Origin of the sequence: Bradyrhizobium genosp. SA-4 str. CB756 (assembly GCF_000473125.1) — a bacterium.
GTDB lineage: Bacteria > Pseudomonadota > Alphaproteobacteria > Rhizobiales > Xanthobacteraceae > Bradyrhizobium > Bradyrhizobium arachidis.
In genome coordinates this window covers 2,249,369-2,304,398 of record NZ_KI421499.1, presented here as the reverse complement: position 1 = coordinate 2,304,398, position 55,030 = coordinate 2,249,369, and the positions used below count along the sequence as shown (strand labels likewise).

The 55,030-nt window shown below is 65.0% G+C and carries 57 protein-coding genes (1 of these 57 only partly in view); 28 read left to right on the top strand and 29 right to left on the bottom strand.

Features of this window, described 5'->3' with window-relative positions; all coding sequences use genetic code 11:
• Positions 1–216, top strand: partial view of a lipoyl(octanoyl) transferase LipB gene (lipB, locus tag BRAGE_RS0111505; RefSeq protein WP_027559781.1) — the end only. The gene continues 534 nt to the left of window position 1, outside the view; only the last 216 of its 750 coding nucleotides appear in the window; its start codon lies off the left edge, out of view; its stop codon occupies positions 214–216.
• 199 nt (positions 217–415) lie between these two features.
• Positions 416–1,129 (top strand): DNA helicase, encoded by a 714-nt coding sequence (locus BRAGE_RS0111500; protein ID WP_027559782.1) that lies wholly within the window; start codon positions 416–418, stop codon positions 1,127–1,129.
• A gap of 54 nt (positions 1,130–1,183) precedes the next feature.
• Here BRAGE_RS0111500 and BRAGE_RS0111495 read toward each other — a convergent pair whose 3' ends face one another.
• Entirely contained in the window at positions 1,184–1,606 is a 423-nt protein-coding gene (locus BRAGE_RS0111495) for a tautomerase family protein (RefSeq protein ID WP_027559783.1), read from the bottom strand.
• Between the two features lie 111 nt (positions 1,607–1,717).
• Between BRAGE_RS0111495 and BRAGE_RS0111490 the strand changes: the two genes are divergently transcribed.
• Positions 1,718–2,575, top strand: a complete 858-nt coding sequence (locus BRAGE_RS0111490; protein WP_027559784.1) for a LysR family transcriptional regulator — start codon at positions 1,718–1,720, stop codon at positions 2,573–2,575.
• Between the two features lie 415 nt (positions 2,576–2,990).
• Here the strand turns inward: BRAGE_RS0111490 and BRAGE_RS0111480 are convergent, their stop codons facing one another.
• Genes BRAGE_RS0111480 through BRAGE_RS0111470 form a run of 3 tightly spaced genes read right to left on the bottom strand, consistent with a single transcriptional unit; the run spans position 2,991 to position 5,668 of the window.
• A complete protein-coding gene (locus BRAGE_RS0111480; RefSeq protein ID WP_027559785.1) occupies positions 2,991–4,427 on the bottom strand; it encodes a TIGR01777 family oxidoreductase in 1,437 nt (478 codons plus the stop codon).
• Positions 4,424–5,089 carry a DUF4166 domain-containing protein gene (locus tag BRAGE_RS0111475; protein WP_027559786.1) on the bottom strand — a complete coding sequence of 222 codons (666 nt, stop codon included), beginning with the start codon at positions 5,087–5,089 and terminating at the stop codon, positions 4,424–4,426. Before BRAGE_RS0111475 ends, BRAGE_RS0111480 begins: the two co-directional genes overlap by 4 nt.
• Before the next feature lie 21 nt (positions 5,090–5,110).
• Entirely contained in the window at positions 5,111–5,668 is a 558-nt protein-coding gene (locus BRAGE_RS0111470; RefSeq protein WP_027559787.1) for a GbsR/MarR family transcriptional regulator, read from the bottom strand.
• A 152-nt stretch (positions 5,669–5,820) separates the two neighbouring features.
• On the opposite strand from BRAGE_RS0111470, the gene BRAGE_RS0111465 reads away from it, so the two are divergent.
• On the top strand, positions 5,821–7,341 hold the full coding sequence (locus BRAGE_RS0111465) for a PAS domain-containing sensor histidine kinase (RefSeq protein ID WP_027559788.1): 1,521 nt from the start codon (positions 5,821–5,823) through the stop codon (positions 7,339–7,341).
• 127 nt (positions 7,342–7,468) lie between these two features.
• On the opposite strand, the gene BRAGE_RS0111460 is transcribed toward BRAGE_RS0111465, so the two are convergent.
• The 4 genes from BRAGE_RS0111460 to BRAGE_RS0111445 all read right to left on the bottom strand — a co-directional run bounded on the left by BRAGE_RS0111460 (position 7,469) and on the right by BRAGE_RS0111445 (position 11,985).
• Entirely contained in the window at positions 7,469–7,768 is a 300-nt protein-coding gene (locus BRAGE_RS0111460) for an acylphosphatase (RefSeq protein WP_027559789.1), read from the bottom strand.
• On the bottom strand, positions 7,765–8,631 hold the full coding sequence (locus BRAGE_RS0111455; RefSeq protein WP_027559790.1) for an isocitrate lyase/PEP mutase family protein: 867 nt from the start codon (positions 8,629–8,631) through the stop codon (positions 7,765–7,767). Before BRAGE_RS0111455 ends, BRAGE_RS0111460 begins: the two co-directional genes overlap by 4 nt.
• A 90-nt stretch (positions 8,632–8,721) precedes the next feature.
• Entirely contained in the window at positions 8,722–10,737 is a 2,016-nt protein-coding gene (locus BRAGE_RS0111450) for an acetyl-CoA carboxylase biotin carboxylase subunit (protein WP_027559791.1), read from the bottom strand.
• Between the two features lie 177 nt (positions 10,738–10,914).
• Positions 10,915–11,985: a zinc-binding metallopeptidase family protein gene (locus BRAGE_RS0111445; protein WP_027559792.1), complete on the bottom strand. Its 1,071-nt coding sequence runs from the start codon at positions 11,983–11,985 to the stop codon at positions 10,915–10,917.
• A gap of 226 nt (positions 11,986–12,211) precedes the next feature.
• Here BRAGE_RS0111445 and BRAGE_RS0111440 point away from each other — a divergent pair, with 226 nt between their 5' ends.
• From BRAGE_RS0111440 to BRAGE_RS0111420, 5 genes are all read left to right on the top strand, one after another.
• Complete coding sequence (locus BRAGE_RS0111440) at positions 12,212–14,677, top strand: PAS domain-containing hybrid sensor histidine kinase/response regulator (protein WP_027559793.1); 2,466 nt, start codon at positions 12,212–12,214, stop codon at positions 14,675–14,677.
• A gap of 228 nt (positions 14,678–14,905) precedes the next feature.
• Positions 14,906–15,346 carry an EamA family transporter gene (locus tag BRAGE_RS0111435; protein WP_027559794.1) on the top strand — a complete coding sequence of 147 codons (441 nt, stop codon included), beginning with the start codon at positions 14,906–14,908 and terminating at the stop codon, positions 15,344–15,346.
• Between the two features lie 68 nt (positions 15,347–15,414).
• Positions 15,415–16,698: an MFS transporter gene (locus tag BRAGE_RS0111430; RefSeq protein WP_027559795.1), complete on the top strand. Its 1,284-nt coding sequence runs from the start codon at positions 15,415–15,417 to the stop codon at positions 16,696–16,698.
• Positions 16,699–16,723: 25 nt separating this feature from the next.
• Complete coding sequence (locus BRAGE_RS0111425; RefSeq protein ID WP_027559796.1) at positions 16,724–17,974, top strand: arsenic transporter; 1,251 nt, start codon at positions 16,724–16,726, stop codon at positions 17,972–17,974.
• A gap of 97 nt (positions 17,975–18,071) precedes the next feature.
• The gene (locus tag BRAGE_RS0111420; RefSeq protein WP_027559797.1) at positions 18,072–18,296 is read left to right on the top strand and encodes a hypothetical protein; all 225 of its coding nucleotides are present in this window, start codon (positions 18,072–18,074) and stop codon (positions 18,294–18,296) included.
• Between the two features lie 51 nt (positions 18,297–18,347).
• On the opposite strand, the gene BRAGE_RS0111415 is transcribed toward BRAGE_RS0111420, so the two are convergent.
• Positions 18,348–19,712, bottom strand: coding sequence for an MFS transporter (locus BRAGE_RS0111415; RefSeq protein ID WP_027559798.1), 1,365 nt, complete (start codon positions 19,710–19,712; stop codon positions 18,348–18,350).
• Between the two features lie 24 nt (positions 19,713–19,736).
• On the bottom strand, positions 19,737–20,351 hold the full coding sequence (locus BRAGE_RS0111410) for a GntR family transcriptional regulator (protein ID WP_231164056.1): 615 nt from the start codon (positions 20,349–20,351) through the stop codon (positions 19,737–19,739).
• Between the two features lie 24 nt (positions 20,352–20,375).
• On the opposite strand from BRAGE_RS0111410, the gene BRAGE_RS56775 reads away from it, so the two are divergent.
• The 4 genes from BRAGE_RS56775 to BRAGE_RS0111395 are packed head-to-tail and all read left to right on the top strand — an operon-like array spanning position 20,376 to position 23,716.
• Positions 20,376–20,687 (top strand): hypothetical protein, encoded by a 312-nt coding sequence (locus BRAGE_RS56775; RefSeq protein ID WP_231164057.1) that lies wholly within the window; start codon positions 20,376–20,378, stop codon positions 20,685–20,687.
• Positions 20,684–21,883 (top strand): mandelate racemase/muconate lactonizing enzyme family protein, encoded by a 1,200-nt coding sequence (locus tag BRAGE_RS0111405; protein WP_027559800.1) that lies wholly within the window; start codon positions 20,684–20,686, stop codon positions 21,881–21,883. The genes BRAGE_RS56775 and BRAGE_RS0111405 overlap by 4 nt, the downstream gene beginning before the upstream one ends.
• Before the next feature lie 11 nt (positions 21,884–21,894).
• Positions 21,895–22,662, top strand: coding sequence for a glucose 1-dehydrogenase (locus tag BRAGE_RS0111400; RefSeq protein ID WP_027559801.1), 768 nt, complete (start codon positions 21,895–21,897; stop codon positions 22,660–22,662).
• A gap of 22 nt (positions 22,663–22,684) precedes the next feature.
• Positions 22,685–23,716: an L-idonate 5-dehydrogenase gene (locus tag BRAGE_RS0111395; RefSeq protein WP_027559802.1), complete on the top strand. Its 1,032-nt coding sequence runs from the start codon at positions 22,685–22,687 to the stop codon at positions 23,714–23,716.
• 1 nt (position 23,717) lies between these two features.
• Here the strand turns inward: BRAGE_RS0111395 and BRAGE_RS0111390 are convergent, their stop codons facing one another.
• Complete coding sequence (locus BRAGE_RS0111390) at positions 23,718–24,584, bottom strand: DUF3280 domain-containing protein (protein ID WP_027559803.1); 867 nt, start codon at positions 24,582–24,584, stop codon at positions 23,718–23,720.
• Between the two features lie 187 nt (positions 24,585–24,771).
• Here BRAGE_RS0111390 and BRAGE_RS0111385 point away from each other — a divergent pair, with 187 nt between their 5' ends.
• Complete coding sequence (locus BRAGE_RS0111385; RefSeq protein WP_027559804.1) at positions 24,772–26,154, top strand: sensor histidine kinase; 1,383 nt, start codon at positions 24,772–24,774, stop codon at positions 26,152–26,154.
• On the top strand, positions 26,151–26,828 hold the full coding sequence (locus tag BRAGE_RS0111380) for a response regulator (RefSeq protein WP_027559805.1): 678 nt from the start codon (positions 26,151–26,153) through the stop codon (positions 26,826–26,828). Before BRAGE_RS0111385 ends, BRAGE_RS0111380 begins: the two co-directional genes overlap by 4 nt.
• On the opposite strand, the gene BRAGE_RS0111375 is transcribed toward BRAGE_RS0111380, so the two are convergent.
• Positions 26,809–27,651 carry a hypothetical protein gene (locus BRAGE_RS0111375; protein WP_027559806.1) on the bottom strand — a complete coding sequence of 281 codons (843 nt, stop codon included), beginning with the start codon at positions 27,649–27,651 and terminating at the stop codon, positions 26,809–26,811. The genes BRAGE_RS0111380 and BRAGE_RS0111375 overlap by 20 nt on opposite strands.
• Positions 27,652–27,862: 211 nt before the next feature.
• Between BRAGE_RS0111375 and BRAGE_RS0111370 the strand changes: the two genes are divergently transcribed.
• Both BRAGE_RS0111370 and BRAGE_RS0111365 read left to right on the top strand, forming a co-directional pair.
• Positions 27,863–28,747 carry an IclR family transcriptional regulator gene (locus BRAGE_RS0111370; RefSeq protein ID WP_027559807.1) on the top strand — a complete coding sequence of 295 codons (885 nt, stop codon included), beginning with the start codon at positions 27,863–27,865 and terminating at the stop codon, positions 28,745–28,747.
• Positions 28,748–28,783: 36 nt separating this feature from the next.
• Positions 28,784–29,755: a Bug family tripartite tricarboxylate transporter substrate binding protein gene (locus tag BRAGE_RS0111365; protein ID WP_027559808.1), complete on the top strand. Its 972-nt coding sequence runs from the start codon at positions 28,784–28,786 to the stop codon at positions 29,753–29,755.
• 48 nt (positions 29,756–29,803) lie between these two features.
• Here BRAGE_RS0111365 and BRAGE_RS48365 read toward each other — a convergent pair whose 3' ends face one another.
• From BRAGE_RS48365 to BRAGE_RS0111350, 3 genes are all read right to left on the bottom strand, one after another.
• Positions 29,804–30,181, bottom strand: a complete 378-nt coding sequence (locus tag BRAGE_RS48365; RefSeq protein ID WP_430642167.1) for a hypothetical protein — start codon at positions 30,179–30,181, stop codon at positions 29,804–29,806.
• A gap of 648 nt (positions 30,182–30,829) precedes the next feature.
• Positions 30,830–31,321: an SRPBCC family protein gene (locus BRAGE_RS0111355; protein ID WP_027559810.1), complete on the bottom strand. Its 492-nt coding sequence runs from the start codon at positions 31,319–31,321 to the stop codon at positions 30,830–30,832.
• Positions 31,322–31,323: 2 nt separating this feature from the next.
• Entirely contained in the window at positions 31,324–31,710 is a 387-nt protein-coding gene (locus tag BRAGE_RS0111350) for an ArsR/SmtB family transcription factor (RefSeq protein WP_027559811.1), read from the bottom strand.
• Positions 31,711–32,031: 321 nt separating this feature from the next.
• On the opposite strand from BRAGE_RS0111350, the gene BRAGE_RS0111345 reads away from it, so the two are divergent.
• Positions 32,032–33,093 (top strand): serine hydrolase, encoded by a 1,062-nt coding sequence (locus BRAGE_RS0111345; RefSeq protein ID WP_027559812.1) that lies wholly within the window; start codon positions 32,032–32,034, stop codon positions 33,091–33,093.
• 81 nt (positions 33,094–33,174) lie between these two features.
• Here the strand turns inward: BRAGE_RS0111345 and BRAGE_RS0111340 are convergent, their stop codons facing one another.
• Positions 33,175–33,999: an outer membrane protein gene (locus tag BRAGE_RS0111340; RefSeq protein ID WP_027559813.1), complete on the bottom strand. Its 825-nt coding sequence runs from the start codon at positions 33,997–33,999 to the stop codon at positions 33,175–33,177.
• Between the two features lie 271 nt (positions 34,000–34,270).
• A complete protein-coding gene (locus tag BRAGE_RS0111335) occupies positions 34,271–34,975 on the bottom strand; it encodes an SDR family oxidoreductase (protein WP_027559814.1) in 705 nt (234 codons plus the stop codon).
• Positions 34,976–35,074: 99 nt separating this feature from the next.
• Between BRAGE_RS0111335 and BRAGE_RS0111330 the strand changes: the two genes are divergently transcribed.
• On the top strand, positions 35,075–35,914 hold the full coding sequence (locus BRAGE_RS0111330) for a GNAT family N-acetyltransferase (protein ID WP_027559815.1): 840 nt from the start codon (positions 35,075–35,077) through the stop codon (positions 35,912–35,914).
• 18 nt (positions 35,915–35,932) lie between these two features.
• On the opposite strand, the gene BRAGE_RS0111325 is transcribed toward BRAGE_RS0111330, so the two are convergent.
• A complete protein-coding gene (locus tag BRAGE_RS0111325; RefSeq protein ID WP_027559816.1) occupies positions 35,933–36,385 on the bottom strand; it encodes a hypothetical protein in 453 nt (150 codons plus the stop codon).
• Positions 36,386–36,669: 284 nt separating this feature from the next.
• On the opposite strand from BRAGE_RS0111325, the gene BRAGE_RS0111320 reads away from it, so the two are divergent.
• A complete protein-coding gene (locus BRAGE_RS0111320; RefSeq protein ID WP_027559817.1) occupies positions 36,670–36,945 on the top strand; it encodes a hypothetical protein in 276 nt (91 codons plus the stop codon).
• A 55-nt stretch (positions 36,946–37,000) separates the two neighbouring features.
• On the opposite strand, the gene BRAGE_RS0111315 is transcribed toward BRAGE_RS0111320, so the two are convergent.
• The 6 genes from BRAGE_RS0111315 to BRAGE_RS0111290 all read right to left on the bottom strand — a co-directional run bounded on the left by BRAGE_RS0111315 (position 37,001) and on the right by BRAGE_RS0111290 (position 40,017).
• Positions 37,001–37,294, bottom strand: coding sequence for a hypothetical protein (locus BRAGE_RS0111315; protein WP_027559818.1), 294 nt, complete (start codon positions 37,292–37,294; stop codon positions 37,001–37,003).
• A gap of 11 nt (positions 37,295–37,305) precedes the next feature.
• On the bottom strand, positions 37,306–37,737 hold the full coding sequence (locus tag BRAGE_RS0111310) for a curlin (protein WP_265440325.1): 432 nt from the start codon (positions 37,735–37,737) through the stop codon (positions 37,306–37,308).
• Between the two features lie 72 nt (positions 37,738–37,809).
• The gene (locus tag BRAGE_RS0111305) at positions 37,810–38,220 is read right to left on the bottom strand and encodes a curlin (protein ID WP_028146253.1); all 411 of its coding nucleotides are present in this window, start codon (positions 38,218–38,220) and stop codon (positions 37,810–37,812) included.
• A gap of 46 nt (positions 38,221–38,266) precedes the next feature.
• The gene (locus tag BRAGE_RS0111300; RefSeq protein ID WP_245161728.1) at positions 38,267–38,626 is read right to left on the bottom strand and encodes a curlin; all 360 of its coding nucleotides are present in this window, start codon (positions 38,624–38,626) and stop codon (positions 38,267–38,269) included.
• Between the two features lie 174 nt (positions 38,627–38,800).
• Positions 38,801–39,193, bottom strand: a complete 393-nt coding sequence (locus tag BRAGE_RS0111295; protein ID WP_027559822.1) for a hypothetical protein — start codon at positions 39,191–39,193, stop codon at positions 38,801–38,803.
• Between the two features lie 191 nt (positions 39,194–39,384).
• Positions 39,385–40,017 carry a response regulator transcription factor gene (locus BRAGE_RS0111290; protein WP_027559823.1) on the bottom strand — a complete coding sequence of 211 codons (633 nt, stop codon included), beginning with the start codon at positions 40,015–40,017 and terminating at the stop codon, positions 39,385–39,387.
• Positions 40,018–40,610: 593 nt separating this feature from the next.
• Between BRAGE_RS0111290 and BRAGE_RS0111285 the strand changes: the two genes are divergently transcribed.
• The 5 genes from BRAGE_RS0111285 to BRAGE_RS0111265 all read left to right on the top strand — a co-directional run bounded on the left by BRAGE_RS0111285 (position 40,611) and on the right by BRAGE_RS0111265 (position 47,064).
• Positions 40,611–42,035, top strand: a complete 1,425-nt coding sequence (locus tag BRAGE_RS0111285; protein WP_027559824.1) for an efflux RND transporter periplasmic adaptor subunit — start codon at positions 40,611–40,613, stop codon at positions 42,033–42,035.
• Positions 42,032–42,757, top strand: a complete 726-nt coding sequence (locus BRAGE_RS0111280; protein ID WP_027559825.1) for an ABC transporter ATP-binding protein — start codon at positions 42,032–42,034, stop codon at positions 42,755–42,757. Before BRAGE_RS0111285 ends, BRAGE_RS0111280 begins: the two co-directional genes overlap by 4 nt.
• On the top strand, positions 42,754–43,977 hold the full coding sequence (locus tag BRAGE_RS0111275) for an ABC transporter permease (RefSeq protein ID WP_027559826.1): 1,224 nt from the start codon (positions 42,754–42,756) through the stop codon (positions 43,975–43,977). Before BRAGE_RS0111280 ends, BRAGE_RS0111275 begins: the two co-directional genes overlap by 4 nt.
• A 51-nt stretch (positions 43,978–44,028) precedes the next feature.
• Positions 44,029–44,346, top strand: a complete 318-nt coding sequence (locus tag BRAGE_RS0111270; RefSeq protein WP_027559827.1) for a response regulator transcription factor — start codon at positions 44,029–44,031, stop codon at positions 44,344–44,346.
• An 861-nt stretch (positions 44,347–45,207) separates the two neighbouring features.
• Entirely contained in the window at positions 45,208–47,064 is a 1,857-nt protein-coding gene (locus BRAGE_RS0111265) for an alkaline phosphatase family protein (protein WP_027559828.1), read from the top strand.
• Positions 47,065–47,119: 55 nt separating this feature from the next.
• Here the strand turns inward: BRAGE_RS0111265 and BRAGE_RS0111260 are convergent, their stop codons facing one another.
• On the bottom strand, positions 47,120–47,683 hold the full coding sequence (locus tag BRAGE_RS0111260) for a hypothetical protein (protein ID WP_027559829.1): 564 nt from the start codon (positions 47,681–47,683) through the stop codon (positions 47,120–47,122).
• Positions 47,684–48,064: 381 nt separating this feature from the next.
• Between BRAGE_RS0111260 and BRAGE_RS0111255 the strand changes: the two genes are divergently transcribed.
• On the top strand, positions 48,065–48,724 hold the full coding sequence (locus tag BRAGE_RS0111255; protein WP_027559830.1) for a peroxiredoxin: 660 nt from the start codon (positions 48,065–48,067) through the stop codon (positions 48,722–48,724).
• Positions 48,725–48,867: 143 nt separating this feature from the next.
• On the opposite strand, the gene BRAGE_RS0111250 is transcribed toward BRAGE_RS0111255, so the two are convergent.
• Positions 48,868–50,598 (bottom strand): methyl-accepting chemotaxis protein, encoded by a 1,731-nt coding sequence (locus BRAGE_RS0111250; RefSeq protein ID WP_027559831.1) that lies wholly within the window; start codon positions 50,596–50,598, stop codon positions 48,868–48,870.
• Positions 50,599–50,766: 168 nt separating this feature from the next.
• On the opposite strand from BRAGE_RS0111250, the gene BRAGE_RS0111245 reads away from it, so the two are divergent.
• Complete coding sequence (locus tag BRAGE_RS0111245) at positions 50,767–52,170, top strand: cryptochrome/photolyase family protein (RefSeq protein ID WP_231164058.1); 1,404 nt, start codon at positions 50,767–50,769, stop codon at positions 52,168–52,170.
• 54 nt (positions 52,171–52,224) lie between these two features.
• Entirely contained in the window at positions 52,225–52,503 is a 279-nt protein-coding gene (locus tag BRAGE_RS0111240; protein ID WP_027559833.1) for a hypothetical protein, read from the top strand.
• 58 nt (positions 52,504–52,561) lie between these two features.
• Here BRAGE_RS0111240 and BRAGE_RS0111235 read toward each other — a convergent pair whose 3' ends face one another.
• From BRAGE_RS0111235 to BRAGE_RS0111225, 3 genes are all read right to left on the bottom strand, one after another.
• Entirely contained in the window at positions 52,562–53,305 is a 744-nt protein-coding gene (locus tag BRAGE_RS0111235) for a hypothetical protein (protein ID WP_027559834.1), read from the bottom strand.
• A gap of 97 nt (positions 53,306–53,402) precedes the next feature.
• Positions 53,403–54,275: a DMT family transporter gene (locus BRAGE_RS0111230; protein WP_027559835.1), complete on the bottom strand. Its 873-nt coding sequence runs from the start codon at positions 54,273–54,275 to the stop codon at positions 53,403–53,405.
• A gap of 91 nt (positions 54,276–54,366) precedes the next feature.
• Entirely contained in the window at positions 54,367–54,813 is a 447-nt protein-coding gene (locus BRAGE_RS0111225; RefSeq protein ID WP_027559836.1) for a hypothetical protein, read from the bottom strand.
• Between the last annotated feature and the right edge of the window lie 217 nt (positions 54,814–55,030).

The following is a 55,030-nucleotide window of genomic DNA, read 5'->3' as shown; positions in this document are numbered from 1 at the left end:
GTCTCGTTCCACGGCATCGCCATCAATGTCGAGCCGGAGCTGTCGCATTTCGCCGGCATCGTTCCTTGCGGTGTCGCCGATCCCCGCTATGGCGTCACCTCGCTGGTTGATCTCGGCCAGCTCGTGACCATGGCCGATGTCGACATCGCGCTACGGCAGGCGTTCGAGGAGCTGTTCGGGCCGACCAAAGCGTTGGTGCCGGAAGCGGCCGTCTAGCGTTTTCCTGTTCGAGCCCGACCGCGCGTGTTCTCCGCACGCCACGGAATCGGCTATGCTCGATTCCGGCGCCGCCCACGCCTCCCCCCTCCGCCGGGAAAGCAGACATCATGCCGGGCGACTCAACATCGGACCGACTGTTCGAGCGCCAGGCATAAGGAGGGATTGCGCTTTCTGCTCGCAATGGGAGGTTTTGACGATGAAGCTTTCTACGCCGATCTACCATCTCAAGCGACGAGCCAAGCGCCTGTCGCGCGAGCAAGGCATTCCGCTGCACGCCGCGCTCGATCGCATTGCTGCGACGGAAAGGTTTTCCGCCTGGAGCATGCTCGCGGCGAAGGCGACGGCGATGACTCCGGCCAACAAGTTGTTCCCGCAATTCCAGCCTGGCGACCTCGTGCTGGTCGGCGCGCGCCCCGGCCAGGGCAAGACGCTGATGAGCCTCGAACTCGCCGTCGAGGCGATGAAGTCGGGCCATCGCGCAGCGTTCTTCTCGCTCGAATATACCGAGAAGGATGTGCTGGATCGCCTGCGCGCGATCGGGGTGGAGCCGGCGCAATTCGACGAACTCTTCGAGGTCGACTGCTCCGACGTCATCAGCGCCGATTACGTCGTGAAGCAGATGGCGACGGCCCCTCGCGGCACAATCGTGGTGATCGATTATCTGCAACTGCTCGACCAGCGGCGGGAAAACCCGGACCTGACCGTTCAGGTGCGCGTGCTGAAATCTTTCGCGCGCGACAAGGGGCTGATCGTCGTCTTCATCTCGCAGATCGACCGGTCCTACGATTCCTCCATCAAGCCCTGCCCCGATCTCAGCGATGTCAGGTTGCCAAACCCACTGGACCTGAAGCTGTTCGACAAGACGTGCTTTCTGAACAATTCGGAAGTTCAGTTCCGCGCGGCGAGCTGACAATTCCAAGCGACGCAGGCCGCGGGTGAGACGGCTCACCCGCGGCTTGCGGCGTCACGCCGCCTTCAGCGAAACCTCGAGCTTGCCGGCGATGTAGCGCCGCTCCTGGGTCAGGCCGCCAAAGCCGTAGGCGTCGCTCTTGACCTCGTCGACGTGCAGATAGGTCTCGGGATGCATCGGTCCCAAAATCTCGGCCATGCGCTTGAACATCGCGGCGAGATAGGCCGCCTTCTCGTCCTTGGTGTTGGTGCCTTCGCTGACATGGATGTCGATCCAGTAGCTGGCGAGCTTCTGCTCGGCGAGCGACTTGCCGCCGGCGAACCAGTCACTGGCATCGACGGCCTTCACGATGATGGCGGTGACCGCGGGATCCTTGTGCAGTATCTCAGCGGTGAGCTCGGAGACAGCGTTCGCGATGTCGGCCTTCAGCGAGGGCGACTGGCGGGAGGTGGCGTAGGACACGGTGATCAGCGGCATTGTCGTTCTCCTCAAGATGCTGCGCTGGTTGCGCGGCGTTGATGAGAAGCTAGATCTCCTCCGGTCATTTTGGTATCTTATCTCTGTTGATACCAGTGATAACAATTCAAAATGACCGCCACACTCGACATCGCCACCGTCCAGGCCTTCCTGCTGGTCGCCGACCTCCAGAGCTTTACCCGTGCCGCCGAGGCACTCGGCACGACCCAGGCCGCCGTCAGCCTCAAGCTGCAACGGCTGGAGACCTTGCTGGGGAAACGCCTCGTCGAACGCTCGCCGCGTGCAGTCCGTCTCACCGCCGACGGCGCCGGCTTCCTCGATCGCGCTCGGGTCCTGATCGCGGCGCACGACCGCGCCCTCTCGGGCGAAGCACCGGCCGCGCAGTCGCTCTCGCTCGGCATCTCCGATCACGCCGCAGGCCCCGAGCTCGTTCCGCTGCTCGAACGCCTGCACGCGATGTCGTCAAATCTCACCCTCGCCGTCACCATCGGCTTCTCGCGCGAGATGCAGGATGCCTATGATGCTGGCGAACTCGACGCCGTGATTGTCCGCCAGGAAGGCAGCCGCCGTGGTGGCGAGAAGCTGACCGAGGACGAGTTCGGCTGGTTCGCGTCGCGACGCTTCACCTTGCCGAAGGGTGAAGCCCTGCCGCTCGCAACCCTCGCCCCGCCCTGCGGCGTCCGCGCCGTCGCCGTGCGCGCGCTCGACAAGGCCGGCCTCGCCTGGCGCGAGCGCTTTGTCGGCGGCGGTGTGACAGCGGTAGTGGCGGCTGCGCTCGCCGGGCTTGCGATCGCACCGCTGGCGCGGCGGATTGCGCCGCCCGGATTGGTCGATATCGGCCCTGCGCACAAGCTGCCAAAGCTCGGCAGCTCGAAGGTCATGCTGCATTCGAAGGTCAGCGATCCCGCGAAGCTTGCGGCGCTGCGCGCAGTAGCGGCGACGTTTCGGAGCGCCGCGGGAGCTAACTAGCGCCCGCGTCCTTTCCTGCAGCGGACCAATAAGCGACCCCGGCCAGACATCCAGCCAACGCAAACAGCCCATCCATCTCAAAGAGCGTCCCGAAGATGCCGTTCGCAATCAGGGCTCCGATCGCAGCGCCAGCGGCCGCGTAAAACAGCACTGAGCGAATTCGAAGTGACTCACCGAGCCATATCACAAGCGCGGATGGCATCCCGCTAAGCAGGCAGGTGAGGATCAATGTGATTGGCAGGACAATCAAGACCAGGGGGACGATGGGAGCCAGGCCCTCGGGAAAGCCTCGATCTGGAAGAGATAGAATTGCGGCGAGGACTGGCAACGCCCCCAATGTCGCGGTCGCCGCCAGGCATCCACGAAACCAGCCGTCCAGAGCACGAGGGCATGCAGTGCAAGCCATAACATCACCTCACAAGATCGCCTCGAACGCACTCCGCAGCGTCTCATGCCGGAAGACAAAGCCGCGGCTCAGCGCTTTGTTCGGCAGCACGCGCTGGCCGCCGAGCAGAAGCTCGTCGGCAAAGCCGCCGCCGATCCGGCGCAACAGGCCGCCGGGGATGCGGAATATGGCGGGCCGGTGCAACCGGCGCCCGAGTTCCTCGGTGAACTTCGCGTTGGTGACGGGGATCGGCGCGGTGGCGTTGACGGGCCCTGCAAGATCGGGGGTCGCCACCACATAGGCGATCAGCCGGATCAAATCGTCGCGCTCGATCCAGGACATCCACTGCCGCCCGGTGCCGAGCGGGCCGCCGAGGCCGAACTCGAATGGCGTCAACATGCGGGTGATGAAGCCGCCCTCGGTGCCAAGCACGAGGCCGATGCGCAAGTACACCACGCGAACGCCAAGCTCCTCCGCCGGCCGCGCCGCCTTCTCCCAGGCCGCGCACAGCTCGTGGCTGAAGCAGGCGTGCGACTTGGCCGACTCCGTCAGCACCTGGTCGGCCCACAAGCCGTACCAGCCGATCGCGGAGCCGCTGACGAGCACCTCGGGCTTGCGCTCGAGCCGCGCGATCAATTTTATGACTTCACCGGTCATGTCGACGCGGGAGCCGATGATCTTCGCGCGCTTCGCTTCGGTCCACAGGCCGTTGCCGATCGGCTCTCCCGCGAGATTGACGATGGCGTCGATTGGCGTGTTCGCGGCAAGCTGATCGAGGCTGGTGATCAGCGTGACCGGCGGCGGCAACATCTCGGCCTTGGCGGGGTTGCGGATCAGCGCTATGACGTGATGCCCTGCTCCGCTGAGGCTCGCCGCAAGGCGGCTGCCGATGAAACCCGTCGCGCCGGTGATCAGCACTGTCCTGCGGCCCGGGAGCTTCTCGACAAGTCCTTCCGCGGGAACGCTTCGCATGCGGCCGAGCCGGCGCATCGCCGCAAAATCCCTGATGCCGCAGAGCGACGCACCCGCCGCGCAGGCGGTCGCGGCGATGCTGAGCAGGCCCTGATAGACCACCGTCACGCCGAACGGCTGCATCGCCCAGTCGATCAGCACCGGCAGCAGCAGCACCAGGATGGCGCCGTAGTTGATCGCGAGCAGCGTGTGATTGATGCGCTCGCTCGGCGGCAGCTTCCGGCTCAGATCCTCCTCGACGAAATCCATCAGCGTGATGACGATCTCGGCGACCAGCACCACGATGATCAGCAGCGCCAGCGCGCCGTAGACCTCGAGCCAGCCGAGCACCAGAAACAAGAGCGCATAGAGCATGTTGCGGATTCCATGCAGTTTCAGCTCGAAGCGCTGCGACGGACGCCAGGCCAGGCGCTCGGTGAATTCGTGGTGATAGAAGGTGTCGAACACGCCCATCACGATCTGGATGGCGATGAGCGTCCACAAGAGCGGGGTCATGACACGGCCTCCCTGAACACGGCGGACTGGTGGATCAGCGCGCCGTAACGCGGATGAATGACATCGAGGGTGAAGCGGAACGCCCCCTCGCCGAGATCGCTGTGCGTCACGGTCAGGTCACCCGGCGTGAGCCATTGCGGCAGCGGGATCCATAGCCGCCCGAGCTGGAGCCCGTAGCCGGCGCTGCGGAACGTCAGCGCCTGTCCCTCGACCGCGATACGGAGCGCCATCGAGACGCCGAAGCCGACATACTCCTCGAGCCCGGTCGGGCCGGCGAAGCGTTTCGCCGAATGGATCACCTGCGGGAAGCCGCGCTTACGCGCGCAGATGCGGGTCCAGGTCTGGCCGCCGGTCGCGCCGTCCTCGGTAACCGTCACGATCATGGGCACGCCGGTGTCGCGCCCCGTGGGCAGCGGCCCGCCGATCAGGCGCGCGACCTGTGCGAACCACCAGCCGATGTCGCTGAAGGCGACCTCGTCGACGACACCGACATAGACCACGCTGTCGCCGTCAGCGACGCGCTTGGAGAAGCGCCGCCAGGTCGCGAGCGGCAGGCGGCCCCAATCCTCGTCTGACAGCAGGGTACGGAAGCGGCGGTCGTCGAGCAGTTTGGTGTGAGCGGAGGTTGGTACGTTGGAGCCCGATAATCTCGCCGACGTCATCGCAACCTCCTCACCTCAATACTATTTGGCCTTGCCCAGCGGCAGCAGGTTGGCGATCTTCTCGCCGAGCCGCATCAAGGCGACCAGCCGCGGCCGCGGCACCTTCAGCATCTGCATGAACCAGTGATCGGCGAGCTCGGTGAAGGCGAGCATCTCCTTCAGCCGTTTGCTCGCGACCGGACTGATGGTCGGATCATCCGTAGCATCGGACACGCAGGCCCTGAGCGCGACGATGGCCGGATCGATCTCCCGCTCCTTGCGCCGCGCCGCGATGCGGGCCGCGACCTCCCAGATGTCGGTCTCGGCCTCGTAATGGTCGCGGCGGTCGCCGAGGATCGGCACCCGCCGGATCAGGTTCCAGGCGAGCAGCTCCTTGAGCGAGTTGGAGACATTGGACCGCGCCATGCCGAGCGTGTCGGCGATGTCCTCGGCCGTCATCGGCGCCTCGGCCAGATAGAGCAGCCCGTGGATCTGGCTGACCGAGCGATTGACACCCCACCCGTCCCCCATGTCGCCCCAATGCAGGATGAAGCGCTCGACGGCGGCAGGGAGTTTCTTCTTTCCGGTTATTTCTGTCATGACAGAAATATCTGATGGGCACGATTGATTGTCAAGTGCGTCAGGCCGCTGATATCGCTGCATACCGTCCGCGAGATTTGCCTAAAAATATCCCAGGCACGGGAACAATTCGCTGCCTGTGACGTTTGCCCGGGTTCAGGCAGGGTCCCCGAATGGTCGAAAAGTTCAGTCAGCAGAGAGACTTGTTCGAGAGCGAGCGCAGTTTCCGGCTGTTGGTTGAAGGAGTCGCGGACTACGCCCTGTACATGCTGGATCCCAATGGGATCATCACCAGCTGGAATATCGGCGGCGAGCGCATCAAGGGCTATTCGCCCTGGGAGATCCTCGGCCAGCATTTTTCCCGCTTCTATACCGAGCCCGACCGCGCCAACGGCAAGCCCGCCCGTGCGCTCGGCATCGCCAGGGAAAAGGGCCGCTACGAGGAAGAAGGCTGGCGCGTCCGCAAGGACGGCACGTTCTTCTGGGCCAGCGTCGTGATCGATCCGATCTACGAGGATGGCGAGCTGGTCGGCTTCGCCAAGATCACGCGCGACATCACCGAGCGCCGCAACACGCAGCTCAAGCTCGAGGCGATGCAGAAGCAGCTCGCCGAGTCCCAGAAGTTCGATGCGCTGGGCCAGCTCACCGGCGGGGTCGCCCACGACTTCAACAACCTCCTGATGATCATCAGCGGCAGCCTCCACGTGCTGAAGCGGGGCGCCGACGACGAGGCCAAGCTCAAGCGCGCGATCTCGGCCATCGAGACCGCCACCAAGCGTGGCGCGGCGCTGACCAACCAGCTCCTCACCTTCGCGCGGCGGCAGAGCGTCAATCCGCAGGCGATCGATTTCGCCGACCGCATCTCGGCGATCCGCGAGGTGCTCGATGCCGGCGTGGGCAGCTCCGTGCGCCTGGCCTTCGAAGTCAGCCGCGACGTCTGGCCGATCAAGGCCGACGTCTCGGAACTCGAGACCGCGTTGCTCAACCTCGTCATCAATGCCCGCGACGCGATGCCCGACGGCGGCACGGTGACGATCCGTGCGCGCAACGTCGTGCTGGATGAGGCGACCCTCGCCGGCGAATTCGTCGCGATCGACATCGCCGACACCGGGCTCGGCATTCCCTCGGACGTTCTCGACAAGATTTTCGAGCCGTTCTTCACGACCAAGCCGATCGGCAAGGGCACTGGCCTCGGCCTGTCCCAGGTGCACGGCTTTGCCCATCAGGCCGGCGGCACGGTGAAGGTCGCAAGCGAACTCGGCAAGGGTACGACCTTCACCATCCTCCTGCCGCGCGGGGAAGGGGCGCCAGCGCGCGAGACCACGGGAAGTGCGTCGTTCCGCGGCAGCGGCACCGTGTTGCTGGTCGAGGACAATCCGGACGTCGCCCTCGTCAGCATCGGCCTTTTGGAGCAGCTCGGCTACCAGGTACGGCGCGTCGCCGATGCCGAAGCCGCCTTGCGCGAGATCGAGAAGAACAGGGTTGACTTCGTGTTCTCTGATATCGTGATGCCTGGCAAGATGGACGGGCTCAGCCTCGCCCATCGTCTGCGCCAGATCCGCCCCGGCCTGCCGGTCCTGCTCGCCACCGGCTACAGCGACGTCGCCTCCGGCGTGCGCGGCGATTTCCCGATCCTGCGCAAGCCGTACGAGATCCACGAGCTGAGCGAGGCGATTTCGAAGCTGCCGCGGTGACTGTTCACTTTCCCACCTCGACGCCGTCATGGCCGGGCTTGTCCCGGCCATCCACGCCTGGCCCCGCTGCACGAAGAACGTGGATGCCCGGGACAAGCCCGGGCATGACGACCTCTTGTGAGATCGCCTACACCGTCGGCAACACCGAGAACTTCTCCCCTGCCCCGCGCAGGTTCAGCTCGTCCGCACTCGCGGTCTCACTCGTCACGCTGTCCACACGCGCCGACGGCGGTCCATGCCGGCACAGCGCGACCATGTCGGCGACGTGCTTCGGCGTGCCGGCGAACAGCGCTTCCACGCTGCCGTCGCGACGGTTGCGGACCCAGCCATCGAGGCCGCTGGCGGTGGCTTGGTACTCGACCCAGGCGCGATAGCCGACGCCCTGCACACGCCCGCGGATCATGACCTGGAGGATCGCCCGGCTCATTTTTTCAGTCCGAGAAGATCGGCGCTGCGCGCTTTTACCTCGGCGTCGCGCATGACGCGATTGGTCAGTTCTGCTGACGGCAACCCCTTGAGTGCCTTCGGTGCCGTGCCCTCGCGCAGCGCCTTCTGCGTCTCGTAGACGGCCTGCGTCGCCGCCGCGATCGGCGCGTGCCCCTGGAGCGCGATGCGCACGCGCTGGCCGGCGAGATAATCGGTCGCGTTCAAGTCCTCGGGCGCGCCGCCGAGCACGATCGGCAGGCGCGTCGCAGCCGTAATCGCCTCCAGCTCCGCGCGCGACTTGATGCCGGTGAAGAACAGCGCATCGACGCCGGCAGCCTCATAGGCCTGCGCACGGCGGATCGCATCGTCGAGCGAGGTGATCGAGGCAGCTCCGGTGCGCCCCATGATGACCAGCGAGGCATCGCTGCGGCCATCCAGTGCGGCCTTCATCTTGCCGACGCCCTCCTCCAGCGAAATCAGCTGCGTCTTGGTCTCGCCAAAGGCGGCCGGCAGCAGCGTGTCCTCGATGGTGAGGCCGGCGGCGCCCGCGGTCTCCAGTTCCTGCACCGTACGGCGCACATTGAGCGCATTGCCGTAGCCGTGATCGGCATCGACCAGCACCGGCAGCGCGGAGGCGCGCGACATCCGCCGCATCTGCTCGGCGAGCTCGGTGAGCGTGATCAGCGTGACATCGGGGTCGCCGAGCACCGCGAGCGAGGCGACCGAACCGCCGAACATGCCGAGTGGAAAGCCGAGATCCTCGGCGATGCGGATCGAGATCGCGTCATAGACCGAGCCGGGATGGACGCAGGCCGAGCCTGAGAGGATCGAGCGCAGCTTCTCGCGGCGGGAACGAAAGGCCATGGGTGCCTCACTCCAAAATCGTCATCCTGAGGAGCGCGCCCTTGAGCGCGTTTCCTCAAGGTGAGGGTCGACTGTCGTGCGCCGGAGCGCTTACGCAAACTCCAAAATCAGCGCGTCCACCGCGAGCGTCGCGCCGGCGCTGGCGTGGATCTTCTTCACGGTGCCGTCCTGCTCGGCGCGCAGCACGTTCTGCATCTTCATGGCTTCGACCACGGCGAGCGTCTCGCCGGCCTTGACCTCCTGCCCCTCGATCACCGCGATGGAGACGACGAGGCCGGGCATCGGACACAGCAGCTTCTTGCCGCTGTCGGATGCCGTCGTCACCGGCATCAGCCGGGCGGAGGCAGCTTCCGCTTCGGTCCAGACATAGACCGGAACCTCGACGCCCTGATGCGCAAGGCGGATGCCGTTGGGGATTGGGCGCGCCTGCACCGCCACGAAATGGCCGTCGATGGTGCCCTGCCAGACCGGATCGCCCGGCTTCCACGGCGATTGCAGCAGATGGACGTTGCCGGCCTTGCCCTCGGCATCGATGAAGCGGATCGCGATGGCCTCGCCCTCGCGGCCGACCTCGAGCAGGATCTCCTGGCGATCGAGCCAGACCGCGCGGCGGCGCTCGCGCTGCACGACCCGGCCGCCCATCTGGCCGGAGATCTGCCGCTTGCGCTCCCCGAGCACGTGATCAATGGCGGCGCCGACCGCAGCCATCCGCCGGGCGACCTCGCCTTCGGGCACGCGCACCGCAAAGCCCTTGGGGAATTCCTCGGCGATGAAGCCGGTCGACAAGCGTCCCTCGCGCCAGCGCGGATGATGCATCAGCGCCGACAGGAACGGAATGTTGTGCCTGATGCCGTCGACATAGAACGAGTCGAGCGCTGTCGCTTGCGCCTCGATCGCGGCCGCGCGCGAGGGCGCATGCGTGACGAGCTTCGCAATCATCGGATCGTAGTGGATCGAGATCTCGCCGCCCTCCTGCACGCCGGTGTCGTTGCGGATAATGATGCCGTCCTGGCTGGCTTCCGCCGGGGGGCGGTATTTCACGAGGCGCCCGATCGAGGGCAGGAAGTTGCGGAAGGGGTCTTCCGCATAGAGCCGCGACTCAACGGCCCACCCCGTCAGCGTGACGTCCTTCTGCGTGATCGCGAGCTTCTCGCCGGCGGCCACGCGGATCATCTGCTCGACGAGATCGATGCCGGTGACGAGCTCGGTGACGGGATGCTCGACCTGGAGGCGCGTGTTCATCTCCAGGAAGTAGAAGCTCTTGTCCTGCCCCGCGACGAACTCGACTGTGCCGGCGGAATCGTAATTCACGGCTTTCGCCAGCGCGACCGCCTGCTCGCCCATCTTGCGGCGCGTGGCTTCGTCGAGCAGCGGCGACGGCGCCTCCTCGATGACCTTCTGGTTGCGGCGCTGGATCGAGCATTCGCGCTCGCCGAGATAGATCACGTTGCCGTGCTTGTCGCCCAGCACCTGGATCTCGATGTGGCGGGGATCGACGATGAACTTTTCGACGAAGACGCGGTCGTCGCCGAACGAAGCCTTGGCCTCGGCCTTGGCGAGGTTGAAACCTTCGGAGACCTCGGCCTTGGAATGCGCGATGCGCATGCCCTTGCCGCCGCCGCCGGCGGAGGCCTTGATCATCACGGGATAGCCGATCTCGTCGGCGATGCGCACCGCGTCCTTGTCGTCCTCGATGACGCCGAGATAGCCCGGCACGGTGGAGACCTTGGCCTTCGCGGCCGCCTTCTTGGATTCGATCTTGTCGCCCATCGCCGCGATCGCGCCCGGGTTGGGACCGATGAAGACGATGCCGGCGGCTTCCAGCGCGCGCGGAAATGCCTCGCGCTCGGACAGGAAGCCATAGCCGGGATGCACGGCTTCCGCGCCGGTCTTGCGGCAGGCCTCGACGATCTTCTCGATCACCAGATAGCTCTCGGCCGCCGCGGGCGGGCCGATCAACACGGCCTCGTCGGCCATCTCGACATGGAGGGCGTCGCGGTCGGCCTCGGAATAGACCGCGACCGTCTGAATTCCCATGCGGCGCGCGGTCTTGATGACCCGGCAGGCGATTTCGCCGCGATTGGCGATCAGAATGCGTTTGAACATGCTTTTCTTGAGTCTCGACCTTGGGCGGGACCCCTTCCCTGGCCGTTGCAGCCTATGGAAACGGGCCGTGTGGCTCCCGTGGTACATTAAAATGAGCCGGAGGCAACGGTCTAAATCCGGCCCCTCTGGCGTACCAGCGCAAGACCGAAACGGTCGGGACGCGCCCCCTGGGGCCGCCTACGGCCTGCCGGCCTTGGCCACGCCCCGGACGAGGCTCTGAATGAAGCCCAGTTTGGCGACCACGGCGGACGACAGGATGAAGGGATAGAGGTCGCGCAGGCCCATGGCGCGATTGACGCTGTTCATGGCGAAGGTGAAGGGCAGCCATGCGTCGATGAGCGCCTGGACGTCCCTGACCTCGTAGGGGTTGAAGCGGATGCGCGCCGTCAACTCCCCGTCGCGGTCGACCTTGGGGCGCACCTCCATACCGAACTCGGCGGCCATCTCCAGGGTGTCGACGATATGGAGGTAATGCGCCCAGGTCTCCGCGAAGTCTTCCCACGGATGCGTGGTGGCATAGGCCGAGACGTAGTTCTGCTGCCAGTCCGCCGGCGCGCCTTCGGCATAATGGCGCTGCAGCGCCTCACCGTAATCGGCGGAATCATCGCCGAACACCGCGCGGCATTCCTCGAGCTTGCCGCCGTCGCGCACCAGCACGTCCCAGAAATAATGGCCGACCTCGTGGCGGAAATGCCCGAGCAGCGTGCGGTACGGCTCGCCCATCTCCAGCCGCCGCCGCTCGCGCTCGATGTCATCGGCCTCGGTGAGCGCGATCGTGATCAGGCCATTGTCGTGGCCGGTCATAACCTTCTGCCCGCTGTTCGGATCGTCGGCGAGGAAGTTGAAGATCAACCCGTGCTCGGGGTTTTCCTGCCGGGTCTGAAGCGGCAGCTTCCAGCGGATTAGGGAATAGAACAGCCGGTGTTTTGCGATTTCCAGTTCACGCCAGCGAGCAAGCTGCGCCGGATCGGAGAGGTCAGGCACGATGCCGTTGTGGCGGCAGGCGCGGCAGAAGCCGGTGGTATCGTCCGCATCCGTCAGCCAGTTGCAGGCGTCGTAGTCGGCATTGCTGCAGAGCATGCGGCTTTCGCCCTTGTCGGCCAGTACCTTCCAGCCGTCCCCGTCCGGCTCGATCGCCGACATCGTCTCCCTCTCCGGCTGAAAGGCGACCCGATGGCCGCAGCGTTCGCAGGCGCGGTTCTCGAAATAGAGGACGTTGCCGCAGTCCTGACAGACAAAGAGCTTCAAGATTTAGCCTCTTGGGAAAGGGAGTTTTATGAATGAGAGTTGTGGCGCTCCGCAAAGACGCCTCGGCGGGCCGATCGTTCCAGTCCTCGGAACAAATTGCCAGCGCCGGCGTTTGGTGCATACCCACCGCTATCCATTTGATGACGACTTTCCGACTTATTCCTCTTTGAGCAATGGCTATCACGCTTTGTCTGTGTGAATATCGGCCCGGCACGCGCGCTCTTGCATCACAACGGCCGACGCCTTGAACGACAATACGCCCGAGACCCTTGCTGCCGAAAGGCTGCGCCAGCACCTCGAAGACATCGCGCGCGAGCGCGATGAAGCCTATCGTGCGCTTCAGGAGCGCGAGGCTGAGCTGGCGCGCATCCAGCGCATCGGCAAGGTCGGCGGCCTCGAGGTCGACTTCCGCGAGGGTTTTCGGAACCGCCGCTCGCCCGAATACCTGATGATCCATGGCCTGCCCCCTGAGGCCGCCGACGAGACGCACGAGGACTGGGTCAATCGCATCCATCCCGACGACCGCGATGCGACCGTCAAGCATTTCTTCGATGCGCTGGCAGGGACCAGCGAGGACTACACGGCCGAGTACCGCATCATCCGCCCCCGCGACGGCGAGACCCGCTGGATCCGCGTCGTCGCTAAGATCGAACGCGACCGCGACGGTCGCGCGATCCGCCTTGTCGGCGCCCATATCGACATCACCGACCAGGCGCTGGCGCGCGAGACGCTGCGCGAGAGCGAGGAGCGCTTCCGGCTGATTGCCGACAGCGCGCCGGTGCCGATCTGGGTCACCAAGCTCGACCGTACACGCTCCTTCGCCAATCAGGCCTATGTCGACTTCGTCGGCCTGCCCTACGATCAGGCCATCGCCTTCGACTGGCGCAAGGTGCTGCATCCGGACGACCTGCCGCATGTGCTGCAGCAATCGGTGCAAGGCGAAGCCTCGTTGAAGCCGTTCGTGCTGGAGGCGCGCTACAAGAATGCCAGCGGCGAATGGCGCTGGCTGCGTTCGGAATCGCAGCCGCGCTGGGATCCGACCGGCAAGCATATCGGCTTCATCGGCGTCGCCCACGACATTACCGTCGCCAAGCAGGCCGAGATCGAGCTGCGCCGGCTCAACGAGACGCTGGAAGAGCGCATCGTCGAGCGCACCGCCGAGCTCGAATCCAACGAAGCGCGGCTGCGCGCGATCCTGGAGACCAGCAACCAGTATCAGGGCCTGGTCAATCTCAGGGGGGAACTGCTCTACGCGAACAACACCGCACTCGACGGCATCAAGGCGGGCTCCACGGACGTGATCGGCAAGCTGCTGTGGGAAACGCCGTGGTTCACCGGGACCCACGGCATGAGCGCCGTGGTCCGTGAGGCCTTCGACACCGTGCTTCGCGGCGAAGCCGTGCGGATGGAGATGCGATTGCGCCTGCCCATCGGCGATCGCGATTTCGAATTCAGCATGCGTCCCGTGCTCGACCGCCACGGCAACATCACCGGCGCGGTGCCCGAAGCCGTCGACATCACCGACCGCCGCCGCGGCGAGGAAGCGCTGCGGCAGTCGCAGAAGATGGAGGCGATCGGCCAGCTCACCGGCGGCGTCGCGCACGACTTCAACAACCTCCTCACCATCATCCGTTCGGCCACCGACTTCCTGCGCCGGCGCGAGCTGCCGGAGGAACGCCGCCGCCGCTACGTCGATGCCATCTCCGACACCGTCGAGCGCGCCTCCAAGCTGACCGCACAGCTCCTGGCCTTTGCACGAAGGCAGCCGCTCAAGCCGCAGATCTTCAACGTCGGCAGCCAGGTGGAGGGCGTGGCGCAGCTGGTGCGGCCGCTGGTCGGCGGCCGGATCGAGATTGCCGTCGAGATCGACGATGCCGACTGCTTCACAGTCGCCGACATCGCGCAGTTCGAGACCGCGCTGATCAATCTCGCCATCAACGCCCGCGACGCCATGGAGGGCGAAGGCCGTCTCACCATCGCGGTGCGCAAGGTCTCCGGGATTCCGAGCCTGCGCGGGCAATCGGCGCGCAGCGGCGACTATGTCGCGATCTCGGTAGCCGACACCGGAAGCGGCATTGCGCCCGAAAACATCGACGCCATCTTCGAGCCGTTCTTCACCACCAAGGAGGTCGGCAAGGGCACCGGGCTCGGCCTCAGCCAGGCGTTCGGCTTCGCCAAGCAGTCGGAAGGCGACATCGCGGTGATGAGCACGCAAGGCAAGGGCGCGACCTTCACCATCTACCTGCCGCAGGCGCAGTCGCCGACCGCCGAGAAGGAAGCTGCAGCGCTGACCAGCGAGGCCGCAACCACGGGGCGTGGCTACCGCGTGCTCGTGGTCGAGGACAATGACGATGTCGGCCAGTTCTCGACCGAGCTTTTGGAAGACCTCGGCTATGTCGTCCGCCGCGTCGCCAACGCCAATGCCGCGCTGTCGATCCTCGGCGAGAACGAATTCGCCGTCGACCTCGTGTTCTCCGACGTCATCATGCCCGGCATGAACGGTGTCGAGCTCGCCGGCGTGATCCGTGAGCGCTATCCGGGCCTGCCGGTGGTGCTCACCAGCGGCTACAGCAATGTGCTCGCTGAGAACGCCCATCGCGGTTTCGAGCTGATCCAGAAGCCGTATTCGGTGGAATCGCTCTCGCGCATCCTGCGCAAGGCGATCACCGAGAAGCTGTCGGTGGCAAGGTGAATGTACGCCAGGCAAAACGCTGTCGCCCGGACAAGCGCGCCTCAAGCGCGCGCCGATCCGGGACCCATAGCCACAGGATTGTGTTTGGCGAAAAACGACGACGCATGTGCCCCAAGAAAGATTCCGCGGTATGGGTCCGGGTCTGCGCTTCGCTTGTCCGGCACGACAGCGGAGTGTTTGGCTAGCACCTTCCACCCCATCACCTCGCAAAACTTCATCGGCCCCCCAATGAAACCCGCCCTCCTCTCCGCCTGGCAGACCTGGGCGCTCCTCTCCGCCTGCTTTGCCGCGCTGACCGCAATCTTCGCCAAGGTCGGCGTCGAGAACATCAATCCGGACCTCGCCACCTTCATCCGCACCGTCGTGGTGCTGCTCGCCTTCTCGGTGCTGCTGTTCTTCACCGGCCAATTCGCCGTGCCCTCGGCGGTTTCGTCGAGGACATGGCTGTTCCTGGTGCTATCGGGGCTCGCGACCGGGGCCTCGTGGCTCTGTTACTTCCGGGCCCTGAAGCTCGGTCCCGCGACGTTGGTCGCACCAATCGACAAGCTCAGCGTCGTCCTGGTGGCCCTGTTCGCGTTCGCCTTCCTCGGCGAGCGGCCGACCGCGCAGGGCTGGATCGGGATCACCATGATCGGCGCCGGCGCGGTACTGCTGGCCGTGAAGCTTTAGGTCCGGGAACAAAGCTGGCGTGACATCGGTTTCTGCCGGAGCGATTCCGAGCCTCGATCGAGAGACCGATGTCGAGCGAAAAACCCGATCAGGCAAGGCAGGCTGGCCGCGCGTTGGATGCGGCGAACTTCTTCCTTGCCGACGTCCGCGACGGGCTCGGGCCCTATCTCGCCGTCTATCTCCTCACCGAGCAGCACTGGGACGAGGCGCGCATTGGCCTCGTGATGTCGATTGCGACCATTGCTGGCATCGTAGCGCAGACGCCCGCCGGCGCGCTGGTCGACGCGACGCGGGCGAAGCGGCTGGTGATGGTCATCGCCGCCATCATGGTCACGCTCGCGTCCCTGTCGCTGCCGCTGTTTCCCGCCTTCCTGCCGGTCGCGATCTCGCAAGGCATCGCGCAGGCCGCCGCCGTGGTGTTTCCGCCGGCAATCGCGGCCGTCTCGCTCGGCATTTTTGGTCATGCCGTCCTCACCCGGCGCATTGGCCGCAATGAAACTTTCAACCACGCCGGCAACGCGGTCGCGGCCGGACTGGCGGGCCTCTCCGCCTACTGGTTCGGCCCGACGGTCGTCTTCTACCTTCTCGGCGCAATGGCAATCGCGAGCCTCGTCAGCATCCTCGCGATCCCCGCCGGCGCCATCGACCATGATCTGGCCCGCGGGCTACACGATGCCGACACGGAGACCCAGCGCGAACAGCCTTCGGGCCTCGCGGTACTGCTCACCTGTCGCCCTCTCCTCGTCTTCGCGATCTGCGTCCTGCTCTTCCATCTCTCCAACGCGGCGATGCTGCCGCTGGTCGGACAGAAACTGGCGCTCCAGGATAAGAACATCGGCACCAGCCTGATGTCGGCTTGTATCGTTGCCGCACAAGTCGTGATGGTGCCGTTTGCGATGCTGGTCGGCGCTCGGGCCGACCGCTGGGGCCACAAGCGCTTCTTCCTCGCCGCGCTTCTGATCCTCCCCATTCGGGGGGCGCTCTATACGCTCTCGGACAACCCGTTCTGGCTGGTCGGCGTCCAACTGCTCGACGGCGTCGGCGCCGGCATCTTTGGCCCGATCTTCCCGGTCATCGTTGCCGACCTCATGCGCAACACCGGCCGCTTCAACGTCGCGCAGGGCGCGGTCATCACCGCCCAGAGCATTGGCGCGGCTCTGTCGACGACGCTAGCTGGCCTCGTTGTGGTTGGCGCGGGCTACAGTGCGGCCTTCATCACGCTCGGCGCGGTCGCCGCAATCGGTGCCGTGGTCTGCTTCCTTGCCTTGCCCGAGACGCGGCAAATCGCAGATGGCGGTCCGCGCCCGCAGGGGAAGACAGCAAGGCCGGCTTCCGCTATCGCTGCCAAATGAATCCATTCCACCTCAAGGACTGAACGTGCCGTCTGACGCCATCTGGGCCTGGAGCATCATCGTCGCCGCGACCGCGTGCGTCATTATCCGCCCGTTCCGCTTGCCCGAGGCGATCTGGGCCGTGATCGGCGCCGGGGCGCTGGTGCTGCTCGGCTTCCTGCCCTGGCAGGACGCGCTGACCGGCATCGAAAAGGGCATCGACGTCTATCTCTTCCTGATCGGCATGATGCTGATTGCCGAGCTCGCACGGCTCGAAGGCCTGTTCGATTACCTTGCCGCGCTCGCGGTGGAGTATGCAGACGGCTCGCCGCAGCGGCTGTTTTTACTGATCTACCTTGTCGGCACGCTGGTCACGGTGCTCTTGTCGAACGACGCGACCGCGATCGTGCTGACGCCGGCGGTCTATGCCGCAACGCGTGCGGCCGGCGCAAAGCCGCTGCCCTATCTTTTCGTCTGCGCCTTCATTGCAAACGCCGCAAGCTTCGTGCTGCCGATCTCGAACCCCGCCAATCTCGTGGTGTTCGGCTCGCGCATGCCGCATCTGACCGAATGGCTGCGTCAATTCGCCCTGCCCTCGCTCGCCTCGATCGTGCTGACCTATATCGTACTGCGCCTCACCCAGCATCGCGCGCTGAAGGAGGAGAGCATCGAGCGCCGCGTGCCGCACAAGGTGCTCAGCCGCGGCGGCAAGCTGACCGCGATCGGCATTGCCGCAATCGGCGTCGTGCTGATCACGGCCTCCGCGCTCGACAAGCAGCTTGGCCTGCCGACCTTCATCTGCGGCGCCGTGACGACCGGCCTCGTCCTGCTGCTCAGCCGTCAATCGCCCGTGCCGGTGCTGAAGCACGTGTCCTGGAGCGTGCTGCCGCTGGTCGGCGGGCTGTTCGTGATGGTGGAGGCGCTGATCAAGACCGGCGTGATCGGACAGCTCAGCGCGCTGCTGCATCAGGCCGTCGCCCAATCCGTGCCGAAAGCCGCCTGGAGCGTCGGCATCGCCACCGCGATCGCCGACAACATCGCCAACAATCTTCCCGTCGGCCTTGTCGCCGGGTCGATCGTGGCCGCCGATCATCTGCCCACATCGGTCGTCAGCGCCATCCTGATCGGCGTCGACCTCGGGCCGAATTTCTCGATCACCGGTTCGCTCGCCACCATCCTGTGGCTGGTGGCGCTGCGCCGCGAGAAGATCGAGGTCGGCGCCTGGCCCTTCCTCAAGCTCGGCATGCTGGTAACCCCGCCGGCCCTGATCGCAGCACTGGCAGCGGCGATCCATTAACCGCGCGAGACTTTGCGGCGCATCAATGTGGGCGGTAATGCCCGGCCTATACTTCATCTTGCCGCGCAGCTCATGAGCCGCGGCAAGGAGGTCGATCATGCAAATTCAATCGAAGGCATTGCCGCAGAGCTTCTCCCTGCGCCGCTCGCTTCAGAGCTCTCCCGCGAAAGACGGGTCGTCGCACCCGTTGCTGATCTTCTCGGTGGTGGTGCTGCTGGCCCTGTTCGCGATCGTGGAGATCGACCTGCACAGTGCCCAGCTTCAGGCGGTCGGCCTGCTCGGGCACGGCGCCGGGATCAATCCCGTTTTCCTGAGCCCGTAGCAAGGAAGGCCCGATCGCGGCCATGAGGCCGCGACCGGGTGACGAGCATCCTCAGTCGTTCTCGTAGCCGTAGACTTCCGGCAGGATGAAGATTGCGGCGAGCAATCCGATCAGCGGGAAGATCGCAACGAACAGCGTGGCATTGGCCTGCCCGATCGCTGCGAACAGCGACGGGAACAGGAAGATCGCCAGGAACGACGGCAGCTTCACGAACATGTAGGCGAAGCCGCTCGCGGTGCCGCGATATTTCGGCTTGGCGACCATGGTCGGGATGGTCATGCAGTTCGATGCGTCCCAGTAATGGCCCCACAGCATGGCAGCCGCCGCGAACGGCAGCAGCATCTTGTTGTCGGTATAGAGCGCGAACGCCGCCACCAGCAGCGAGGCCAGCACGATGCCGAACCCGGCGATCGCGATGCCACGATGGCCGATCTTCGGCGTCAGGAGCGGGCCGACCCAGCCGGACAGTGCGGCGAAGCAGAACAGCGCCATCGTGACGAGGTTGTTGCCGAGCACGCTCGACACGCCGACCATCACGAACAGCACCGGCAGATAGAACGCGAAGGTCGAGAACTCGCTGCCTTGCGCGAAGCAGGCGATCCATCCGTACAGCGTGGCGCGCCAGCGGATCGGATCCTTCTTGAGGTCGGCGAGGAAGGCGCGGGTCGAGACCTTCGGCACTTCCACGTCGTGATCCGGCAGCATGTCGAGATTGTCGTTGAACATCTCGCGCGCGACCTGCTTGGCCTCGCGGTAGCGTCCCTTCTGCACCAGCCAGACCGCCGTCTCCGGCACATCATGGCGCATGATCAGGATGATCAGCGCCGGCACCGCGCCGAGGCCGAGCGTCACGCGCCACAGCATCTCGTGCTGCATGTCGATCAAGAGGAAGATCACGATGACGCCGATGGTCAGCACCTCGCCGACGGCGAACATGAACTGCCAGCGGTTGCCCATGACCTCGCGCTCACCCTTGGCCATGGATTCCATGATGTAGGTGTAGCCGGTCGAGATGTCCGAACCGAGCGGGATGCCGAGCAGGAAGCGGATCACGACGAGCCACGTAACGTTCGGCACGAAGGCCTGCGCCAGCGCCAGCACGATGAACAGCACCATCGTGACCAGGAACATGACGCGGCGGCCGATCTTGTCGGACAGCCAGCCGCCGAGCAGCGCACCGATCAGCGCGCCGCCCTGCGTGCCCGCTGCGGCAAGACCGAGCATCAGCGGGTCGGGATTGTACTGCTCGCGGATGAAGATCAGCACGAAGGCGATCGAATAGAGGTCCCAGGCCTCGACCAGGATCGAGGCCATCATCAGCCAGCCGACCTTGTTACCCTTGGGACTGTAGTTCGTGATGAGGTAGCGGACCGCGGCTTCGCTCGCGGTCGGTTGTGGCATGGCCATCGTTGACATTCTTCTTCCTTTCTTCTGAACTCTTTACGTGCCGAGCAGCGGCTCGATGCTGCAATCGAGCAGGCGCGGATCGATCCCCGCCTCCATGCCCGTGAACATGGAGCCCATGTAGTCGATCAGTGCATCGCTCGCCTTGACGGCATCCTCGGCGCGGCGGTTCGCGACTGCGTTTAGAATACCGAGGTGATGATCGATCGTTCCTGACAGATCGGCCTGCCCTGGCATGAAGCGGTGGTGGATGTAGCCGATGCGGCGGTAGAGCGTGTGCAGCGGCCGCAGCGTGTGCACCAGGAACGGCTCGCCGGCGGCCTCCAGCACCAGCGCGTCGATACGGCGGTCGAGGCTGTTGAACTCGTCGAGGGTCAAAGTTGCGCGACGTTCACGCAGCAGCCGCTCAATGTGCAGCGCCTGATTGCGGTGGGAAAGGCTGGCGCGATCCGCCGCGAGGCGAATGACAAAACGCTCCATGTCGCGGCGCAAGGCCAGCAGCATGTGCTCGCGCGCAAGATCGATCGGCGCGATGTGCAGGCCGTGGCGTGGACGGATGATGATGAGCGTGTCGGCGGACAGACGATTGACGGCGTGATGCACCGGCGTGCGCCCGAAGCCGGTGATCTGCTGCAATTCCAGCATCGTCATGAATTGTCCGGGCTTGAGCTCGCAATGAACAAGGAGCTCTTCGATCTTCTGATAGGCGAGCTCGAAGAAGTTGAGCCGATTGCGTCGCGAGGGCTTGCCCTCGCCGTCGTCGTCGTTTCTCACCACCTCGAGCGCGCGCTTGCGCCGTGCCATGTCGTCCTCTCCCGTCAGGTCCGCGCTCTCGTTGTCGGGCGGCGCCTTATTTGTGGCACCCTTAAAACATGTTGTGATATATTACAAGCAGGCGTAAGACTTCCGCGCGACCTGCAACATGTTGCAACGCAAAATGAGAAGTCAGGCGCGAGGCGCCTTTCGATGGGAGGACAATGGCCGTGAAGATCACGTCGATCGAGACGCTGCGCACCGAGGAATTCTCCAACGTCATCTGGGTACGCATCCACACGGATGCGGGCGTGATCGGTCTCGGCGAGACCTTCTATGGCGCAGGCGCCGTCGAAGCGCAGATCCACGACACGTTCGCGGGCCGCCTGCTCGGCCGCAATCCCCTGCACATCGAGGCGATCCATCGCGACATGCTGAACCTGCCGATGGCGCAGTCCTCGACCGGCGTCGAATATCGTGCGGCGTCAGCGATCGACATCGCGCTGTGGGACCTGTTCGGCAAGGTCTGCAATCAGCCGGTTCACCAGATGCTCGGCGGCCTCTGCCGCGACAAGCAGCGCATCTACAACACCTGCGCCGGCACCCAATATGTCCGCTCCACCAATATCAGCCCGGTCGCCAACTGGAATCTCGGGGCGTCCAAGGGTCCCTATGAAGACCTCGACGGCTTCATGAACCACGCCGATGCGCTCGCCGCGAGCCTGCTTGAAAGCGGCATCTCCGCGATGAAGATCTGGCCGTTCGATCCGGCGGCTCAGGAGAACAAGGGCCTCTACATCACCGCAGCCCAGATGAAGCAGGCGATCGAGCCGTTCGAGAAGATCCGCAAGGCCGTCGGCGACAAGATGGAGATCATGGTCGAGCTCCACTCGCTGTGGAATCTGCCGACCGCCAAACAGATCGCGCGCGCGCTCGAGCCCTACAAGCCGACCTGGTACGAAGACCCGATCCGCATGAACTCGCCGCAGGCGCTGGCCGAATATGCCCGCTCGACCGACGTCTGGGTCTGCGCCAGCGAGACGCTCGGCTCGCGCTTCCCCTACAAGGACATGCTCGACCGCGACGCCATGCATGTCGTGATGGCGGACCTGTGCTGGACCGGCGGCCTCACCGAGGGCCGCAAGATCGCGGCCATGGCCGAGACCTATCACCGCCCCTTCGCGCCGCACGACTGCATCGGCCCGATCGGCTTCATCGCCGCCATCCACATGTCGTTCAGCCAGCCCAACACCTTGATCCAGGAATCCGTGCGCGCCTTCTACAAGGGCTGGTACAATGAGCTCGTCACCACCATGCCCACCATCAAGGACGGCTATGTCTTCCCGATGGAAGGACCCGGCCTTGGCGTCGATCTCCTGCCCGCCGTCTTTGACCGCACCGATCTCACCGTGCGCCGCTCCAACGTCTGAGGAATTTTGAGATGAGCACCGCCCTGTTCGACCTCTCCGGCCGCACCGCACTCGTGACCGGCTCCTCGCGCGGACTCGGCCGCGCCATCGCCGAGGGCATGGCCAAGGCTGGCGCGAAGATCATCGTCAACGGCGTCGATGCCAAGCGCGTCGAGCAGGCCGTCGCCGAATTCCGCGCTGCCGGGCATCAGGCCGAAGGCGCGGCCTTCAACGTCACCGACGAGCCCGCCATCGTCGCCGCCTTCAACGACTTCGACAGACAAGGCCTCGCCGTCGACATCGTCGTCAACAATGCCGGCATCCAGCACCGCAAGCCGCTGGTGGAATTCACCACCGATGAATGGCGCAAGGTGATCGAGACCAACCTGACCAGCGCCTTCGTGATCGGCCGTGAGGCGGCCAAGCGCATGATCCCGCGCAAGCACGGCAAGATCATCAACATCGGCTCGCTCGGCAGCGAGCTCGCGCGCCCGACCATCGCGCCCTACACGGCCGCCAAGGGCGGCATCAAGAACCTGACCCGCTCGATGGCGGTGGAATGGGCCCAGCACGGCATCCAGGCCAACGCGATCGGCCCCGGCTACATGCTCACCGACATGAACGAGGCGCTGGTCAACAACGCCGACTTCAACAACTGGCTGATGGGCCGCATCCCGTCAAAACGCTGGGGCAAGCCGGATGAGCTGGTCGGCGCCGCGATCTTCCTCGCCTCAGACGCATCCACCTATGTCAACGGCCAGATCATCTATGTCGATGGCGGCATGATCGCCGCGATGTGATCGCGAACAAGGGAACGAGACCATGCGCGCCGTCGTCATTCACGCCCCAAAAGACCTCCGGATCGACAGCTATCCCGACGCGGAGCCCGGCCCGGGCGAGGTCCGCGTCAAGATCGCCAATGGCGGCATCTGCGGCTCCGATCTGCACTACTACCATCACGGCGGTTTCGGCGTCGTACGCATCCAGCAGCCGATGGCGCTGGGGCATGAGATCGCCGGCGTGGTTGCGGCGGTGGGCGACGGCGTCACCAGCGTGAAGGCAGGCACCCGCGTCGCGGTCAATCCGAGCAAGCCGTGCGGGGCGTGCCTGCATTGCCAGGAGGGCATGCGCAACCAATGCCTCGACATGCGTTTCCTCGGCAGCGCGATGCGCTTTCCCCATGTGCAGGGCGGCTTTCGCGAGTTCATCACGGTCGACGCGACCCAGGCCGTGCCGATCTCCGACAAGCTGTCGCTGGCGGAAGCTGCGGTCGCCGAGCCGCTCGCGGTGTGCCTGCATGCCGGCAAGCAGGCCGGCCCCCTCCTCGGCAAGCGCGTGCTGATCACCGGCTGCGGCCCGATCGGCGCCCTGATGATCCTGGTCTCGCGCTTCGGCGGCGCATCCGAGATCGTGGTGACGGATGTGGCCGATGCACCGCTGGTGGTCGCGAAAAAGCTCGGCGCCACGCACGCGATCAACGTCGCGAGCAATGCCGCCGCGCTCGATCCCTGGCGCACCGGCAAGGGCGTGTTCGACACGCTGTTCGAGGCCTCGGGCAATCAGGCCGCGCTGCGCACCGCGCTTGACGTGCTCAGGCCCGGCGCGACGCTGGTGCAGCTCGGCCTCGGCGGCGAGATGACGCTGCCGATCAACACCATCGTCGCCAAGGAATTGCAGCTCCGCGGCACCTTCCGCTTCGATCCCGAGTTCGAGCTGGCGGTGCGGCTGATGGGCGACGGCCTGATCGACGTCAAGCCGCTGATCACGGCGACCATGCCGTTCGAGAACGCGGTCGCCGCCTTCGAGCTCGCCAGCGACCGCTCGCAATCGATGAAGGTACAACTAACCTTCTAAGCTACTGGCTCTCGACCAGGCTTTCGCTCACGAGCCGAACGGCCCCTCGTTTCCACGAATAGTCCGCGCCCATGCGCAGACCGCTATCCCCGCGCGCCAGCACCGCGCCGGTCCTGGCATCGCGGACCTGGAAGCCCAGGGTATATTCGGTGCGGCTGACCCGCCGCACCACGCCGATCAGCGACTGATCCGCGCCGAGCTTCTGCGCGATCGATGCCTCGCAACCGTTGCAATCGCGCAAGGCGTGCGCCTTGGCCGCCTCGCCGCCAATCTCGACGATGCGATAGCGGCCGGATTGACTGAGCACCTCGCGCACGCCGGCCGTGACTTCGGCGAGGTACGACGCATCCGACGCGGCTGACGCGCCCGCTGATGCGGCGGTCGTGTCCTCCAGCTCGAAATCGAACACCGCAAGCGCGACCGGCGCGGGCGTGGCGAGTGCGGCCATCACCTCGCGCGAGACAAAAATCTCGGCGCGCTCCCATGATTCATCATTGTCGCCGCGAAAAGTGTAGAGCTTGTCCATCACCAGCTTTTTGGCGCCGACGTCGATCACGGCGACCTTGGCCCATTGCACCAGCGTGCTGGTCTTCTGGATGCCGCCGATCACCTTGAACGCCGCGCCGTCCTGGGCCGACGGCGCCAGCCGATAACGGCCGTCCGCGCCGATGTCCCGCCTGAGCGCTGCCATGAATGCCGACAGCCGCCGCTCGTGGGCGGCGGTCTGGTTCGCCGGCTCGGCCGACGTATCGGTATAGCTGAAATCGTCCATGGCGACGCCAATGGCGGCCTCGGCGCCAGCCGGCGAAGTGGCCACCGGGAGGACGAGGAAGAAAAGCGCAGAGAGGATCAATCGGGTGCGGTGCATGCGGGCCTCATGTGATGGAGCGGCGGCGCAATCTGGCGGGCAGCCCTGCGCCATGCAGCCGCGCCGGTCCCGATCAGCGCCGGGAAAATTTCACGACATTGCAGTGCGGTAAAGCGTAACGCTTTGCGCGGCTTGCGTTCTGCCGTTTAATGCGCGGGCGACATACCCGTTCGCCAGGTGCCCGCCGATGTGGAACCGTCCGAGATTCGATCTCAAGGTCCGACTGACGTTGCGCGTGGCCGCCATATCGGCCGCCTGCTTCGCCGCGATCTCCGCCTATTTCCTCATCACCGCCGACCGCGCCGCCCATGCGCGGATCGACAGCATCGCCGCCATCGTGGCGAAGTCGCTGGAGCTGCAGCAGGGCAAGGTCCAGTGGGTGGCCGCCCCGCGCGCGGACTTTCCGAATCTCGATCCCGTGGCGGCCTATGTGATGACGCCCGGCCTGTGTCTGGCCGTCCGCGGCACCGGCGGCGACATGCTCCAGCGCTTCTGTAGCGGCGTGCCTCCGGCAACGCCGCCGCCGCAGGCCTTCACGGCGTTCTATCGCAGCCTGTTCGACCCCGGCCGCGAGGCGGCTCGGCCGGTGATCGTGCGCGGAGCAAAGCTCGGCGATGCCGTGGTCTGGCTCGATCCGACGGTGCAGACGGCCGAAGCCTGGCACGAGGCCGGCCGGCTGATGCTGGCGCTCGCAATCGCCCTGCCGCTGTTGTGCGTCCTGGTCTACGCCGCGCTGGCGCGGGCGCTGCGCCCGACCCACATGATCCGCACCGGCCTCGAACGGGTCGCAGCTGGTGACCTCACCGCGCGGCTGCCGCCGTTCGACCTCGCCGAGCTATCCGCCATCCGCGACGTCTTCAACCATCTCGCCGAAAGCCTCGACACTGCGCTGGCTGAACGCAACGAGCTGACGCGGAAACTGATCGCGCTCCAGGACGAGGAGCGCCGTCATCTGGCGCGCGAGCTGCACGACGAGTTCGGCCAGTCGCTGGCCGCCATCCGCGCGCTCGCCTCCTCCGCCCGCCAGACCGCCGCGCAGGATTGCCCTGCTTTGCTCAGCGAATGCGACGGCATCGCGCGGACCGCGACCGGCATGATGGAGACGCTGCGCGGCGCGCTGTTCCGGCTGCGCCCGCCCGACGTCGAGGAGCTCGGGCTCGTCGCCAGTCTCGAAGGCCTGGTCGCAGGGTGGAATGGACGCAGCCGCGGCGAGACGCGCTTTGCGATCCGTTTCGACGGCACGTTCGAGACCCTGCCGGCCACGATCAGCGCCAATCTCTACCGCATCGTGCAGGAGGCGCTCACCAACGCCGCCAAGCATGCCGGCGCCACCAAGGTCAGCCTGGAACTGACGATGCGCCCTGAGGAGATCGCGCTCGCGATCGACGATGACGGACGCTCGGCCGATCCCGCCGGGAAATCCGGAATGGGCCTGCTCGGCATGCGCGAGCGTGTCGCGGCCTTGCGCGGCCGGCTGAGCTTCGAGCCGGGACCGAACGGCGGCTCGGCGCTGCGTGTCGTCATTCCGCTTGCGGCCGCCGATCGGCCGGTGCTGGAGCACGCGGCATGACCGCGACGATTCTGCTGGTCGACGATCATTCCGTCGTGCGCGAGGGCTACCGCTCCGTGCTCGAGAAGCAGCCGGGCCTGCGCGTCGTCGCCGAGGCGTCCGACGGCGCCGAGGCCTACCGGCTGTTCAAATCCGAGGCGCCCGACCTCGTCATCATGGATCTGAGCATGCCCGGCATCGGCGGCATCGAGGCCGTCAGGCGCATCAGGCAATGGGACAAGTCCGCACGGATACTCGTCTTCACCATGCACCAGAACGCCGGTTTCGCCGTGCAGGCGATCCGCGCTGGCGCGCGCGGCTACGTCACCAAGATGAGCCCGCCGGAGACGCTGGTGCGCGCGGTGATGGACGTGCTGGCCGGCAAGATCGCCATCAGCCCCGACATCGACCACGAGCTGGCGCTGAGCCGCATCAGCGGCGAGAGCTCGGCCGCCGACGTGCTCACGCCGCGCGAATTCGAGGTGCTGCGGCTGTTGCTCGCCGAGAACACGACGGAGGAGATCGCCGAGACGCTGCATGTCAGCCCAAAGACGGTCGCCAACCTGCATTCGCTGATCAAGGACAAGCTCGGCGTCGGCTCCGACATCGAGCTGGTCCGGCTGGCGTTGCGTCAGGGACTTCTGACAGAGGTCGATCTCGGTGAGACTCGATCGATCAGGCCAGATAACGCGTGAGATAGCCTTCCATGGCGTAGAGCGCGCAGAGTGCTAGGCTCGACCACACCGCGGCGCTGAAATACAGGAACATCCAGGTCAGCTCGCCCTTCCAGTGCGCGATGTCGTGGGTCACCACCCAACGCGTCGAGACGTCATGCAGGCCTTCGAGCAAGCCGAGGAATCGGTTGCCCTCGGCGTGCCCTGCCCGCCAGCGGCTGAGATACATCGGCACGTCGACGGTGACGAGGAAGGCGAGGAAGCAGGCGATGCCGACGATGCCGGCGATCAGCGCCCAGCGCACCGGCCCCTGGAATTCCGGCATCAGACGGCACAGCGCGATGCCGGCGAGGAAGAAGGTCACCGCCCACAGCGAGTTCTCGATCGCGTTGTAGAGGAAGTTGGTGGTCACGACCGCGTACCAGGAGAAGCACTCCGCGACGATGATCACCGGCACGATCAACCACGCGATGGTCACCACAGTTTCCGCGCCGGTCATGGTGCCGAACTGGTGCAGGATGATGGCCCATTGTGCCGCGAAGCAGACTTCGGCCACGGTCGCGACCGTGCGACCGACGAAGACGCTCGACAGCCATGTGTCGAACAGGCAGATGCGCTGCACGTCGGCGCGCGGCAGCACCGAGCGGAAAGCGCAGCCGAACACATAGGCGGCGCAGAGCAGGAACATCAGGCCGATATCAGAGCCGCCGCCGACGCTCCCTGCGACCGTCGGATAGAACTCGCGATACAGCATGAACCAGACGAGGATGTTGGCGGCACTGACCAGCGTCAGGGACCCCCACCACCACGCGAGGGGATTTGACCGCGCCTGCCACTGCAACATGATTCGCTCCGCTGTAATCGACGTGACATGTCTTCGTAATAATAATGTCACAAGACGCCACGCAATCACGACAAAAATTTGTGCGCTTGAGCGTTCCGGGCGCGCTTGGGGCGACATCGAAGACGGCGAAGTGTCGTCCGTATAGTGGACGGTTTTGGCGCCATCTTCGATTTTATTGGACAAAGTCGCACCACACGTTCGATATTCGAGCATGGCCCGCGCTTCCTCATCCAAACGGCGTCTTCCACACGCGACCGCCGCCGCGGTGCTCGCGGCGAGCACCGATGACGCCGCCTTCGCAACCACGCTGGCAAAAGGTCTCGTCGTGCTCGAGGCCTTCAAGGCCGGCACCACCCTGCTCGGCAACATGGAGCTGTCGAAGCTGACGGGCATCCCGCGGCCGACCGTGGCGCGGCTGACGCATACGCTGGCCGAGCTCGGATACCTCCGCTACGAAGCCGCGCGGACGAAATACCGTCTCGCTGCGCGCGCGCTGCGGATGGCGCACCCGCTGCTTGCCGACATGCAATTTCGGCAGCTGGCGCGGCCGATGATGCAGGAGCTGGCGCAGAGCGTGCGCGGCACGGTCTCGATCGGCCTGCTCGATGCGACCTCGATGATCTACGTCGAGACTGCGCGCTCCGGCGATGTCGGTCCGCACGTCCCCGACGTCGGCATGCCGATTCCCGTCGTGATGACCGCGATGGGCCGTGCCGCGGCAGCGACCTTGCCGCTGGCCGATGCGGAGCGGCTTGAACGGCAGATCGCAGCCGAAGACGCCGAGCTGTGGGCGGCCTTCCGCGACAAATACCGCGCCGGGCTCGCCCAATGCGCCAGCCGCGGCTTCTGCACCTGTTTTGGCGAGTACATCGCCTCGATCCATGCCGTCGCTGCGCCGCTGTTTCACGCGCGCGAGCTCAATCAGTCCTTCTCGATCAATTGCGGCATCCCCGCATTTCGGCTCCAGCCAGGTCAGCTGGAGGGCGAGATCGGCCCGCGGATCGCCGCCCTTGCCGACAGCATCCGCGCAGTGGTCCATGCGGCGGAGCCTGCCGTCGAGATGCGAAAATCAAACAAGAAGAGCGCCAATCGATGAACAACAAAACTGGCGCTCCACGCCCGGGAGGCCAACATGACCATCACGCGCCGAACATTGCTGGGGACTGCGCTTGCGCTGCCCTGCGTCCCATTCGCGGCACGCGCTGAGGACGCCTGGCCCTCGCGCCTGGTGCGGCTGATCTCGCCCTACGGGCCGGGCGGCTCGAACGACATCTCGCTGCGCCTGCTCGCCGAAGAGCTCGGCCGCAGCCTGCATCAGCAGTTCATCGTCGAGAACAAGCCGGGTGCCGGCACGCGCATCGCCAACGACACGGTCGCGCACGCGCCGGGCGACGGCTACACGCTGCTCTATGTCGCCGCCCCCTATGCCACGGCCGAAGCGCTGTTCGGCAAGCTGACCTACGAGCGCCGGGATCTTCAGCCTGTCGCCATGGCGGTGATCGCGCCGCTGTTCCTGATCATCAGCGCGGAGGCGCCGTACAAGACCCTGCCGGAGCTGATCGCTTACGGCAAATCAAAGCCGGATGGGCTGACCTTCGCCTCGCCCGGCGCCGGCTCGCAGCCGCATCTTGCCGGCGAGCTCCTATTCCGCGATGCCGGTGTGAAGGGCCTCAACATCCCCTTCCGCGGCGATGCAGCCTCTTACACCGAGCTCCTCGCCGGCCGTGTCGATGCCACGCTGACGGCGCTGCCGACCGCACTGCCTTACATCCAGAGTGGCAAGTTCCTGGTGCTCGGCGTCGCCTCGGCCGAGCGCAGCGCGCTCTACCCACAAGCACCGACCTTGCGCGAGCAGGGCTTTCCCAACGTTGTCGCCGCCGGATGGTACGGCTTCATGGCGCCCGCGACCACGCCGCGTGCAACCGTTGACAAGCTTCAGGCCGAGGTGCTGCGCGCGCTCGCCGAACCCGTGATCAAGGACAAGCTGACGGCCCAAGGGCTGGAGGTGCGGCCAGCCAGTGCCGCCGCGTTCGGTCAATTCATCGACAACGAGACGCAGAAATGGAGCGCGCTGATCCGCGAGGCCGGGCTCAAGGGTGAGTAGCGCGCCACCGCGCCGGCATCCCAGGCATGTCGCATCGGAGGCCGGCGCTCAACGCCCCTCGCCGCGGCAGCCGCCGCAGCGCGTGAGGTCGTCGCTTTCATCGGCGTGCTGCTGGTATTCGGAGATCGCGCGGTTGGCCATGCGGATACGGTTGGTTTGGCCTTGGTCGACCATCACGGCAATGCGCTGCGCCAGGAACACGCAGGCTTCGAACTCATTGCGAATGGCGCCGGCCCGCGTGAGAAAGTCCCAGGCGATCTCGTAGGCCTCCTCGGCAGCCGTATTGCGGTAGTCGCTGAAGATAATATGCGTCATCACCGCCAAAGCGAAACGGCCGCGATCGTTCCTACCGGTGCCGGTTCGCCGCAGCTGGTCGGCCGGTGTTCCGATCCTCGGACCCGACGCTAACCTGCGATAGCCGAACACCAAACCAGTTGCGCTCGCAGGAACGCCGCCCGTGGACCGCCGTTTCGGCAACATGGGGTCGCGCGGCCGCTTTTGCGTTCTGCGGTCGACTCCCTCGCTCAGCGTTCGGTGAGGTTGCCGTGTGTCCGCACCAACGACTCTGACCACGCCTCCCATAGGAACGGGTTGGCGTCGCACACGATTGGTCATCACGTGTCAAAACCTCGAGGAGCAGCAATATGCGTAAGACAGTGCTGACGATCTTTACAGCCGCGGTGCTCGCGGGCGCTTCGGTCGGCGCAGCGTTCGCACAAGGTGCGGGCGGCGGTGCCGGAGGCGGTGCTGGTGGTGGCGCTGGCGGCGGAGCCGGTGGCGGCGCTGGCGCTGGCGCGGGTTCAGGCGGATCCGGTTCGGGCGGGAGCGGAGACGGTGCAGGCGCGGGAGGTGCCGGCAGTGGCGGTGGCGGCATCTCGCATGTGGAGCGCGGCGGACAAGGCGCCTCCAGCTCTCCCGGCATGCGCAACGAAACGACCCCGCCTTCCAACGGAGTCACGCCGCGGCGCTAGCTGATCACGGATCGCGCATCGAAGCCGGTCCCTTTTCAAGGCGCGCGCAAGTGCGGCCCCAGCGAGATTCCTCCCCTCGCTGGGGCCGATCCATGTCGAAGCCTTACCGCTTCATTCCGGACACATATGCCGCCAGCTTGTCCAGCGTCTGGTAGCCATATTCGACCGCGCCGAAGCCGATCATGCCGTCGCGCTGCTCGGTGCTCGATGCCAGTTGCCGCATCATCAGCACCGTCTTGCCGTTGCTCTGCTCGGCAAAGGTAAGGGTGAAGCGGAACATGCCGGGATCGTCGTCCTGGTCGACGCCATGGTCCATCTCCATCAGCGACGGCCGCTCGATGCGGCGGAAGCGCATGCGGTTGGGATAGACCGTGCCGTCGGGGCCGATCATGTTGAAGCGCCAGACGCCGCCGACGCGGACATCGATCTCGAAGGTCTCGACCTTGAATCCCTTCGGTCCGAACCATTGCGGCAGATGTTTCGGGTCGGACCACGCCTCGAACACCAGCTCGCGCGGCGCGTCGATCACGCGCGACATCACGATCTCGCGGTCGAGCGACCATTGCGACAAGGCGGGATTGGCAGAACTCGTCATCGTCAGGTACCTTTCCGTTTGGTTGTTCGGGACGGCCGTTTGGCGGCGGCCGCCTCCTTCTCCTTCTTGAGCTTCATCACATAGGCCTCGAACCGGTCGAGCCGCGCCTCCCAGATCGCGCGCTGCTGCTGGAACCAGTCCTCGGCGCCGACAAGTGCATCCGGACTGAGACGACAGGTGCGCACGCGGCCGGATTTCTCGGACTGAACGAGCCCGCTCGTTTCCAGCACGTGGATGTGTTTCATGAAGCTCGGCAGCGCCATGTCGAAGGGATCGGCGAGCTCGCCGACCGACGCCTCGCCTGCGCATAGTCGCATCACGATCGCCCGCCTGGTGGGATCGGCAAGGGCTGCGAAAACCTGGTCGAGATAGGATAATTGGTTAGCCATGAAGCTAACTAATCACGGCAGCGGCCGGACGTCAACAATTGTTATCCGATTGGCTAAGTAAAATCTCGTGGCACCATAGCCCGGATGGAGCCGAGCGCAATCCGGGTTACACGCCCCACGGAACTCACAACGCGCAATCGTGAATTGGGACCTCGCACCCTCACCGCTAGAAGATACTTGGGGGCGCACAAGCATGATTCGTCCGAGCGCGTGCCGCCTGTTGTCACATCATCCTCGATCACCCGACGAAGCTTCGCCCGGGCTGCGCTCGTTCCGCTGGCGATCGCGCTTCGCCCGCGGCGCGCATTTGCGGATTCCGACATGATCGCGCAGATGCGCGACATCGTCGCCGCCGAGCTCGCGCCAACCGCGACGCCGGACCATCCGGGCGGTCTTGCCGCCGCGCTCTATGCGGGGCGCCATGTCGAGTTCTTCACGTTCGGCTTTGCAGATGACGCGACGCGCAGGCCGGTCACGCCGGACACGCTGTTCAACCTCGGCTCCCTGCGCAAACCGTTCGAGGCGACGCTGGTCGCGCTCGGCACGCTCCGCGGTGAATTGCGGCTCGACAATGCCTTGCCGAAATATCTGCCTGAGCTCACGGGCGATTATGTCCGCCGCGTTACCGTCGGTCAGCTCGCCGCGCACTCATCGGGACTGAGGCTGCCGACCGATCATCCGCCCTGGCCGAACGAGTCGTTCACCCAGGCGCAGTTCATCTCCATGCTCAACGCATGGACGCCGCAGGCCGGCGAAGCGCCCGGCAGGCAGCGCGTCTACAGCCATGCCGGCTACGTGCTGCTTCAGCTCGTGCTCGAGCGCCGTTACGGCACCCCGATCGCGACGCTGCTCGAACAGCGCATCCTGAGGCCGCTCGGCATGGCCGCGACCTCCGTGCCCGAGCGCGGGCCGGACAACCGCGCCGTCATGGACGCGGTTTGGATGCAGCGCGTCGTGCAAGGCTATTCGGATCAGGGCATGGCGATCGGCCCGCCCGGCAACCAGCAGAGCTACTTCGATTTTCCGGGCACCGGCCAGATGTTTTCGTCCGCGCGCGATCTTGGTGCATTCGTCGCGGCCTCAGTCGACGGCCGATCGGTCTACCCGCACCTGCGCGAGGCATTGCGGATGACGCAGCACGAGGTCTTCCGCGTCGACGAGAGATTCGGACAGGGCATGGCCTGGGAGAATGTGCGCCTGCCCGGCGTCACCATCGTCGACAAGCCGGGCGGCCTCAACAACGCCTCCGGCTATCTCGGTCTCGTGCCGGCACGGCGGATCGGCATCGTCCTGCTCGCCAATCGCGGCGAATTTCCGCACGAGATCGCCCGCTACAAGATCCTGCCCGCGCTGGCGCATCTGGTGGCGTCACACACAGGCTGAGCTTCGAAACAGAAAGCCTCTTCAAAATAGAAAGCCCCGGCTGAGCCGGGGCTTTCCACGTCAGGACGGAACGGGATGATCTTAATACCTGGCGACGACCGGTCCGCCGAACTTGTAGTTCAAGCCAACACGCACGATGTTCGACTTGATATCGACCGAGTGGGTGTACCCGTTGCCTGGGAAGGTGAGCCCGAAGTTGGCCAGATTGGTGCTGGTCGTGGTGGCGCGGCCGAGATCGACATAGAGATATTCGGCCTTGAGCGACCAGCCATTGCCGACCGCGTACTCACCGCCGACACCAGCCGTCCAACCGACGCGGGTGTCGCGGATCGCGGCGGATTCGGTCGCGCCAAATGTGTCGGTGAAATTGAAGTTGCCCTTCACCTCTGCGATCGCGGCACCGCCGGTGGCGTAGATCAGCCAGCTCGGCGCGGCGAGGAAGCCGAGGCGGCCCCGAATGGTGGCGAGCCAGTCGGCCGAGACCGAGGAGTTGACGGTGAAGGCAAAGGGTGCACAGCAGGGATACAGGGCCGAGCCGGTGGCACTGCCCTTGAAGCCGAAATAGTTGATGTCGCCCTCGAGGCCGAACACGGCGTTGTTGACCTGCCAGTTGTAGCCGGCCGTGAAACCGCCGGTCACGCTGGAGCTGTTGACGTGCTGGGCGCCGACCGCATTGACGGCGGGCACGCTGGTGGTGAAGAAATAGCCGGCAGGATCGTAGACGGTCGAGGTGCTCGGATTGGCGCTACCCCACTGCCCGCCGACATTGCCGCCGACATAGAAGCCGGTCCAGTTATAGACCGGCGCCATCACCGGCGCCTTGGTGTAGTGCGCCGCGAGGTCGGCCGCCTGCACGGATGCGGTGCCGAGCACAAGCGATGCGACCGCCAGCAAAAACTTCTTCATCCCAGTCTCCTTGCCCCGCGCGACTGAACTCGCGCTTCGAAATGCGCGCGGCGGAAGCCGTCCAGCGCAGGTTGGGCATAGGTCGTGGATCGCCCATCGTCTTGGGCTGCGGCGAAGTTCGTTGGGACTGTGACGTAGTGTGAGCCGCGCTACGCGCGAACGCATCGCGAGTGTGACGCAAAGGCCACGCAGCATCCATCGCAAGCGACGCGCGATGCAGGGCCGCGTCGCATCACGACACGGCCGCAAGAATGCGATTCGATCGGCAGCCTCAGACCGAGCGCGTCAGTCCGCCGTCGACGCGGATGTTCTGGCCGGTGATATAGGCCGCGCCGTCGGAGGCGAGGAACGCGACCGTCGCGGCGATCTCCTCGACCTTGCCGTAGCGCCGCATCGGCACGCTGTCGCGGCGCGCATCCGTCTGCGGCAGGCTGTCGATCCAGCCCGGCAGCACGTTGTTCATGCGGATGTTGTCGGCGGCATGGGTGTCGGTGAAGATCTTGGTGAAGGCGGCGAGCCCGGCACGGAACACCGCGGAGGTCGGAAACATCGCGCTCGGCTCGAATGCCCAGGCGGTCGAGATATTGATGATGGCACCGCCCTTCTGCGCCTGCATCACCGGCGTCACCAGCCTCGTCGGCCGGATCACGTTGAGCAGATAGGTATCGAGGCCGGCATGCCATTGCTCGTCGGTGATCTCCGTGATCGGCGCGCGCGGCCCGTGGCCCGCGCTGTTGACGAGCACGTCGATGCGTCCCCACTTGGCCAGCGCGCCGTCGACGAGGCGCTTCAGATCGTCGCTCGACTTGTTGGAGCCGGTGACGCCAAACCCGCCGAGCTCGGCCGCCAGCGCCTCGCCCTTGCCGGAGGACGACAGGATCGCGACGCGAAAGCCGTCGGCCGCAAGGCGCCGCGCAGCCCCTGCCCCCATGCCGCTGCCGCCGGCGGTGACGAGTGTGACCTTCTCTGCTGCCATGTCCATTATCCCTGTGTTGAGGCGAGCCGCACACCCGGCCTATCATGAGGCCTTCTACTGCCGGACCTGCCGGCAGGTCCACCGCCGAGAGCATCCGTCATGAACGACCTGCAGATCCGCAATCTGCGCCCAGACGAAATTTCCCTCGCCGCCGACTGGGCCGCGGCCGAGGGCTGGAATCCGGGCCTCTCCGACGCCGCCTGCTTCGCCATCCCCGACGCGAAGGGTTTCTTCGTCGGCGAGATCGACGGCGAGCCGGTCGCGACCGTCTCCTGCGTCAATTACGATGATCGCTTCGCCTTCCTCGGTTTCTACATCGTGCGCGCAGCCTTTCGCGGTAGAGGCCACGGCCTCAGCATCTGGAACGCGGCGATCGCGCATGCAGGCACGCGCGTGATCGGCCTCGACGGCGTCGTGGCGCAGCAGGACAACTACAAAAAGTCCGGCTTCCAGCTCGCCTATGCCAACATCCGCTATGGCGGCGTCGTCGCGGCTGCATCGGCACGAGCCGATGTCGTCGCGCTCGACACGGTCCCGTTCGCGCTAGTGGAAGCGGACGACGCCACCGTGTTCCCGGCCCGGCGCAGCGCCTTCCTGCGCGCCTGGATCGGGACATCGGGCCATGTCGGCCGCGCGCTGATGCGCGACGGCAAGCTCGCCGCATGGGGCGTAATCCGGCCGTGCCGGAGCGGCTGCAAGATCGGCCCGCTCGTCGCCGATGATCGCGCCGCGGCGGAAGCGATCGTGCAGGCCTTGGTCACAAGCGTCGGCGGCGGCGAGATCTTTCTCGATGTCCCCGCCGTCAACCGCGAGGCGCTCGCGCTCGCAGAACAGCTCGGGCTCAAACCGGTGTTCGAGACGGCGCGGATGTACACAGGGCCGATCCCGAGCTTGCGGATCGACCGCGTCTTCGGCGTGACGAGTTTTGAACTCGGCTAACTAAGCCGAATGCGCTGCTCAGTAGCAGCGCATGATGTTGACGGTGTGCTCGCCGCCGCCGCGGCCGGGCACCGTCACCTGCTCGGTCGGGCAGCTCGGCACATAGGGCCGGTCCGACGGCACGACGTTCGGCGGGAAGCGATGCGTCCAGTCCCAGGGAACGTCATACGTGTAGGTGTAGCGCACGTCCGTGGAGGCCGGCTGCCCGATATCGGCAAACGGCTGGCTGTAGCCCGCGCCGTCGTAGAAGAAGCCGCCGCCGCCCGGCCAATAGACCCAGGGCGTGTTGCGGCCCCGGAACCGGGCGCCCGGCGCGATCGGCGGACGCGCCGCCGCGGCCGGCGGCGCGGCAGCGCTCACCATGCCATGCGGCGCGGCGCCGCCGGGTCGTGCAAAACTGTCGCTGGGACTAAGGAGCAGCGCGGCTGCGCTGAACGAGGCGAACAGCGCCCCATATGATCTGGACATCATGATACGCACCAACTCGTTTGGCTTCGCGAAAAGCGGCTCCCCACCGCACGCTAGGCCGGGCCGTCACCCACCCGCAAACGTATAATTAATGTTTGGTTAAGGCGCGGGATGAACGCGGAACAGGGTGCGGCAGAACGCCCGGAATTCTTTACGCGTTTCAGGCGCTTCGTTCCACGACCGGCCCTTCATAACCAGTTGATCGGAGTTGATCGGCACCGCCAAAATACGTCCGGAACGCTCCCCCATCGCGGTCGTTGGCCCCGACAAGAAAAGGAGCATCCCCAATGCAGAACAAGTCAAAACTCTTCTGCCTGATCACGGCATCGCTCGTCGCGGGCACCACGGCCGCATCGGCGCAGGGCTATGGCTGGAACGGACCACGCGCCGGCTGGGACGCTCCCGCCTATGAGACGGTTCAGCCGCGCGCATATTATCCTGAGGTCACCGGGCCATACGGCACGCTCAACGGCAGCAACCATCCGGCGCCGAGCTCGACGCAGGGCGATGTCGGCCCGGCAGGGAATAACAACGGCACGCTGACCGGCGTCTATCGCTGGTAGCCTCAGCTCACGGCCAGGGCCCATCGTCCTTCCACGGACGGTGGGCCTTCGCGCGTCAGCGGCCCTGCTGCTTGCGCAGCCAGTCGAGCATGTCCTGCGCGTTTCCGGGGCCATTTCCGGTGCCTTGGGTCACGATGGCCGTGTTTCCGCCGCTGCGGCGGTAGACCGTCGTACGCCCGGGCTCCTTCTCGATCTTCACCTCGGCCTGCGCCGGATCGCCGCTCTGCGTGATGACGGAGGTGCCGTTCTCGTCCTGAACCACCGTCGTGTGACCGTCGGCAGCCCCGGCCGGCGCCGTCGCGATCACGCTCATGATTCCTATGCCGGATGCGAGCAGGAATAATCTCATGTCAGACTCCTTCATCGGCCAAACTGGAAGATCGCCAGCCAGTTGAAACGCCCGAACTGCCGCACCGCTCCCGTATTCATATCACCGATCTGGAGCAGGAGCGCATTGGTGGAATTGCCGATCTGGGTGATGTCGGCGGTGTTGCTGAGGCCGGACTGGCCGACCGCCGCATTGGTGGTTCCGCCCACCTGGATCACATTGGCATAGTTGCGCACCCCGTTCTGGATGATCGTCGCGTCCACCGTGCCGGTCCCGCCGATCTGGATCACCCGCGCGATGTTGATGCGGCTGTTTTCCTCGATCGTGACAGGCTGAACATCGTTGCCGAACTGCACGATCGTTTCGATGCTCACGTTCCGGTTGGTCAGCGTGCGTTGGACGGACCCTGCCGGCGCCTGCGTCGCCGTGCCGACGACGGCAAGCAATGCCGCCGCGGCCAACACGTGCCTCAAGATAGGCCTGCCCCACCGCATCGCGCTTCTCCGCTTCGTTGTCGATGCCCGCAAGCTCGTGTGCTACGGGCTGTGTTGACCAACCGTCGACGAGTTGATCATGCCAAACTGGGCGATCGCTCCCGTATTCATGCTGCCGAGTTGCGACACGACGCTCGTCGCCGACTGACCGGTCTGGCCGACGAAGGCGAAATTAGTCATGCCGGTCTGCCCGACCGAAGCCGACGTCACCCCACCGAATTGCAGGATGCCGACAGCATTATTCGAGCCGTTCTGGGTGACAGTCGCGCTGGTGTTACCGCCGACCATGAACACGCCGGCCAGGTTGGTCGAACTGCTCTGGTTCAAGACGACCGGCGGCCCGTTGACCGAGACGATCGTCTTGATGTCAGCGCTTTGCGCCCGCGCAGGGCCGTTCGCGGCAAAACAGGAGAGGAGGATCGCCGTCGCAACGACCAGAAGATGCTTATTCATCATATGCCTCCACGCTATCTGTGCCGAGCCAAAACACGATCTCAGGTTAGGGAGCCTGCTGCAAAATCGTGGAGCCGTTCAGAATGCCAAGCTGGGACACCCCGGCAGCGTTGTTCAGGCCAATCTGGCCGATCAAGCTCGTGTTGGCGCCGCCGACCTGACCGACCGCTGCGTTATTGGTCGCGGTGGGGGTCGTGCCGCCCTGTCCTATCGTCGCCGAATTGGCCGAAGCCAGCGATCCCAACTGCAAGCTCGATGCGGTGTTGGTCGCGCCGAATTGCAGCGTCGTCGCGGTGTTGTTCACCGGGCCGGTCTGCACTGTGGACGAGAGATTTGTCGCGCCGAACTGCAACACGCTAATCGAGTTGGCGGCTTGGGCATCGACACCACTCAGCGCGCTCAGCATGACGACCGTCGTGACGAAAAATTTCCTGCGCATGTCATAATCCTCCGCGAAATGTCAGCCGCCGACCCGCCGCCCGTTCAGGCAACCTGATCGCGGTGATTTCGAGTATGGCCTGTCGAGTATCACCCGGACGCGCCGCTCGGTGGACGCGCCCGGGGCCGATATGGGGCTGGCTTAGTGCTGCGTAATGGTGCTGGAGTTGATGCCGAGGCCGAGCTGCCCAACGGCGGCAGCGTTGTTCGGCGGGAGGCCGAAGAGCGTGGACTGGCTGATCGAGCTGGTGTTGTTGCCCGTGGCAACCTGCCCAGTGGTGGCCGAGTTGCCAAAGACGCCAACCTGAGTCACCGAGCTCGCATTGTTGAGCGACGGAGTGGTCGTGCCCTGCATGGTGGTCGCGGAATTCAGGAAGCCGAGCTGGGTGGTGGTCGAGGAGTCGTTCACGTGGCCCTGCTGGTTCACGCTGGAGCCGTTTACGATCCCGACTTGCACCGTAGTTGCGGTGTTGGCAGCCTGCGCCGCGGAGGACAGAGCGAGCACGGCAACGGAAGCAAAAAACAATTTGCGCATGGAGTATCCCTTTCTAGCCAAGTTGTCTGACTGGGTTCAGATGCCGTCTTGGAGGAGGTTGGCATCACAGGGATGACTTTGGACTGATCGTGCTCCGTGCGACAGACTGCAGTTCATGCTAGTCGGTACGGACTAGACGTTGCGCAGGATCTCGTTTCGCGCAGGCTCGGATATGCGGTTATTGCAACGGCTCACGTTGCCTCCGCTTCGCGGCTGATGCTGTCGATCAATCTCACCACTTCGATCGGCGATCGCAGCTCCAGCTTTCGCATCATCCTGGCGCGATGGACCTTCACCGTCACTTCGCTGACGCCGAGCCGTGCCGCGATCTGCTTGGCGACGAGCCCTTCGGCCATCAGCAGCATGATGTCGCGCTCCCTCGCCGTCAGCGTCTTGAGGCGCTGACGAGCCTCACGCACGGTGTCTTCGCGCTCCAGCCGCCTGCGGTCACGCTCGATGCCGTGCCGGATGGCATCGAGGATCTCCTGCTCGCGAAAGGGTTTTGGCAGAAACTCGACCGCGCCGCGCTTCATGGCCTCGACCGAGACGCGGACATCGGAATGACCGCTGATGAAGACGATCGGAATGGGCACCCCCGTCTCCGCGAGCCGACGCTGAAGCTCGAGGCCGGTCGGCGCGGTGCCCGGGAAGCGGACATCGAGCACGAGGCACGAAGGCCCCCCGGACATGCGCTCGGCAAGGAACTCGTCTGTCGATGCAAACAACCTCACCTTGTGTCCAGTCTCTTCGCAAAGACTCCCGATCGCGGTTCGAATCTGAATCTCGTCGTCAACGACATAAACTGTGGCTTGATCTGAACTCATGACAACAAACTCCCCAGCTCGGGGCCCGATGACCAAGCAACGAGCCATCCATTCTTTTTGTGACCGCAAACAAGGTGCTTGGATGAGTTGGAGCGGATCGAGCGAGGCGCGTCGATCCGCCGATTCGACGTCTTAGAGCCAATACTCGCCCAAGACGAGTGAAGGCGTTCACATCTCGAACTTTCTGATTGCAAGGAATCGAGCGCGCCACAGGCATCACGGCGGGGCATGTATCGCGGATGCCGCCATCCGGCCGCGTGCGCGGTATCGCCAACTGAGTCATGGCGTCGCCATCCATGTGCCGACGTCGACGCCGGCTGGCAGCTGCTTTTGGGCAGACCAGACGCGACGTGCAGTCAGCTTATCGAATTCGATACCGCGCGCGTCATATCGAATACTCCCGGTATATGATCCCAGCAAATCACGAAACGTCGCACCCGCAGGTTTTACTTCTGGATCATGCAACGCGCCCGACCGTCAGCCCGGGACCAGCGACATACTGCCGAGACGATCGGGATCGCTTGGGAAGATTTACAACCATAGCGCGATCTCTCGCGATGCCCCGCAACCATTTCAAAGAGGCGGGTTTTGATATGCGATTTGTGCCAGTCATTGCCTTGTTCGGAACTGCATGTGGCGTCGCCGCGCTCTACGCCGCCGGGCCGGCCACCGTCAGCGGCGCAGCCGGCAGCGCCGCCGAGAAAGCCGCCCGGGCCTATGAATCAACCAAGCGCCTGCTCGTGCCCGTCGGGCGCGAGGCCCCGACCTTCGGGGTGGATGCGCCTTTGTTCCGCTACGCCTCGATCCAGCGCGGCAGCATCGAGCAGACCGTCACCGTCACCGGCGCGTTGCAGCCGGTCAAGACGATCGAGGTGGGATCTCAGCTGTCGGGACAGCTCGCCCGGGTCTACGTCGATTTCAACGACAGTGTCATCAAGGATCAGCCGCTTGCCCTGATCGATCCACGCAGCTTCGCGGCCAAGGTGGATGAAGCCAAGGCCTCGCTGGCGGTCGCCAGCTCGCTGGTCGAGGTCGCGCGGGCCAAGCTCGATCGCGCCAGGATCGATCTGCAGAACGCCAAGGGCAGCCGCGACGTGCTCGCCGCCAAACTCGAGAGCGCGCAGGCGGTCAAGAGCTCCGCGCAGAAGACACTCCAGCGGAAGCTGGCGCTCCAGTCGCAAAACGTGGTGGCGACGACGACGGTCGACGATGCGCAGACTGAATTCACCGCCCGCCTCGCGCAGGAGCGCGAGGCGGAGGTGATGGTGTCCCTCAACTCCTATTCGGTGGATGGGGCGCAGGCCGACGTCCGCCGGATCGAGGCGGAACTGCAGCAGGCGCGCATGGCCGTGCCAGAGAAGGCAGCCGTTCTCGCCGCGGCGCAGGCCGATCTCGACCGCACCGTGATCCGTTCGCCGATCGACGGCGTCGTCGTCGGCAGGTTCGTCAACGAGGGTCAGACGCTCGCGGTCGGGCTGGAATCGCGCACCACCTTCGTGGTCGCGCACCGCCTCGAGGACATGGAAATTCACGCCCAGGTCGACGAAGCCGATATCGGGCGCATCGCCTCCGGACAGCACGCCTATTTCACGGTGGATGCCTACCCGGACCGCCGCTTCGAGGCGGTGGTGCGGCAGGTGCGCAAGGCGCCGCAGAACCAGCAGCACGTCGTCACCTACACCGTCGTCCTGGCGACCTCCAACCTGGACGGCGCGCTGCTGCCCGGAATGACCGCCCTGGTGAAGATCGTGATCGAGCGGCATGACGACGTCCTGAAGGTCCCGCTCGCCGCGCTGCGATTCCAGCCCTCCGGCACCCGGCCGGACGCCGCAAACAGCGGGGTGTGGGTTCGTACCGCGAGCGGCTCGCTCCAGCGCGTTGCCGTGACGGTCGGCGCGGCCGGCACCGAACAGGTCGCGCTCAAGAGCGGAGACCTGGTCGAGGGCAGCCAGGTTGCCGTCGGCCAGGCGATCCGTCCGACAGGCATGGAATTTTTCGGCATCAGGTTCGGATCATGACCGCCTCTCCGCCCCTCATCAGCCTCCAGTCGGTCTCCAGAACCTATCGCACCGACGGCATAGCGGTGGCTGCGGTACGCAATGTCAGCTTCGACATCGAGCAAGGCGAGATCGTCGCCGTGATGGGACCATCCGGTTCCGGCAAGTCGACGCTGATGAACATGATCGGGCTGCTCGATCTGCCGAGCGCAGGCGCGGTCTTGCTCGAAGGCGCCAACGTCGCCGATCTCTCGGAAGACCGCCGGTCGTCGCTGCGCGCCCGCAGCATCGGCTTCGTGTTCCAGTCTTACAACCTCCTCGCCCGCCACAATGCGATCGAGAATGTCGCGCTGCCGCTGGTCTATTGCGGCGTCGGCCGGAAGGAGCGCCTGGCGCGTGCCGAGCAAAGCCTGGAGGCCGTCGGCATGCTGCACCGGGCCCATCATTTCCCCCGGCAGCTCTCGGGCGGCGAGCAGCAGCGCGTGGCGATCGCGCGCGCCCTGATCGCCTCTCCATTGATCGTGCTCGCCGACGAGCCGACCGGCGCGCTCGACAGCCGCACCGGCGCCGAGATCCTGGCGCTGTTCGCCGCGCTCAACCGGACGGGCCAGACCATCGTGATGATCACGCATGATCCCGGCATCGCGACGCAGTGCCGGCGAACGATCCGCCTGCATGACGGCGAGGTGATCGCCGATGAAACCCTGGCTCCGGTCCTGCCGAAACGGAGCGCCGTATCATGACGATGCTTCAGGGCTTTCAGATCGCTCTTCACGCCTTGCGCCTCAATCCGCTGCGCAGCTTCCTCACCATGCTCGGCATCGTAATCGGTGTCGCCTCCATCGTGACCGTGTTTGCGATCGGATCCGGCGCGCAGCTTCGCCTCCAGGAGCAGATCCGGTCGATCGGCGCCAACGTGCTGATGATCACCCCCGGCGCGGTCTACCAGGGCGGCGTGCGCCTCAAGGACGGCAGCAAGCTGACGATGACCGAGAGCGACGTGCAGGCCATCCTCGAGCAGATTCCGGAAGTCCAGGCCGCGGCTGGCTCGATTGCCGGAACCGCGCAAGTGATCCACGAGGGCAAGAACTGGAATACGACGATCAACGGCACGACGACCGGCCACTTCATGGTGCGCGACTGGCAGCTCGCGACCGGGCGCTATTTTTCCGGCGCTGAAGAGGCCGGCGCCGGCAAGGTCGTGATCCTCGGCAGCACGGTCGCGCGCGAGCTGTTCGCGCCGGGCGACGATCCCATCGGCGCGCAGGTCAGGATCATGAAGGTTCCGCTCGAAGTGATCGGCGTGCTCGATCGCAAAGGACCAGCGCAGGACGATGTCGCTTTCGTGCCGCTCACCACGGCCAAGCTGCGCTTCCTCGGCAGCGCGAGCAACATCAACCGGGATTCGGTGGCCTACATCATCGCCAAGGTCGCCGCTGACGGACAGATGGCAGGGGCGCGATCGGAGATCGAAGGCCTGCTGCGGCAGCGCCATCGCATCCCCGCCGGCCAGGAGGACGATTTCAAGGTCCAGGATCCGGCCGCCGCGATGGAAGCGCAGCAGGGAGCGATCCGCACCGTCGCGCTCCTGCTCGTCGCCATCGCCTCGGTCTCGCTGCTCGTCGGCGGCATCAGCATCATGAACGTCATGATCGTGTCGGTCACCGAGCGCACCCGGGAGATCGGCATCCGCCGCGCGCTTGGCGGACGGATGCGGGACATCCGTCTCCAGTTCCTCTGCGAGGCGCTCGTCCTCTGCCTGCTCGGCGGCGCCATCGGCGTCGGCGGCGGGGTCACGCTCTCGATGACGGTCGCCCGCATGGCCGGGTGGATCACCTCGATCGACGGCCAGGCGATCGGCCTTTCCCTCGTCTTCTCGATCGCCACCGGTCTCGTCTTCGGTTTTTACCCCGCCCACAAGGCATCCAAGCTCAGCCCAATCGAGGCGCTCAAGACGGAGTGAGAAGATGCTGGGGGGCCAAAATCAATTTGTAGGCCAAGGGAGGAGGAAGCCATGAGCCGGGATCCGAAGGATTTGATTGCGCCGACACCGCGCGAACGCGAGCTGATGATGCTGATTGCGCGGGGACTGCAGAACAAGAATATCGCCTACGAGCTCAAGATCTCCGAAAACACTGTGCGGGCGCATATCGGCAACATCATGCGAAAATACCGCCTCCAGAACCGGACCCAGGTCGCAATGATTTTTGCCCTGCATACGGCGCCGCCATCGCTGCGCCGCGATCTGGTCAGTGGCGGCGATTATGCAACGACGACGACGCCGGCGCAGGCGGTCGCGCAGGCGACGCGGGTACCGAGCGCGCCGGATTGACCGTCCTGACCACAATTGCTTGCACTGCGCCGGGACGAAACACCGATATCCGGGTCAACGGCACGGCGACAATATAATTCTCTTTATTAGAATTCGGATTTTTGTTAGATATTGCGTACTCCGGCCCGAGGAAGAGGGCGTATCGCGATCGTCACGAACGTGGACCGGGCGGCGGTGGGCGTGGGCCACATCGGCGCGAGAAGCTTCGCAGGGCGGGCAACCGTGAGCGAAGACCTCGCGCCTGCGACAGATGTGGTTCACGTACGGCAAAATCGTGTGGTCCTGGCGCCCGGGGTCTGTGCGCCAAGTCTTGCGGTGATGTGTGCTGTCCAACCGGATACGCGCATCAGCCATCCGCAAGGCGACGGGGGCAATAGTGCATCGCTCCCCGGGGAGCGCACGACATAAGCCGTTCCAACCACTGCGCAGGGAAGGCCGGATGTTTGGCTTCACCTGTATGCCGCTGTGCAAATTCTTTGTTGCCACCTTTCGCACAGTGGACCGTGGGTGCCCGGCCGGCACCCGGTCTTCCCTGCGCCCTCTTTCAGTTGAGGGTGAGGTATCGAGGCAAAGCTCGGGCGAAATGCGCCGCGAGGATGCGAAGGTGTGTCGGGAGGCCGTAGGATGGGTAGAGCGAAGCGAAACCCATCATGTTTCAGCGAGGAGAAAGTCGATGGGTTTCGCTTCGCTCTACCCATCCTACAAAGTACGCTCGCAATGACTTGTCCGTGAGGCTGAGGCCCCTCCCCCAACCCTATTGCATGCTCGTCCGCCCTTGTAACAAAACTGTCATACAGCAAAACTAAACGAAGGCGGGGGCCGCGGTCGGCGGCCATGCCGCCTCACCGCTAGGAGACTTCGATGCGCCGTTCACTGGTGTTGCTGTCAGCCGGACTGACAGTGCTGTCCACCGGATTTGCCTCCGCCCAGAACAACACGCCCCGCAACCTGATCCTGTTCATTCCGGACGGCCTGCGGGCGCTGAAGGTCACCCCTGAAACGGCGCCGGCGATGGCCGAGGTCCGCGACAAGGGCGTCAACTTCAAGAACTCGCACTCGCTGTTCCCGACCTTCACCATGGCCAACGGCTCGGCGATGTCGACCGGCCATTATCTCGGCGATACCGGCGTGTTCTCCAACACGATCTGGACCAACTACACCTCCGTTCCCGCCGGCGACACGGTCGTCCCCTTCATCGAGAACGACGCCGTGCTCGGTGACATCGACGAGCATTTCAAGGGCGACTATCTCAACGAAGAAACCGTTTTGAAGATGGCCCGCGACAAGGGCCTCAGCACCGCGGCGATCGGCAAGGTCGGCCCGACCTACCAGTGGGACCACACTGACCACCCGGAGAAGCCGGGCCAGCACTCGATCGTGATCGACGACTCCACTGGCGGCAAGAACGGCGTGGCGCTCTCGGACGAGATGAAGGACGCGCTGACCAAGGCAAGCCTCCCCCTCACCACCCCGAGCCGCGGCGACAACGGCAAGGCGGGCGATGCCAAGACGCCGGGCACCACGGTCGCCAACGTCGCCCAGCAGGCCTATTTCGCCGACGTCACCACCAAGGTGGTGCTGCCGATGTTCAAGGCCCGCAACAAGCCGTTCGTGCTGGTGTTCTGGTCGCGCGACCCTGACGGCACCCAGCATAACCAGGGCGACAGCCTCAACCAGATCATGCCGGGCATCAACGGCCCGAGCACGATGGCCAGCATCAAGAACGTTGACAACAACCTCGCCCAGATCCGCAAGGCGCTGGACGAGCTTGGGCTCGCCGCCAACACCAACATCATGATCCAGGCCGACCACGGCTTCTCGACCATCTCCAAGGAGAGCAAGACCAGCCCCTCGGCCAAGCTGAGCTATGACGACACGCCGAAGGACTTTTTGCCGATGGGCTTCTTGGCGATCGATCTCGCCAAGGCGCTCGACCTGCCGCTGTTCGACCCCAACGACAAGAACGCGAAGGTCGAAGGCAACAAGCATCCCAAGGCCGGCAACGGCGTGCTCGGAGCCAATCCGGAGAAACCCGATCTCGTCATCGCCACCAATGGCGGCTCGGACCTGATCTACCTGCCCAACAAGGACAAGAAGCTCGCCGCGAAGACGATCAAGGCGCTGCTCGAGCAGGACTACGTCTCGGGCCTGTTCGTCGACGACTCCCTCGGCCGCTTCCCCGGCACGCTGCCGCTGTCGAGCATCAACCTGCGCGGCAAGTCGGCGACGCCGACGCCAGCGATCGTCGTCAACTTCCGCTCCTATGCCAGCGAGTGTGGCGAGGCGCCGACCAACTGCTCGGTGCAGGTCGCCGACACCGTGCTGCGCCAGGGCCAGGGCATGCATGGCAGCTTCAGCCGCGGCGACACCATGAACTTCATGGCGGCCATCGGTCCGGACTTCAAGACCGGCTATGTCAGCGAGATCCCGGTCAGCAATGCCGACGTCGGCATGACCGCGGCGCAGCTCCTCGGGCTGCGCAGCTCGGGCAACGGCGGCCTCGTCGGCCGCGTGATGTCGGAGGCGCTGCCGAACGGCATCGTGCCGAAGGCCTACAAGACCGTGGAGCGCTCGAAGAAGAAGTCCGAGAACGGTCTGGAGACCGTGCTGAACGTCCAGCGCGTCGGCAGCCAGCGTTATTTCGATGCCGCAGGCTTCCCCGGCCGCACGCTCGGCCTCGAGCCGGACACCGGCAAACAAAAAACGGCGGGGAAATAACCCCGCCGCTTCGCTCGCGCCCCGCAAGGGGCGCGAGGACATCTTAGTCTAGTTGTTACATGCCGATGTCGAACACGTTCGGCAGCTGGCCCGCCAGAGGCAGCGCGGTGGCGCCGAGGAACGTCGCCACCATCGCCATTAGGCGACGGTTGTTGTGGCGCTTGCCGCGCATCTGGCCGGCGATCCACTCCAGCATCTCGCTGTTGACCTTGGAGGCGTAGGCCGGCGCCCAGCTCTCGATGTCGGTCTCGGCCGAGAGCGCGACGCTGCGCGGCGGCACTTTCAGGCCCGAGGCGCTGGCCGCGTAATGGGCGACAGCCTTGGCCAGGAGGTCGTCGAAGCGTCCGCCATCGGTGCGCTCGGTTGCGGCCTCGTTGATCTCGAACAGGACTTCGGCCTCGGCGCGGCTGACCGGCTGGTCGTTGACGGCGGCGACAGTCAGGATGCGGGCGCACCAGGCAGTGTCATCGGCATCGAGCGCGCGCGAGAAATGGACCCGGCCCTTGGTGGTCGGGCCTTCGCCCGTGATCACGCCGTCGCGCACGATGGTCAGTGCATGGGCCGAGGTATCGCGGCAGGACGGCTCGAGGGACGGCAACTTAGGCGCAGGGGCAGACATAGTTCACTTCCAGATTTCTTCCGACCGACCAGCATTTTCATGCGGACGTAAAGGGGTGGTTAATGATTGACTAGGGGGATCGCGACTTTTCTCAATGGTTGCCGATTAGTCGCTACGAGGACCATTTCGGTTCCGGAGAGCGTCGGGCGAGCGTGATGCGGGTCATAAAAGGCTTTATCGGGGCAATCGAGACCGTGTGGCTCCGGTGGAGGTGTTTCGCCGCAGGCGCCCCTGTAACAGAAAGGTGCTAGAAAATCGGCCCTTCAGAGAAGGAATTCACATTTTACTTGAGCCCGTTCACTTGAGCTCGCTCACAGCCTATACTGACGGCCAGGGCTAGAGACGAATTCCAAAGTAAATTCAATGAGATGAGGTAGAACCATGACACTTCCGATCGGCGCCACCGCACCCGACTTCGAAGCCGAGACCACCGAAGGGAAGATCAAGTTCCACGACTGGATCGGCAGCAGCTGGGCGCTCCTGTTTTCGCACCCCAAGGACTTCACGCCGGTTTGTACGACCGAGCTCGGCGCGCTCGCCAAGCTGAAGCCGGAATTCGACAAGCGCGGCGTCAAGCTGATGGGCCTCTCGGTCGACCCGGTCGACCGTCACGCCAAATGGTCCGAGGACATCAAGGAGACGCAAGGCGCGGCTCCCAACTATCCGATGATCGGCGACACCGATTTCAACGTCTCGAAGCTCTATGAGATGCTGCCGGCTTCGACCTCGGGCGATCCCCTCACCCGCACCCCCGCCGACAACCAGACCGTCCGCAACGTCTTCATCATCGGGCCGGACAAGAAGATCAAGCTGGTGCTGGTCTATCCGATGACCACGGGCCGGAACTTCCAGGAAATCCTGCGCGTGATCGACTCGCTCCAGATGACCGCCAAGCACCGCGTCGCGACCCCCGCAGACTGGAAGCAGGGCGAGGACGTCATCATCGCGGGCTCGGTCTCGAACGATGAGGCCAAGACGATCTACCCGCAGGGCTGGAAAGAGCCGAAGCCCTACATCCGCATCGTGCCGCAGCCGAAATGACTTTTGGCGGTCGCGGGTAGCGACCGCAAAAAGTCATCCCGGGATGGTCCGAAGGACCAGACCCGGGATCTCGAGATTCTCTGGTGCGCAATTGCGCACCAGAGTTCGGTGCTTCGCACCGCCCCGGAATGACCGGGTGAAAACTAGGCCGCGTGCACGCGGTCCAGAAAGCCGTCGACCTCGGCCTTCAGGTGCAGGCTCTCGCCCGACAGCGCCTGGGCCGATGCAAACATCCGGCTCGACGTCTCCCCGGTCTCGCTCGCGCCCTTGGCTGCGTGCCGGACATTGACCGCAACATCGGCGGTGCCCGAAGCCGCGGCGCGCACGCTGGCCGCGATGTTCTGGGTCGCGCTCCGCTGCTGCTCGACCGCAGCCGAGATCGAGCTCGCGATGCCGCTGATGCGCTCGATGGTCTGGCCGATGCCCTTGACCGCGGCGACCGATTCCTCGGTTGCAAGCTGCATGCTGGCGATCTGGTTCGAGATCTCGTCGGTCGCTTTCGCGGTCTGACCGGCGAGCGTCTTGACCTCCTGGGCCACCACCGCAAAGCCGCGGCCGGCATCGCCCGCGCGCGCGGCCTCGATGGTGGCGTTGAGCGCCAGCAGGTTGGTCTGCTCGGCGATCGACGTGATCAGCTTGACGACGTCACCGATCCGCGCGCCTGCCTCGGAGAGCTGCGCGATGCGCTGATCGGTCGCTTCGGCCTGCCGCACGGCTTCTGCAGAGATCTCGTTCGATTCCTGCACCCTCCGGGTGATCTCGGAGATCGACTGGGACAGCTCGTCGGAGGCAGAGGCCGCCGAACGCACGTGATCGGAGGCGCTTTCGGACGCCCCGGCCGACTGCGCCGACAGCTCTGCCGTGGAGCGCGCGGTGTCGGTGAGCTGCCGCGCCACCCGCTCGAACTCGCCTGACGATGTCAGCACCTTGTCGAGAATGCCGCCGACGCTGCTGCGGAACTGCTCGACGAAATTGCGCAGCTCCGCCTTGCGCTGCTCGGCCGCGGCAGCCGTGGCCGCCGCCTGCTCGCTGCGCAGGCGCGCCCGCTCCAGTGAATTGCTTTTGAATACCGCGACCGTGCGGGCGATCTCCCCGATCTCGTCGGCGCGATCCTCGCACTCGATCGTGACGTCGCTTTGGCCTTCGGCCAGCGCCGTGAGCGAGCGCGCGACCGAGGTGAGCGGCCGGGTGACGCGGCGGACGATCACGAGAGTGAGGACCAGCACCAGCAGCGCGGCAAGCCCGGCGGCGGCCGCCATGCTCTCGATCGCCCGGGCCAGCATGCTCTCGAACTGGGCCATGGGGATGCCGACATAGAGAATGCCGGCGACCTTGCCGGCCCCGTCCACGACCGGGAAATAGGCGGTCATGAAGGACTTGCCGAACAGCGTGGCCGGCCCCTTATAGGCTTCGCCCCGGCGCAGCAGCGCCTGGCCCGGATGGTCGGCGGCAAGCTGGGTGCCGACGGCGCGGTCGCCATTCTCCTTCTTCACATTGGTCGAGCGACGCACGAACTGCCCGCTCGCATCGTCGAACACGAACAGGGTCGCATTGCCGTCGACATAGGACACCGCGCGATCGACGATGGCGTGATCCCTGAATTCGGGCATCCTGGGGATCTCGGCGCGCACCACCGCGCCGTCCCTCACCGTGATCTTGGCGTCGGGAGCGGTCTCGGCAAAAGCCAGCGCCAGCGTACGCAGATTGACCTCGATGTCGCGGAGCGCGCGATCATTGAAAGCGGAGGTGAGCGACCAATAGCCCGCTCCGACCACCAGTGCCGTGTTCAGGGCGATCAGCAGCACCGCGCACAGCACGGCCTTGGTGCCGAGCTTGAACTGCGGCAGGAACTTCGCCGTTGAAAGGCTGGACATGAATGGAATGACCCCCGTAATTCCTGCATATTGGTGCAATTGGCTTACGGCCCCATTAACGACGGTTCACAGCGCGGCCCGCGGCATGGTTTCCAAATTGTAAACGAGGCCCTCCTGACCCCGCCAAGCGCGCCGCCCATCATTGTCTGGTTCCGCGAAGACCTCCGGTTGTCGGATCACCCTGCCCTCCATGCCGCGGTAAAGACCGGCGCCCCGGTGATCTGCCTCTATGTGCTGGACGAGACCGCTGGACGGGCGCCGGGCGGCGCGGCGCGCTGGTGGCTGGCGCAGTCGCTGCGGGCGCTCGGCGCCGAGATCATCGCGCGCGGCGGGTCGCTGATCCTGCGCAGGGGAGCGGCGGCCAAAGTGATCTCCGGACTGGCTCGCGAGAGCGGCGCCCGCGCCGTCTTTTGGAATGTGATCGAGCAGGCGCCGCACAAGGCGGTTGAGAGCGAGCTCGAAGCGGCGCTGGCAAAGCTCGGCGTGGACTCGCAATGCTTTCCCGGTGACCTGCTGGCCCCGCCCTCCGCGATCCGCAACAAGGAAGGTCGGGGCCTGCGCGTGTTCACGCCGTTCTGGCGGCGCGTGCTGTCGCTCGGCGATCCGCCAAAGCCGCTGCCCGCACCGAAGCAGCTACATCCTGCACCGACGATCGCCGGCGACACATTGGAAAGCTGGCGGCTTGAGCCGGCCAAGCCGGACTGGGCGGGTGGCCTGCGCGAGACATGGACCCCCGGCGATGCCGCGGCCCACGCGCGGCTGCGCGACTTCCTCAAGCACACCGCCCGCTCCTATGTCGGCGATCGCGACCGTCCGGACCGCGAGGGCACCTCAGGCCTGTCGCCGCACTTGCGGTTCGGCGAGCTCAGCCCGCGCCAGGTCTGGCACACCGCGCGCTTTGCAGCGGCGGAGGATCCCGCGATCGGGCCCGGCATCGAAAAATTCCTGAGCGAGCTCGGCTGGCGCGAGTTCTGCCGCCACCTGCTGCACGATCATCCCGACCTCGCCACCGAAAACCTGCAAGCCAATTTCGACGCATTCCCCTGGAAGCGCGACAAGAAAGCGCTCGCCGCTTGGCAGCGCGGGGCCACCGGCTACCCGATCGTCGATGCTGGCCTGCGCGAGCTCTGGCACACTGGCGTGATGCACAACCGGGTCCGGATGGTGGTCGCATCCTTCCTGGTCAAGCACCTCCTGATCGACTGGCGCGACGGCGAGAGCTGGTTCTGGGACACGCTGGTCGATGCGGATGCCGGCAGCAATCCCGCCAACTGGCAATGGGTCGCCGGCTGCGGCGCCGATGCCGCGCCCTACTTCCGCGTGTTCAACCCAACACTCCAGGGCGAGAAGTTCGATCCTGATGGAAGGTATGTCCGGCGCTGGGTGCCGGAGTTGAAGGAGCTACCGGCAAAGCTGATCCACCAGCCTTGGCAAGCAACGCCGATCGAACTTGCCAGCGCCGACGTCACGCTCGGCAAGACCTATCCGAAAGCAATCATCGATCACACCAGGGGACGCGAGCGCGCACTCGCGGCCTACGCAAAGATCCGCAAAGGTCGAGCGTTGCTTTGACACAATTATGAAACCCGCTATCGTCATCGCTCCATACAAACCGTGGGGGACGATATGGACGAAGAGAAGCCGATCACCGAACAGGCGATGGAGACGATCACCGCCGCCGTGGAAACGACCAAGGATGCCGCAGTCACTGCCGTCAAGCAGGTCCGGAAAGCCGCCAAGAAGGTCGCGAAGAAAGTAGCGCGGAAGAAGGCGAAGAAGTCTTCGAAGAAGGCCGCAAAGAAGTCGTCGAAGAAGGCGGCCAAGAAGACCGCGAAGAAGGCGGTGAAGAAATCCGCGAAGAAGGCCGCAAAAAAGAAAAAGAAGGCCAAGAAGTCCAAGCGTTGATCGCAAGGTCGAGCACGTCTCCGGGTGCGGGCGCGCCCGGAGACGGCTCCAGCAATACCTACCCTCGCCGTTTGGCCGCCCGCCGGCCCGGGTGATGCTCTCCTTGCGGATCGCGGAATTCGCTGCGATGACCGCGCCGGTCCTCGGCGTTGAAGCGCCGCCGCTTTTCGGGCGAGCCGAACGCCTTGATCACCTTCCTGCCGTTGACCTTCTTGATGACGTAGCCGCCCTCGGTCATCGAGAACGGCTCCCTCAGTGTACCCTTGTGGTCGAACTTGGTGCCGCGGGGATGCTTGAATGGCTCGAACCAGGACGGGTAGACGAAGTTCGACATCTCGAAGCCGCCGACGCGGAAGGAATCCTCCTCCACGGCGTCGCAGACCTCATAGGCATATTGGGTGTTCGGATTCTTGTCGGCCCAGAGATTGGCCATGGGGTCGAGCACCATCTCGAACAGCTCGTGCGAGGCAGCGACGCTGACCGGCTCGCCGCCGAGCGCCTTGACGAATATTTTCGAGATCGGCTGGCCGCGATGGGTCAGCTCGTGGCGCCCGAGCATGTTCTTGTGCGAGGCATCGTCGAAATAGACCAGCTGCCAATCCGTCGGCTTCGGCGTCCGGGTGACATAGAGATCGACCGGATAGCCCCATACGGGCAGGAAGTGCTTGTCGTAGCATTTCTGCAGCGCCGCGGTAAGCCGGCTCATCATGCGGCCACTGATCGACTCCTCCGCGTAGTTGATGCAGGCAATCCGGACCGGCTTCAGGGACCGGCCGAGCAGCGCACGTCTCGCCTTCTTCATGGAAATCACCGTGTCAAAGGGGAAGCTGAAATGGGTTCAGCCTAACACGGCGCATCCTGCACGTCAGGGATGTATTCCGCCGCACCTCACCATCCGCCTAGAACCGCCGGTTGACCACGAACACCGCGGCTGCGCACATCGCCATGCCGGCAATCGCCAGCGCATCGAGTTTCTCGCCGAACAGCAGATAGGCCATCAGCGCGGTCACCGCCGGCACCAGATAGAACAGGCTCGCAACCGAGGTCGCCGCGGCGTGGCGGATCAGCCAGTACAGCAGCCCGATCGATCCGATCGAGAGCGCGACGGCAAGCCAGGCCAACGCGAGCACGAACTCGCGCGTCCAGTGCACCACGCGGTCCTCGAACAGGAAGGCGCCAATTGCGAAGAAGACGGTGACGGAGACGTATTGCACGAGATTGCCCGCGCGCCAGTCGATGTGGTTGCAGTAGCGGCGCTGATAGAGCGTGCCGAGCGTGATGCTGATCAGAGAGACCACCGAGGCGAGCCAGCCGAGCCCGGCTTCGCCGGTCATCGGGCGGTTGTGCAGGATCATCACCACGCCGCCGAGACCCAGCACGAGCCCGCCCCATTGCACCGGCGTCACCTTCTCGCCGAGCCAGCGGTTGGCGATGGTCGAGGTCAGGATAGGCTGCAGGCCCGGAATCAGCGCCGAGAGTCCGGCCGGGATCGAATGCGCGATCGCGATCGCGGTGCCGCCGAGATAGAAGCCATGAACGAGGATCCCGGCAACTGCGCTATGCGCAATGCCGGCACGATCCGGCCATTTCGGCCGCGCGATGCCGGCGATGATCGCCATCAGGCCGACCACGATCGCCATGCGGATGGCGAGATAGGTCAAGGGATCGGCGTTGTTGATGACGTATTTGGTGCCGATGAATCCGGTGCTCCAGAGCACGACGAACAGGATCGGCGCGGCGCGGGCGGTCAGGGCTTCTTGATTATGGTTCATTGCCGCCCTCATGCCTGATGGGGGCCTATGCGGCAATGCGAATTTGTACCTGAGCGGTGTTGCGCTGCGGCAGGCGGCTCAGCTCAGCCGCTCACCATTCTTCCGGACAAGGGTCGATGATCTTCCAGAGCTCGACGCCGTTTTTGATCTTCTTCATATCGGTCGTGAGCCCGCCATTGCGGCGGATCCAGTCCTTCACTGAATCAGGGTAGTAGGACATCAGGTCGGACGTCCCCTCCGCGCTGGTGACCTTGATGCCGAAGGTGAAGGCCTTGTCGTAATAGGCCTGGTGGAAGCCGAGGCTCGCCTTCGGCGTCACGCAGATCTTGTTCATCGGCACGATGCCGAGCACCAGGGTGCAGGCCGAGTTGCAGATGCCGTCGATGATGACGCGCTCGCCCTTGTCGCGGACGCGCTTGTACTTGACCTTGTACTCCTCGACATAGCCGCCGTGATCACGGGTGATGTGCAACTCGGCTCGCGCCGGCGTGGCGGCGGCGACGGAGAGCAACAGCAAGCTCAGAAGCGTGATGCGCATGGCGGCGTGACGGCGACAGCCTTCAGGAATGGACCGGCCTCAAAGGAGCCCCATAAGGCCGGCGGCAGGATTCTTGATCGAATTCTCTTTGGTCATACTTGTGTGGGGAATTCGTTAAGCATCCCGAAAAGGCCAAAAATGGGCAGCCCTGGAGGCCATTTCCGGCAATTCTGTCACACCCTCCCCGGAATCTGCAGGATTGGCCTCGTTTTCGGAC

Coding starts and splice junctions, on each gene's coding strand:
- BRAGE_RS0111235 (WP_027559834.1), bottom strand. CDS start 53,305: ATGAAGAAGGCGAGACGTGCGCTGCTCGGCCGGTCCCTGAAGCCGGTC.
- BRAGE_RS0111295 (WP_027559822.1), bottom strand. CDS start 39,193: ATGCGCAAATTGTTTTTTGCTTCCGTTGCCGTGCTCGCTCTGTCCTCC.
- BRAGE_RS0111460 (WP_027559789.1), bottom strand. CDS start 7,768: ATGAGCCGGGCGATCCTCCAGGTCATGATCCGCGGGCGTGTGCAGGGC.
- BRAGE_RS0111335 (WP_027559814.1), bottom strand. CDS start 34,975: ATGGCAGCAGAGAAGGTCACACTCGTCACCGCCGGCGGCAGCGGCATG.
- BRAGE_RS0111260 (WP_027559829.1), bottom strand. CDS start 47,683: ATGTCTGCCCCTGCGCCTAAGTTGCCGTCCCTCGAGCCGTCCTGCCGC.
- BRAGE_RS0111430 (WP_027559795.1), top strand. CDS start 15,415: ATGTCGAGCGAAAAACCCGATCAGGCAAGGCAGGCTGGCCGCGCGTTG.
- BRAGE_RS0111455 (WP_027559790.1), bottom strand. CDS start 8,631: ATGGCCTTTCGTTCCCGCCGCGAGAAGCTGCGCTCGATCCTCTCAGGC.
- BRAGE_RS0111450 (WP_027559791.1), bottom strand. CDS start 10,737: ATGTTCAAACGCATTCTGATCGCCAATCGCGGCGAAATCGCCTGCCGG.
- BRAGE_RS0111265 (WP_027559828.1), top strand. CDS start 45,208: ATGCGCCGTTCACTGGTGTTGCTGTCAGCCGGACTGACAGTGCTGTCC.
- BRAGE_RS0111435 (WP_027559794.1), top strand. CDS start 14,906: ATGAAACCCGCCCTCCTCTCCGCCTGGCAGACCTGGGCGCTCCTCTCC.
- BRAGE_RS0111305 (WP_028146253.1), bottom strand. CDS start 38,220: ATGAATAAGCATCTTCTGGTCGTTGCGACGGCGATCCTCCTCTCCTGT.
- BRAGE_RS0111370 (WP_027559807.1), top strand. CDS start 27,863: ATGGCCCGCGCTTCCTCATCCAAACGGCGTCTTCCACACGCGACCGCC.
- BRAGE_RS0111280 (WP_027559825.1), top strand. CDS start 42,032: ATGACCGCCTCTCCGCCCCTCATCAGCCTCCAGTCGGTCTCCAGAACC.
- BRAGE_RS0111250 (WP_027559831.1), bottom strand. CDS start 50,598: ATGTCCAGCCTTTCAACGGCGAAGTTCCTGCCGCAGTTCAAGCTCGGC.
- BRAGE_RS0111350 (WP_027559811.1), bottom strand. CDS start 31,710: ATGGCTAACCAATTATCCTATCTCGACCAGGTTTTCGCAGCCCTTGCC.
- BRAGE_RS0111495 (WP_027559783.1), bottom strand. CDS start 1,606: ATGCCGCTGATCACCGTGTCCTACGCCACCTCCCGCCAGTCGCCCTCG.
- BRAGE_RS0111230 (WP_027559835.1), bottom strand. CDS start 54,275: ATGAACCATAATCAAGAAGCCCTGACCGCCCGCGCCGCGCCGATCCTG.
- BRAGE_RS0111400 (WP_027559801.1), top strand. CDS start 21,895: ATGAGCACCGCCCTGTTCGACCTCTCCGGCCGCACCGCACTCGTGACC.
- BRAGE_RS0111465 (WP_027559788.1), top strand. CDS start 5,821: ATGGTCGAAAAGTTCAGTCAGCAGAGAGACTTGTTCGAGAGCGAGCGC.
- BRAGE_RS0111240 (WP_027559833.1), top strand. CDS start 52,225: ATGGACGAAGAGAAGCCGATCACCGAACAGGCGATGGAGACGATCACC.
- BRAGE_RS0111345 (WP_027559812.1), top strand. CDS start 32,032: ATGATCGCGCAGATGCGCGACATCGTCGCCGCCGAGCTCGCGCCAACC.
- BRAGE_RS56775 (WP_231164057.1), top strand. CDS start 20,376: ATGAACAAGGAGCTCTTCGATCTTCTGATAGGCGAGCTCGAAGAAGTT.
- BRAGE_RS0111340 (WP_027559813.1), bottom strand. CDS start 33,999: ATGAAGAAGTTTTTGCTGGCGGTCGCATCGCTTGTGCTCGGCACCGCA.
- BRAGE_RS0111290 (WP_027559823.1), bottom strand. CDS start 40,017: ATGAGTTCAGATCAAGCCACAGTTTATGTCGTTGACGACGAGATTCAG.
- BRAGE_RS0111480 (WP_027559785.1), bottom strand. CDS start 4,427: ATGACCCCGCTCTTGTGGACGCTCATCGCCATCCAGATCGTGATGGGC.
- BRAGE_RS0111470 (WP_027559787.1), bottom strand. CDS start 5,668: ATGACAGAAATAACCGGAAAGAAGAAACTCCCTGCCGCCGTCGAGCGC.
- BRAGE_RS0111375 (WP_027559806.1), bottom strand. CDS start 27,651: ATGTTGCAGTGGCAGGCGCGGTCAAATCCCCTCGCGTGGTGGTGGGGG.
- BRAGE_RS0111285 (WP_027559824.1), top strand. CDS start 40,611: ATGCGATTTGTGCCAGTCATTGCCTTGTTCGGAACTGCATGTGGCGTC.
- BRAGE_RS0111300 (WP_245161728.1), bottom strand. CDS start 38,626: ATGCTGAGCGCGCTGAGTGGTGTCGATGCCCAAGCCGCCAACTCGATT.
- BRAGE_RS0111380 (WP_027559805.1), top strand. CDS start 26,151: ATGACCGCGACGATTCTGCTGGTCGACGATCATTCCGTCGTGCGCGAG.
- BRAGE_RS0111225 (WP_027559836.1), bottom strand. CDS start 54,813: ATGCGCATCACGCTTCTGAGCTTGCTGTTGCTCTCCGTCGCCGCCGCC.
- BRAGE_RS0111365 (WP_027559808.1), top strand. CDS start 28,784: ATGACCATCACGCGCCGAACATTGCTGGGGACTGCGCTTGCGCTGCCC.
- BRAGE_RS0111490 (WP_027559784.1), top strand. CDS start 1,718: ATGACCGCCACACTCGACATCGCCACCGTCCAGGCCTTCCTGCTGGTC.
- BRAGE_RS0111395 (WP_027559802.1), top strand. CDS start 22,685: ATGCGCGCCGTCGTCATTCACGCCCCAAAAGACCTCCGGATCGACAGC.
- BRAGE_RS0111320 (WP_027559817.1), top strand. CDS start 36,670: ATGCAGAACAAGTCAAAACTCTTCTGCCTGATCACGGCATCGCTCGTC.
- BRAGE_RS0111420 (WP_027559797.1), top strand. CDS start 18,072: ATGCAAATTCAATCGAAGGCATTGCCGCAGAGCTTCTCCCTGCGCCGC.
- BRAGE_RS0111390 (WP_027559803.1), bottom strand. CDS start 24,584: ATGCACCGCACCCGATTGATCCTCTCTGCGCTTTTCTTCCTCGTCCTC.
- BRAGE_RS0111355 (WP_027559810.1), bottom strand. CDS start 31,321: ATGACGAGTTCTGCCAATCCCGCCTTGTCGCAATGGTCGCTCGACCGC.
- BRAGE_RS0111270 (WP_027559827.1), top strand. CDS start 44,029: ATGAGCCGGGATCCGAAGGATTTGATTGCGCCGACACCGCGCGAACGC.
- BRAGE_RS0111500 (WP_027559782.1), top strand. CDS start 416: ATGAAGCTTTCTACGCCGATCTACCATCTCAAGCGACGAGCCAAGCGC.
- BRAGE_RS0111255 (WP_027559830.1), top strand. CDS start 48,065: ATGACACTTCCGATCGGCGCCACCGCACCCGACTTCGAAGCCGAGACC.
- BRAGE_RS0111475 (WP_027559786.1), bottom strand. CDS start 5,089: ATGACGTCGGCGAGATTATCGGGCTCCAACGTACCAACCTCCGCTCAC.
- BRAGE_RS0111385 (WP_027559804.1), top strand. CDS start 24,772: ATGTGGAACCGTCCGAGATTCGATCTCAAGGTCCGACTGACGTTGCGC.
- BRAGE_RS0111410 (WP_231164056.1), bottom strand. CDS start 20,351: ATGACGATGCTGGAATTGCAGCAGATCACCGGCTTCGGGCGCACGCCG.
- BRAGE_RS0111275 (WP_027559826.1), top strand. CDS start 42,754: ATGACGATGCTTCAGGGCTTTCAGATCGCTCTTCACGCCTTGCGCCTC.
- BRAGE_RS0111315 (WP_027559818.1), bottom strand. CDS start 37,294: ATGAGATTATTCCTGCTCGCATCCGGCATAGGAATCATGAGCGTGATC.
- BRAGE_RS0111325 (WP_027559816.1), bottom strand. CDS start 36,385: ATGATGTCCAGATCATATGGGGCGCTGTTCGCCTCGTTCAGCGCAGCC.
- BRAGE_RS0111415 (WP_027559798.1), bottom strand. CDS start 19,712: ATGTCAACGATGGCCATGCCACAACCGACCGCGAGCGAAGCCGCGGTC.
- BRAGE_RS0111330 (WP_027559815.1), top strand. CDS start 35,075: ATGAACGACCTGCAGATCCGCAATCTGCGCCCAGACGAAATTTCCCTC.